A 50,070-nucleotide genomic window follows, 5' to 3' on the forward strand; every position below is an offset into this window, starting at 1 on the left:
CAGCCCGAATGACACAGTTTACCGAGGCGATTATTAAAATTCAAAATCATCTCAATAACCAACCGAGGCGGGGCAATAAATCGTACAATAATTCATCCTTCAAAGGGCATACTCCGCGAATCCAACCATTAACGGAAGAAGGTTTAGCTTCAAGACTTGGTGTAAATGTAGAAACTATACGTGAACAGCGAATTAATCTGCATCCACCGCTTTTTGTGGCATGGTGCAAGGGCAAGGATAGATCAGGTATGGGGTGGGAATTTAACGAAAATACGGGGTTATATCATCCGGCAAGTTAAACGCTCTTTGAACAACTTTCGACCCTGCCTGCTCCGGAGTGCTACCACACCGCAATGGGGACAAGTACGAAATTCGACAAGTGATCTCTTTTCTATGACTAGCACCAATTCAGAAATTGTTGAGCAGCTAAAACGTGCATCCGATGGTTTACTGTTCATGAGTGAGTCGGAATATCCATTTGAGGTTTTTCTTTGGGAAGGTATTGCACCTGCGACACCTGAAAAAGTTGTACAACAGACACATCATTCACAAGATACACCCGTTGAAATCGTGGGGGTTGACGATTTTTTCAAAGTAGCTACGACTCCTGAAGATTGGCACGGCGAAGAGGAGAAAGCAACCGTCAACAAATTTCAAGCTCTTGTGCAAACACTTAAAGAAAACCTGAGCAATTTACAGGTGTATCGCCTCGGACACAAAGAGATTGATGTTTATATTGTTGGTCAAACCCCGACAGGAAATTTAGCGGGTATTTCCACTCTTGTTGTAGAAACTTGACTTGCTTAAGGACTATCTACTTTGCTTTCAATAACTTCCTGAATATTTGGGGAAACATTAGAAAGAAAATCATAGCCTGTGAGTTTCTCTAATTCGTCAACGCTGACTTTATAAGCTCTCCAGTCATTATTGATTTCTTGTTCATTCGGTATATTAACCGCGATAACACGAGTATTAGCGGTAATACCATTAATAAGAGTGCCTGGGCTATCTAGTACGACAACAATCTTCCAAGTGGATTTAGGAACTGTCACCTTACCTTTAAGGGGTTCGCCAAGACTGCCAAAAGGCCCTGCGACAACATAAAGTTCTTTTCCCTGGCTTACCAAATCTCGACAATAGTCTTCTAAATTTCCCCATGTGTTGCGATTATTGTCTGGTGTTTGGGGCATCATGTTGGTCATTAGGAAAGTTGAGGAATTATCCTCTTTTGTCTTGGTGCGGTCTGCCGATGGCACAATATGGCCTCGGTCATAACCTGAACCAGAGTACATAGAAGGAGTTACCCGCTCCCAACCAGCAGGCAATGTGTTATCTGGGCGAAAGTTATCTTGGCGCTCTGCGTTTCCTAGCCATGAGGAGTTAAGCTGCCAGCTTGCCCAATTGGCAGTTCCTTGGCTTCGGTTGTAAGAGAGTGCATACTGATTTTTGACCATAAGGTAATTATCAGGCGTAAGCTTTGTTGGAGTTGCGCTGCTGGGATTTCCCAGGAGTAAATGCACGCTTATTGATGGGGAAAGTTCGGTGTTAGGTGGCACTTGGGATTGCGCTGGCGAACACCCAATCACAAGCGCAACCAAAGCCGCTACACCCCAAAAACGACGGTTTGGCATAAATTTCTGGACTTTTAAAAAGTTATTTCACTTCAGCATTTCTGATTGTATTTTCAGACTGCCACTTAGTTTTGCCTTACTGCAAGACTTACAGTCGTTGATGGGTGGCCGCCGAGGTTTAACCAAGTTTCTAAATCAGCAACAGTAGAAAAGTCTAGTAATGCTTCTCCTAGATTTTCTAATTGTTCAATAGATAATCCTTGAACTCGCTCGATTAATGATGCATTAATTTCCCCAATACGGCGATTGAGTAAGCGTAGAACTAGACGTTGTTCTCCTTGTTGATTTCCGAACTGTATAGCTTGTTCTCTGTCTCTTTGATAAAGTGGTTCTAGTCGCACAATTAACTCCCTGTAATCATATAATTAGAGTTTTAAATATTCTCAAATTATGTTGAAACAAGTCGGAGAGGTTATCCCCGACTTGGTTATAAATTAATTAATCTACTGATGATGAGTTATTCTTATTGTTGGTTGAACCAAGTTTCTAAATCAGCAACAGTAGAAAAGTCTAATAATGCTTCTCCTAAATTCTCTAATTGTTCAATCGATAATCCTTTAATTCGCTCGATTAATGATGCATCAATTTCACCAAGACGGCGATTGAGTTGACGCAGTATTAAATCTTGTCCAACTTCAAGCCTTCCCTCTTGCTTGGCTTGTTCTCTGTCTCTTTGATAAAGTGGTTCTAGTCGCATAACTAACTCCCTATCATCTGTTTCTAATTCTTGATTTACTCTCAAATTTTCGCGCAAGTTGTAAACTAATTCGAGTGTTGCTTTCTGGTATGGATGATTTAATGGTAACGCTTGCAACTCGACAATCGCTTGTGACTGCACGCTTCCCCTACCCAAAAGCCTCAACCACAAAGTCTCCGGTGTTTGCGGTAGTTGATGTATCGCCACAATTGCTGTCCGCAAGGCATCTGGCAGAAAATGTACTCCTGATAACCAATCGGCTTTTTGCACAGTGCCAAAGCTAGATAATCTAGTTTCAGATACGGTAGGTGTAAGAACCCACAATTTGGGAATTTCTGAGTCCTGAAGTTTAGTTTTATTTGCTTTAGCTTCTCGTCGCAATAAAGCCTTTACTTCTAATAATTTTAGAATACAGTCGCATATTTCATCGGTAGAAGCTGGATTGCGGAAGGGTTCTATTATTGCAGGATGTTCAGCAAATCTTCCTAGCAATCCTAGCACTTGTAAATTAGAGCTTTGCTGTTTATTAGGAGTGAATAAAACATCTATTTCTTTAATCTCTCCTGAAACTTTTTCTGATGCCTTGACTTCTCCGTAATCTTTTAACAATTCTTCCAGATAGTCCTTGGCGAACTTGTCATGTATAAAGCGCGTCATTAAAATTTAATTTCGGGATATTTATGGATGATGATTAATAATTGTATTATACATCAGATGACGATTAAATAACTATTTTTCAATTGATTGAGATATTACTGGTAATTTCAAATAGCTTGATTATGGAGATATCAGTCTAATATTTTTTTGTTGGATTATCTACTACTTAGAAGTTGGATTGGTGTTGGGGAAGAGAGTGAATTGTTGGATTGGTGTTGGATGCTGTAATTTCGATATTTCAATACTTTTGGGTATGTAGGTTGGTTTTGGATGTGTTGGGTAAGAGTGCATATATTCCCCAAAAAGTGCAATTTATCCAACCCAAGCAACAGTCCAACCTAATCGACTAATCTGTAACTATCTTCACCTGTACAAATGACTTTCTCTTTTTGTACAAGTAGGTTGAGTTCGTCGCGGATTTGTGCTTCCGATACGCCCTTGAATTTACTACCTGCATTCTGTTTAATTTGACGTGGAGTCTTTGCACCTTTCCCCTTGAGATAATCAACCAGTTTGGTTTGAATATCGGTTAATTTAATGTCTGGGCTTGCTTGATTAGCATCACTAGCATTTTCATCAACACGATGATTGGTTGTTTGATTAAGCGGACTATTTATACTAGTCGTGGGGACATCAATATCAAATTCCAGCCTGAGTAGATTATCAAGATATTCCGGACTAACTGTATCAAGTTGAATGGCTGGTTTAATTCCTGGCTTATAACTGGTGATGTCTGGCAGAATATCTAGCTGCATGGGGTCAACTGAGATAAATATTAGCGGTTGTCCTAACTGCTTGGATTGTGGTTTTAACTCATTAAATCTTTCTTTTAATGAGGAACGCTTTTCTGCATCTTCCACAATCTTGGCATTAGTTATGAGATTGTACAGCACGCCATAGCTATCGTTAACTGTGCCGTCTGCTTCAACGTTATAATTGCCTTGAGCGATGATGTAGAGGTTTTTTCTAATATTGGAATCCCCTATACCCAAGGCAGCTAAATTAAATGATTGGGTGTCGATAATCAGGCAAACATTTAGTTCTCTACCGACTGTAATAATGGTGCTGATTTTCTTGAGGTAGGGCTGAAACCATGCTTCATCTTTTACTGTTTCGTAGATTGAATGCCAATCAGCTAGGATTAACCTGACTGGTTGATTATCAAATTCATGGCGGCGGTGTTCCGGTACTCGACGGCGTTGGTCGTAGCTGTTGTAAACTTGGTCAATGGCAGCCATCGCCAGTTGTGGTTCTAGGGGGTCAAATAAAAGTACCCGTCCTTTTTTGTCTAGCCCACAAAAACTGTCATTCTTTTGAGCGATCGCCCAGACATCAGCTTGGGGAAACCGTTTACTGAACCTGTTGAGCATATAGCTCTCAGTGACGCTCTTACCAGCACCAGTGCCACCGACAATTAGGGTTGAGCGCTTTGCACCCAAGATGCGATTTAAGGGTTCTAGGGTAGGGCTTGCATCATTCCTAGAAGTCGGATTTTGGGTTGTTTCAGAAATTTTACCCCCTGTATTTTCACTTTCTAAGCGTGCTTCTTTATCCCCCGAACCTTCTACTTTATCGCTGGGGTCAACTGTTCCTTGTAAAGTTTGGCTTCCTTGCAGGTATGGGGTTTTCTGAGACTTGAGAAAGTTGATGTACTCCTGCTTCTGTTGCTCACTCATCCCAGCAGTTTCTGCTTCAAACACCGCGTCGTTGGCTGACATCTGGGTGATTTTGATTTCGGTTTCGCCCAAGATTTCAGCTTTTTGGATGTCTACCGTGTGGTCGTTGGCTATCATGTCGAGTGAGGATTGTAACTCAACTTGCGCCATTGCCAATTCACGGTAATCGTCTAGCAATTGCGATCGCGCTTTAAGTTCTGCTTGTGCCACATCCCGTGTTTCTGCTATGGCTTGGAAGTTAGCCAGTTTGCGCTCGTTGTCTTGGAGGTGACGCAACATCCAGCCCGCAGTGGCAAACCCAACGAATGCACCCATCGCCCACAGGGGTTTGTGGGGGTTAGTAGCTTTGACCAAACCCTTGGGTGAAATACCCTCATTGGGTACAACAACCGTAGGCATTCCATCTTTCTGCCACTGCTGCCAGTGCCATAAGGTCATGCGGTAAGGGCGATTGTTCTTATCGACACACCGTAGTCCTTGGTGGGGAGTGCGAATGCAAAAGTAAATGCGATCGCTCGCTTCCAGAGTCCACGAAGCAGCTGCACAGGTTACGCCGATGGTGAGAGAAACCCCAATGGCTGCAATCTTCTTATCAAAAGGCAGTTGTCCGAACCACTGCATGAAGCTGGACTGCTGCTGACGAGCTAATTGTTCGTGTTTGGGGGTCAAGTAGCTCATCTTCTCCCCCTACTACCACTGGTAATATAAACAACCAAAACAGCGATAACTACTGCAATCCCTACTCCCGTTGTCCAATTTGATTTGTTGGTAGGTGGTGCATACATCTGTTGGATTTCGCTTTGTGCCACAGATTTAGATGTACTTGCCTCTACCCATTCCCCCACGGGTTCTGATAGGGAACACAGTAGGGCTAGCGTTGCACTACAGCCCGTCATTACATTGGTTACTTGTCTCCCCTTCTCCCCTACTGCCGTTGCGGTGAAGTACAAATGTGCTACACCCAACGCCAGAAGCAGACCAACAGGGTGGACTTGGAGCAGGTGGAAGGTAAAAATCACGGCGGAGTTGAGGGATGCTCCAGCCACAATCTCGCATAGATTGCCTGCTCGTCGAAATGTCCGTTGTCGGTTGTTTTCTGGTACGGGTGGGGGTTGCGTGTTGGTTTGTTGGGATTTCTGTTGTTGTGGTTGTACCAGCCCCATATACTCATGCATGGCTGGTGTTAGTCGGTTTATCTTCGGGCTGACGTGCCAACACGACTCTATCCTCCCCTTAGCGCTTACCTAAGCCATCCCAGAAGTTCGTCCACCAATTTCCAAAACCGCGAACTGTGCCACTTGCTGATACGGAACTAGCTGGAGCGCCGCTGGAAGCAACTGATACTGGTATCGTTTCCGGTTGCTCTTGGTGGGGGTTTAGCGCCTTGGAGCCGTATCGGGCACGGGCAAGTAATTCCTGCCTTCTAGCCCTCAACCCCTCCTGGATGGTTTGACGTTGTTCGCTTACTTGGTGGCGACTTTCGATGGAGGAAATCTTGTTTTCATGCCGCCACAGTTCAGCCTGCAAGTCTTGGTGTAGTTGCGTGGCTATCTCGGTTAGTGCATTCTTCCGCTTTTGCTCAATCCGCAGCAAGTCAGCCCTATCTTGGGCATCAACCTTCTGCATCTCGGCATCAAATTCGGCGTTGAGCTTCCTGATTTTGGCGATCGCGTTTGCCACTTTAGAGCCGAACTGTTTCCTTAGTTCAGTCCAAGTCACCTGTCCGTCTGCTAGCTTTTGCATCGCCTCAAAGTATTTGGCGGCGTTTTCCAGGAAGGGGTCAAGGTACTGCGCGAGTTGGTCGGCATTCTGCGCCATGTCTGCAAACTGCTCTAGCTTGCTGACATCAGAGAGATAAGCCAGAATATCAGCGTCTACACCACCCCAGGCGAGGGATTTTTCGTCGATGTGGGAGCTGTGTCCCATTGCTGGGTTTTTGATTCCAAAGTCCATAAGTCCTCCTAGAAATTGCCCCAGGTCAACGCCTGGGACGTTGCTTAATGACGATTAATGTCTAGCTATGTCTAGTCAAAATCTTTCTGGTATTGCCCCAACGCAGTTGGGCAGTCAGCGCTTCGATTAGCCCTTCTACCTCGTCTTCAGCAATACCCTCAAGAATGGCGATCGCTTCACGGATATTGCTCTGACATTTTTCTGAGTACCCCTGCAATGTTTCATCAGCAGCGTGTTCCAAGGTGTACTTTCCTAATTCAGCAACTTCGATGTGAAACAGGTAGTAAGTCAGTGTAGCTCTGAAGGCAAGTTTCTCAGTATGGTCTAAGGAGTCTAATTGTGACCCGAAGCGTTCAACAAGGCGGTCAATTTGGTCAGTCTGGGTGAAATAAGTTACTGGTTTTGTCATGATGGTTAATGTCCTAAATCTCATTACTGGGATTTATGAAGGCAGGAGGAGTGACACCTGAGATTCGCAGTCCGTAGTGTCACTCTCCTTTAAATGCTTTGGCTGCACATTCCATGCACTGGCTGACAAAATCTTTGCATCGCCCAAGGGTACATCTACATGTAGGTAATTCAATAACAGGCTAACTGCCATCTTTGCGTCACCCAAGGTTACATCCACGGAAGGGATATAGTCATCGACAATGACTTTAAACTCTGCACTGGCGATGATTTCGCCCAACCACTGCTCGATTTGGTTGAGTTTGGCGATTTGGTCTATTGTCATGCTGCCTCCTCGTATAAATCGCCCAAGTCTGCGTCAAATTCAAAGTTGTCTAGTTCTGGAAGAGAAGCTTTAAGTGTTGGAGCATCCGTCGCTTGTTGGTTCAATCCAACAACTCTATTACCAGGAACCCAACTCATCAGCCAACTAAACAGTTTGGCGAATGGTATTTGTTTCGCCATCGACTGCGCCAACTTGTGTTCGTAGATAATAGCGTTGGTCAGGGTAGTTAACTCAGCACTGGTAACTAAAGATGCTGGTTTGTCTAATACCCTCTGTGCATGAGATTTCAGATACTCTTCAATATGTGGTTCTAGGCGCACTCGCTTGTTCTCAGCCATAATTATTTCCCTCGCTGCATTCTGCCAAATGCCATGCGTTGCAATCCAACTGCATTGGCCCAACATCCCTCTGGTACTGGGGTAATACCCTCTCGTTGCAGCATGGAGGCTACCCCTGGCATCTCCACGCCGCCACCCCAAGCGACAAAGCTTTGAGCTGCATCTCTCCATTCCTCTACTTCTTTAAAGGCTAGGCGCAGGCGATCTGCTAACCAAGGTTTGAGATGACGGGCATAAATGTGACGGAAGTTAAAATTGCGAGTGCCATACTGGAATAGATGCGATTCAATACCCTGGCGAATAATTTCAATGCTGCCAGCTTTGCCAGTGCCTAAGAATTGAACCAATTCTGGATCTGCGGCTATTGCATCCAACAAGTCGATACATCCCCCTACCTCTAAAACTTGGCGGTGGATAATGCTGCCGCCTGGGGCGAAAACTGTGGGGATAACTGTGGATGTACCAAAATCTACTGCGATGGCATGGGCGCTGCGGTCAATTAATGGTTCAGGTTTAGCGGAAACGCAATAGGAGTAGGAGCCAGCACCTTCGGGTACAACCAAACTCACGTTCAAATTGACCTGTGAAGTGGGCGTATTTTTGCCGTTGAAACTGACTGTGTGACTGCCACTGGTTTTGTCAGTTAACAAATTTTTGAAAATCTTCACATTATGTATAGATAGCACTAAATGCAGGTTCCACTCTTGACGGTAGGGCAGGATAGCCAACGCCCCAAGTAATGTATGCAAGCCGTATTCAGCTTTTAGTGCTGGGTCGTCACTGAGTTTGATGTGGGTTGTAGGGGCTTTCCAGGCTGCGAGTGTACCAGTGAGGAATTCCCGCCCAACTAAATCCAACCTGTCGCCTGAGTGGTAGAAGAAGTGTCCACCTTCATTCGAGGTCAGGATATCGTGCAATTCTTCCTTTATTTCCAAGACTTTTGAGGGAGTACGGACTCTTGTTTGGGTAGTGCCATTGCCTAAGCAAAGCTTTTTTAGCCCAGCCCCTGAATCGTCTCCAACTGCAATTTTTGAGGTAGTTTGGGGTGTTTCAGCCTCTTTTAGCTGAGTAGCAATCATTATTGAGTTCCTCCAGATATTAGAGTTTCAGGCGCTCAATCCTTTGTCAGGAGTTGATTGAGGCGATTTTTTTGACAATAAAACTCTGTCACCCAAATTCAACGGCAAATAGGCTTGCAGTCAGGTTTTTGGGCGTTTTTAGTCTATGAATGTTATGATAACATCAAGTGCATCACCTATCAACTAGTACATCAAGTGCTGTTTTAATTAGGGTAAGTAGCAGGACAGCGCATAATGTCTACTGAGTAGATGATTTATGCCTTTGAATGCCTACAAAGAAGCCCAGAACTACCGTTACTTTTGACCCTGATGACTATGAGGAGTTGCAGCAGTGGGCTGAATCTGAGTTTAGGTCTGTGCCACAGCTAATTCTTGCAATAGTCAAAAGGGCATTGATTGAACGCAGAGAACGCAGACAAAGAGAGGAGAAAAAGTGAATGTAGCAAAAATCAACCCTTTAGAACTCCCATCGCTACCATTAAATGAGCGATCGCGGCCTATCTGGCTAGCGCACCAGGAATCTACGTCGCTATCGACTGACTAGACTCTTTTTAGTACATTGGTCTGTCAGTCACCCCTTAGCAACGTTGATTACAACACCATCGGCATTTAGCTGATATGGGCGGAGTCAGGTGTAAAAGATAATTTCAAAATAATTTTATGGCTAATAGCGATCGCATAAAAAATAATTATGAAAGCTTGTATGTAGAGGATTTATGCTCACTAGTAGGGCTTGTTAAAAAAACAGTCCCTGTGACCAAACCACCATTATTTCAAACAACTGATGATGCTCCCGTAATGACTTCTCACCCTTACTTATCAGGAGCGCAAGCTTGTTTAGGAAAAACCCTTTGGGATGATATTGAGGGTGTTCCTTGTTTTCGGCGCTTTTTTGGTCAAGGTTTCATAGAACACAACATCATTAAAGAAAACCCGGAAACCAACAGAATAGAACTTGTAGCTGGGAATGCAGCCTGGGAAATTATTCAGAAATTTAACCCAGAAGTTGCTTATATGTTTTTAGTTTTTGCGTCTTGCGCCACGGATTTAGATCAACCTTGGTCAGGTGCATTTACCATCAAAGGAACTGATTTAATTAAAACTTTTGGTTGGAGTAATAGAACAGATTTAAGTTTAGGTAATAAGCTGAAAAAACTCGGAATTCTTGCCCAGCAAGTAGCCCACCTGAGTATTACCATTAATGAGCTTGATCTAAAGCGGATGAAATATTCAGCCGAAATTCAAGCTATGTGGCGGTTGAAGCTGAGATATGAAGGAGACGTATCTCCAACCGTGGAACATAATCAGCCTAATAAAGTTAGCAATGAGACTGACGAGCCTACAGAGTTATTCATCACAGTTGGGGCTAATGACTGGGTTCGACCGTTTCAGGATTTAGACAACTACCGCTCACTGTATGAGTACGGACTTTTAGCTAAAAGCACTCTGCAAATAAATCCCTATCAAAATCCGATGGCTGCAAAGCTAGCAGTATTCCTAACCATAATGAGCCGAATTAAAATTGATGGAGAATACAAGGTAGGAACATTACTAAAACGGATAGGATATCTTTCAGAAACACAATTGCAGGAGCTTCAGAGTACGAGTAATCGTTATAAAAGAAAGGAACTAATTGAACAGTGGGATAATGCTTTACTAAGCCTACAAGATTTGGGTTGGCAAATTAGTTTTGATTTAGTTACCTACCCAGAATCAATTCAACCAATTTGGGTATTACCAGAAGATAAAAATATAGAAGGGCAGCGACGACCCAACGGGTGGCTAAATATTTGGCTAGAAGCCAAAGTAATTATCAAACCTACGGCAAAAATTCAGGAAAAGCTAGAAGCGATTAACGCTCCTGCACTTCCAGTTAGCAAGCCCAAGCCTTACTTTGAGACAAACCTTAAAACTGTACTTACCGAGAGTAAAGATTCGCACCCTAACCAGCAAAAAACCACAGCGCTAGAAAATAGCCAAAAACTAATTCCTGGATGGGCGTTGGAAGAAGCTTTGAAACTAAGAGGATGGACTAAATCGCATCTTGCAGAGCGACTGGGCTTGCAAAAATCGCTTCCTGGCAAGTGGTGCAATGGAACCCGTAAGATTCAAGCCCTTCATCTAAAACTGCTTTGGGAGTGGTTAGCTCCAGAGTTAAACCAAGTTATGAGCGAGTGAAAATGCGCCCACGCCTGTCTACTTGGGGTAATGCTAGGAGGCTGGCTGAAATGCTCATTTAGCGCTTCTCAACTGCCATACCCTACATTGTCTACTCTCCCTAAAATCACCTTACATTCTGTCTACTTCTCTAGAATCGGGTAATAGTTTTTTTAACCTTTTTTTAAACTAATCCTTACATCCGACTTAAAATAAACAGCCCCAAATCCCTTTCAATAAAAGGTTTAGGGCTGTTTCTATCTTTCCAGCTTCAAGTTATTCTCAATAAGTAAAAAGCTGAAACCATTGATAAATCGTTTGTCTACTCAGCTTATTGAGAATAAAAACCCGAAACTCTTTACTCCATATAGCTTTGAGTGGGTAGACAAGTTTTTCTAGAATCCCCCTACGAAATCTATAGGATCGCCCTACGCCACTTATAGGATCGACCTACGCATTTTTTTTGAAACCTTTGTGAATCAAGAGTTCCAGCTTGGTAGACAAGCTTAATTAAGTTAATTAAGTTAAGCGGCCTCGATTTTTCAGGGTCAAAAAAGCGGGATGGTATGAAATAAGGTTGTTCCGTATCGGAATAGCCACCGTGAAGATTTCTATACAAATTTCAAGCGTATCTAACGCATCCAGTCAGTCGCTCCCTGTTTTACCTTTCTCTCTTTTGTGTCCCATTCCCGGACTATTGAGGTGTAATACTGGCAGAAGGGGTGATGCCTCATGAACGACAACACCCCCAACCTTTACCCGAATAACCTCACACCTGCCGAGTACCACGAACTTGCCGCTAAGAGCGCCATCCACCCCGCGCTGATCGATCGCAATTTCATCCACATCGTAGGAGAAGTAGTTTTCTCTTACCTGTTCATCTCCAATGCCATCCCCCGCAAAAACGCTGGTCGAGTCACGGATGGCTTCTTAAAGCAGTACCAGCACGCCACTTCGGGGGGATTATGGATTAGCGGACTTGACCCCCTTAATAATTGGCAACCGATGGAATGGGGGCGCTTTAAGCCCACCAATCCCCGGATTGATTCAGAAAAAGGCAAACTTGTCAAATACGAATCGCCACCCAAAACACCCAACCGTGTTACCTATTTCGATATTCCCGACTGCATTTGGGATTTAGTAGCGCAACGGTACAATATCAAGCGGTATCATTCCCCCCTAGCGCTGCGCTTGCAAGATAGGCTTAATCCGCGCTTATTTTGGGAGTGGGTACAGCGACACCCAGAAATCCCCATAATCCTGTGTGAAGGCGAAAAGAAAGCCGCTAGCTTGTTAAGTCTGGGATTTGTGGCGATCGCCCTCCCCGGTATCTGGAACGGACGGGTTGGGAAAAAAGATTTTGACGAGCGCCTGCACCCCGACTTGCTGCCAGTAGCACAAAAGGGGCGCAAGTTTATCATCCTCTTCGACCACGAAACAAAACTTAAAACTCGTTGGTCAGTCTTCCAAGCCACCGTGCGTACTGGCAAGACAATTGAGGCGGTTGGTTGTCACTGTGAGGTAGCATTGCTACCAGGGCCAGAAAAAGGCGTAGATGATTTTGTTGTTGCCCGTGGCGAAAAAGGCGACGAGTTACTGAGTGCGATCGTCGATGATGCCAAAAGCCTTAAAGATTACCAGCGATCGTACTTCCGAAAAAACCGGGGACTAAGCAGCAGATACAAACCACATATTACAGTAAATGTCAAGTATCTAACTCAAGCCTTGGACGTTCAAGATTTAGGGGAAGAATCCCTTAACAGTCTGGGGGGAGGAGGAGAGAGGCTTCAGGGGGTTCGTGTTAATGAGCAATTCCCCCACAGCCCCCAACCCCAGAGAGGACAAGGTGCGCTCACTCTCCCACTCCCCCACTCCCCCACTCCCTCACTGCCCCATTCCCTCACTCCCTCACTCCCCCACCACCCCACCTTCCAACTACCTCAATCTGGATTGGTGGCCCTATGGAGTGACATGGGTACAGGTAAAACCGAGCTAATGCGGCGCTGGCGTGACAAAAACCCAGATAAAAAATTCCTCAACAATGGACATCGGGTTAACTTGCTCAAAAACCTGTCAAATCGCCTGCAAACAGAAATATATTCCGCACTCCAGCATGGAGATTTAGCCAAAGTACAAGCTCTCAGCATCACCATCGACAGCTTGCACAAACTCAATACCAACGCCCTCAATTACGGCTGTGTCTTTATTGATGAAGCCTGCCAGTACTTAACGCACCTCTTACACAGCAAAACTTGCAAGGAGCATCGGGCTGCAATTCTTGAAGTCCTAGAATATCTCGTGTATAACGCACCACTAGTGGTAATCGCCGACGCCCACATGGACGATGTGACAGTAGACTTCTTCCGGGCAATGCGTCCTTCATGGGAAGTACCATACATCATCAAAAATAATTGGAAAAATGGCGATCGCTTAGTTTATTGGTATGAAGGCGATAATTCTTCTGCCCTAGTCGCTCAGATTTCGGCAGCGCTGATGATGGGACAGAAGATCATGGTGGTTTCCGACTCGAAGCGCTTTATTAAGAAACTTGAACAGTCGCTCTCTATGTCGGTGCGGGTGGAAGACTCAGATGAGCAGGAGCAGGGTATCGGGTGTCAGGTTTTGGGTGTTGGGGAAGAAAGCACAGCATCACCTACAACCCCAAACATTTCAGATGGCAATCTAGGGGAAAGTGTCTCACCCATAACGGGAGAAACCAGAGTACATAACTTTGCTGACCACAGTTCCCAGCCCCAGAGGGAACCCCTAGCCCCCATGCCAACTCATGGCACTACACCCCAGACCTGCAACCCCATACCAACTCATGGCACTACACCCCAGACCTGCAACCCCACACCCCTAAGAGTATGGGCGATTCACTCCGAAAACTCCGGGAGTGAAGAAAATGTGGCCTTCATTAAAGACATAACTAACGCTGTAAAGAGCCTGGATGCCCTTTTTACCTCTCCTAGCTTGGGTACAGGGGTCGATATCCCTGAATATCATTTTGATGCCGTTTTTGGCGTTTTTCACGGGGTTTCCCAAACTGCTACTGAGTGCGCCCAACAACTCTGGCGCTATCGCCCAAAAGTACCAATTCACGTTTGGGTAGCACCACGACCTCCCTTTGGCTACCTTGACACCAACGCCACCAAAATCAAAGAACGGTTACTGCAAACCAATGAAATGACAGCTTTCCTGCTGCGGATTGACCGGGAAACTGGCAAGCGTGGCGCAGAGAAAGACTGGGCATTAGATGCGTACTGCCAAATCATGGCTTCTCGTCATCAATCCATAAATAACCTGCGGGCTGATTTACGGGAACTGCTGACCGAGATGGGCAATCAAATTATACCTATGGGTGCGGAGTCAGATAAACTAGCCCAGGAGCGTCTTAAAAATGCCGCTGCTGCTTTAGATACTGCTTATTACGCAGCTGTTGCTAAAGCCAAAGATATCTCCCCTACCGAATATCGCCAGCGTACTAGCAAAGACTACCTCACACCGTCAGAAGTATTTGAATGCGAGAAATTCCGCATACTGGATGCTTATGGGATGTCCGTAACTCCTCTTCTGGTGGAAAAAGACAACTCAGGCAGATTGTCCAGGGAGATCGCCCATTTAGAAGCAATTCTTAAAGAGCCAGAGGGCACAATTTTGGATGCACGTACCGGAAGACAATACCCTTCCCCACCAAGAATTGTGGCAGACAAAGACCTCCAGGAGCGATTCCACTTGCCATTGTGCATGGACTGGGGCAATTACTCGGCGCGGTGGTTGGCTAGGTTTAACTTGGGACTGCATGATATTCTCAAACGCTTAGTAGCAGGTGTTGAGATTACTGCTAATGACCCCGACTTATTGAGAATGACCGATATCGCCAAATATTGTGCGCCTCATGTTAAAGCGATTTTGGGTTTCACAGTTCCCTCTAACTGCCAACCAATATGGCTGCTGGGGGTTTTGCTAGAACAACTGGGATTAAAACTGGTTGACCATAAAGTTGGGCCACGGGGTAAACAGGTTAAACATTTCTCGCTATCTCAAGAGGAATTGGATTTTGCTCATGCGGTAATTGCCCACCGTGCGAGCAAACGTGCCCAAAAGGAAGAACGGGCGAGACAAGCAGCCCTTGACCAACAACGATATCAGGCTGCAATGCAGACTAGATATGGTGTTGCGCCTCCTCCTGACCCCGTATCCACCCCCCCCCATAATGGTATAGGGGAACCCCCATTGGGAGGGGTGGATACTACCGAAAAACAGGGGGTGAATTTGGACAAAAGCGATAATTCCTCCCCGATATATGAAGTCGCTGGGGATTGGCAACCTAACGATGGGAACAGCACCCAAAAAAATCTTCGCTCTCAAGGAAGCAGACATCAGCATCTCGATGCAGAAGCGGTGCAGCTTAATTTCCCATTCCCGTGAAATATTTTGATTACACACACCCCTTAGTTTATTAAGGTAAAATTGATAACTTAATTCATCCATCACCACCGAAGGGATTAGATATTAAGTGTCCTTTTTGCCGTTCTACTTTTGACCGAATTAGAAATAATCGACTCACTATTTCAAAAAAGGTAATTTTTATAAGTAGTTGAAATAATTACTCGCTTCACTCACCTTTTAAGAATAGATGCCGTTTCTCAATATAAACAACGCAACATTCAACAATAAACAAGTAGAAAATTATGATTGAAATTGAAGAAAGAACTTCTGCTCCTAGCTCTGATTTAATTGAGGTCGATAAAACGCTTGAGAGTATGCGCGATTCAGGCTTTGATCTTGCAACTGCGAGTGGCGAAGTAGTAGATAATTCTTATGAAGCAAATGCAACAATTGTTCGGATTCATACTGTCGAAAAAACTGCTCTTATTCAAAGTCAAGGAAAATCTAAAGCCAAACAATCTAAAACTATTGAATCTATTGTATTTGCTGATAATGGCAACGGCATTGCTTATGAAGTTCTACCCAATGCGCTTAAGCTAGGATTTTCTACTCGATATAACCAACGCAACGGTTTAGGCCGTTTTGGTGTAGGTATGAAACTAGCTGCTATCAGCCAAGCTAGACGCATTGACATTTATACTAAACCTCTTGGTGGTGAAGTTTACTACCATGCTTACCTTGATTTAGATGAAGTTTCTAAAGGTTCACAAACTCTTATCAAAGCCGAAGTTGTAGATGGTTTCCCCTCAGATTACTCGAATTTAATGCAATATCCTCAAGGTAGTAATCATCCTAAAAAAGGTGAGTCATTCGAGTCGGGAACGCTGGTAGTTTGGTCTAAGGTAGATCGTCTTATTGATGGTGGCAACTATGGTTCTGGTATTCAGGAACGCATTAATGAGCTTACCAAGTTTCTTGCTCGCGCTTATCGTATATTTATTAACGATGGTTTTTACATTGAATTAAACGGTAAGCATATAACTCTGCACGACCCATTGTTTTTGCTCGAAAATCCTAAAGTTATACAAAACTTTGGTAAAGACCTTCGGTCAGATATTATCGATGAGGGTGATATCGAAATTGATGGGAACAAAGTACATATCAAAGTTACACTCTCCCCAAAGGAGTTTCGACAAGTAAAAGGTCAGGGTGCTATGGAAAAACATCCTGTGACAAAGGAAGAAGATCCACGGTTTAGAGGGCTATACATCCCAGACAATCAGGGTCGGATAAGTATTGTTAGAAATAATCGTGAAATCTACTATGATATTGTTCCAAAATTATTACCTTATGGAGTTCAAGACCTAGACCGTTTTATTGGTATTGAGGTCAGTTTTCCTGCGATTTTGGATGAATACTTACAAGTACGTCATGTAAAAAGAGGAGCCGAGCCTGTTGCTAAATTACGCGAGGAGTTAAAGCAATTTTTAATACGACCTATACAAAAAGCACGTAAAGACATTAGGGAGGATTGGAAGGATACTGAAACAGCCGAACGGAACAAAGCCAGACAACATCAGTTTGCTGAAGAAGCTGTTCAAAGAGCTGAGAAAACGCTCCCTGCTGGTAAAGCGGGCTTGAAAATTGATACACAGACACAGGAAAAAATTCTTGAAGATTTAATTTTAGATTTGGGGATAGACTCAAAACAGAACCCAGAGCAAGCTGAGGAGGTAAAACAAAGAGTTCAAGAGCTTCCCATTACTATTGTCGATGGTGCTTGGCCAGGAAAAGAATTATTTGAAATCACTCACCTTAACGGAAAGGCTACTATTCGTATTAACCATCGCCACCCCTTTATTCAACAAGTTTACGAGCCTTTGAAAGACCTAGCAAGTCGTGACTCATCAACTGTTACTACTGAGGAAGCCATTGAAATTGCTAAAAAAGCAGAGATAGGACTTGATATACTCTTCATGGCTTATGCAAAGGCAGAAAATATGGATTTAGACCCTGACGAGAGGTACGGCGACTTGCGAAGCTATTGGGGACAACATGCTCAAGCTTATACTCGTGAAGCATTGAGCGATAAATAAATTATTTTGGCGTTGCAGAGAAAGCGGGATGAATTGAGATTTTTGGCCAAGGCTAAAGGTAGATTCTTTGCGTCTTTGCGCGGCAGTCGCTCATGGGGAAACCCCCTTGGCGCTAGCCTCTCCCTTTGGGAGAAGACCGCGCTGCCTTGCCTTTGCGTGTTAGCGTACCCCTCCGGGGAAGCAAGCTACGCGGAGCGTCTCGTAGAGAAGCGGGGCGTAGCCCAGCAAAAATCATCCCATTAATCAGCAACGCCATTATTTTTACCACCTTTACCCCATTTAGAAGGTAATTACAATCAACCTAAAACACTCTATCAACAATGTTTTAGGTGTTGTATGATAATTTAAAGCCCAAACCCCTAACTGTACTTTGGTTTCAGATTTTGCCTTTGATTTTTCTCTCACCAAAGTGATGGAAGATCGCTAATCCCAAACTGCCAAACTTCAACTCCAAAACTGAATTTCCCAACAAATAGGTACTAAACGGGTTGACAGTACCTATTTAATAGGTAAAGTACCTATTTCTTGCGCCAACGCGCATCTGGGCCTCGCCCCAAACATTCCAGCCGCCCGGAGGTACGCTCCTGGCGTAGGATGCGGCGAATTAGGTCAATTCCCACTGTGGGACATCGTTCCTGTAAATCCTTGATAGAAAAATCGTAAGCGATATTGCCAATAGCATCTAGCACCATAGCTGTTTTAGCACCCTTGACTGAACTGACTAACCCGACTCGCTGCTCGAACTCCCGGTACGCCGACAGCACTACTACACCCAGAAAATACTCCCACCACGGCAACAAGCTATGCTGTCCTTGATGCCAGTTTTGCGACGATTGATAAAGTGTATCGTAGTAACTTTCTTTTGTGCGTTCTACAATCCGTTCCAAGCTAATAAACCGACCCACTTCGTAATCAGCTTTGTATAGTAACAGTAGTGTTAGCAACCGAGCCATCCGTCCATTGCCATCACTAAAAGGGTGGATGCACAGAAAATCCAGGATGTAAGTGGGGATGAGCAGTAATGGCTCGATTTCCTCGGACTCAAAGAGGCGGTTGAACTGTTCGTGCAACCGTTGCATTGCATCTGGTGTCGCATAAGCGGGGACTGGCTGAAACCTCACAACCTTAGAGCCATCTGGGTAAGTTTCGCTGATTTCATTATCTACCGACTTCCAGCGCCCACCCTCACCAACAGTAAACTGGTAAAGGTCACGATGCAGCTGTAACACCACTCCAGGGGTGAAAGGGATGTGAGCATAGCTGGTGTGGATGGTGGTAAGTACATCTCGATAGCCAGCAATTTCTTGTTCGGAGCGATCGCGGGGTGTAGTTTTTTCGGCTACCAGTTCCTTGATGCGTTCCAGGGGCGCTGTGATGCCTTCTATACGGTTGGAAGACTCGGTGCTTTGAATAATCGCCGCTTGACGTAGTGTCTCCAAAACTTGGGGCGACTGTTCTTTGAATAACTCCTGCTTGCCTTTGTACTCACCAATAAGCCGGACGGTACGCAGTAGATTTTGAGTAATTGGCTGGCGTTCGATAAAGCCTGGTTCAAACGACTGCATCGACAGTTCCTATCAACTTAACTTCACCATATTCTCATTGCCTCGTCGTTTGAGTGCGATCGCGCAATTTACGTATTTTCTGAAATGCTCAGCAGAATTCTCCTGGCAGTCAACCATCCCCAAAAATACTGTCCAAATCTTGTGATGAAGCTTTACCTTGAACCATTGAAGTTGGTCGCCCCTTATGTTCTGCTTCCTGCAACGTATTTTCAAGAAGAGTAGTCTTACCGTTATTGGCAGGAGCATTAGCATTTACCATCACTCCTGATTGAGGCATAACCTGATTTGGCAACACAAACTGTGGCTGTTCCACCCCCAAAGCCAAACGCATATTACTGCCGTGTTTATTAAGGGAATCCTGCGCCTCCCAACACGCAAAACGCAGCTGCTCTTGAGTGTAATTCCCACATTTGTAACGCGCATAAGGCAACAAAGCCGCCACCAGAATATCTGCCACCTTGCGATTAACCTCATCCTTGGGTAGAGAGTTCAGGTAGTCAACAACTTCCGCCATTGGGTCGCCCTCATAAGGCTGGAGACGCAGACTCAAAGAAACACGCTTTCTCCTGGTTCTACTCATTGCCGAATCCCAGTCCCTCTAAATAATCAAAAAGCCCAAAATTCATTCCTTCGACTCCAGCCCCACCAAATAATCAAAAAGCCCAAAGCAGTCCACAAGGCGAGAGGAAGTACACTGTTCCCCAAACTGCTTTTTCTCCAAGTTAAAAGTTTGTTTAACCTGCTCGCTTATACCACTACCCCAAATCATCCGTGTGAAATGTTTGTTATAATTCTTACTTTTGTATCCCGAAGTTCTAATTTTTGTACCGCCACTACCGTAACTGTCCCTACTTAAACTAGACTGAGTTTCTATTTTTGGTTCGCAGTTGAAATATTTCTCCAACTCCGGCTCAACGTGATAAGCCGCACCTCCACCAATAATCACCTCATCCAGTTGGGCAGGCAAAACCCGACTCATCCACCGCTGCAACTTATCCCAATACTCAGCCGTCGCCACAGAGATAGCCTTATCTATATCTTGAATTTCCTTATCTCTTAAATTTGAGTCTTTGGCACTGGCTAAAGCAATAATTGCCGCACATGTAGACCAGTTGGGACGGCGGGTGTGTGAATAATTTGGATTATATATCTCATCTTGAACAGCATACCGTGCTTGGAATATAGCTAGAGCCAAACGTTCCCGGTCTAGACCGCTCGTCATCTCAATCACCATATCCAGCATATTGGCAAACCCCAACAGCGGACTATCTCCCAGCTTTAACTGTCCCCGGTCGAAGTAAAGTGCAGTCGTATTCCTGTGACCAAACATCAGCACCCCCAACTGAACAGAACGCAACCAATCAATTCCCTGTTGCTTAATCCTCACAGCAGCCAATCCCCCACCTTCTGGACGGCATAAAAAGCGTTGCAAATTCACCTTCAATGGAGTATTTCGTACCCCAAAGCCAGCCAGCATTACTCGTAATTGCTCCTCAAACTTGCGGCGATCGCTATATTCATTCCAGGGAAGTAGCAGCGCCAACTCCACCTTTAACGGCTTTTTCGGCGATACCTTAATATTGCTAGTTTCTACAATCAGCCCAATTGCCCCCAACACCTTCCACAAAGCATTCTCGTATTTGAGTTCCTTAATTCTGTCTTGGGGGTCAAAACAAGACGCGAAATCTCCCAACACCACCACACGTTCGTTCCACTCAACCCACAATTGTTGGTCGGGGCTAGGACTGCCAATCCATCCCAAACGTGCCATGTAATTGTCGAGTTTAGGTTTAGTAATCTCTTCAACCGCAGGTGGCATTAACAAGTAATTGGGTTTTGGGGAGCCAGCTAGCTGGTAAATAATCTTAGTTTGTGACCCACCCACGTCCACGCTGAGATAGATGTCGGTCATGCATCCAATCAGAAAATCACTACCGCACCATCTTGGCTCAACAATGCCTCAAATCGCCTCAAAAAATCTACGTATTTTGCACCACTATTTAAATCGACTGTTGAGGAATCAAGCCATGTTAACCAACACAAATTGTGCAGAAATTGCACTCAAACTGTGCCAAAACTGCACTAGGTGCTACCCCAAAGACAGATTTCGGGTGGAGAGTATAAAATAGTCGTACTCACTACGGTTATTTGCCCTACGGGTTGCCTGTGGCAATGCCTTGCTGTCGCTCGTCACAAATAACCTGCGTTCGCCCTGCGGGGCAAGTAGCGCACCCCCTCTGGGAGAATCGCGGATGCTCCTATCAGCAATAAAAGCATTTACTACAGTTTATCTTCCCATCAATCAAGCAACAAACACACCATGAAAACCACAATGATTCAACTCAAATATGACATACGGCTACGCGATCGCTCGTACCAAAAAACTCAAACGCCACAATCTTGCTGGCAGTGAAGCGCATACTGCCCGAATGCGGGAAACACCTAACGCGGATTCATCCAAACAAAATATCAGGCTCATCGGCAGCACTGAACAAAACGAACGTTTGGAAGATTTGGTACTGGCAACAATTGCCCAGTACAAACAAAAGCGCAAGATTCGTACTGATGCTGTCTACTGTGTCGAGATTCTCCTCACCGCATCACCTCAGTACTATCGTCCAGATGACCCAACTCGCGCCGGGTACTACCACGAAGACAAACTTAAACAATGGGTAGACGCAAACCTCAAATGGTTGCGGGAGACTTACCAAGACCGAATTGTGAGGTGCGAGTTGCACTTAGATGAGGCGACACCACACTTGCACGCTTACCTCGTACCCCTCGACAAGGATGGACAACTCCGGTGTAATCATTTCTTCGACGGTCGCCAAAAGATGATGGCTTTTCAGGATGACTACCACACCGCGATGCAGCACCTGGGGTTAGAAAGAGGCATCAAGGGTAGCAAAGCCCAACACCAGGATATAAAAGACTTTTACCGGATTGTGGAAGAGGGGAAAGACCTAGAACCTGGGAAACTCACCTCTCAACAACTTCAAGCTAAAGCTGCTGATAGAGACAGGGCTATTAGAAAGAAAAAGGAGATGGAAGCGACTGCTAAACAACTGGTCAAAGAAAATGAAGCGCTAGAAGCACGCATTCAACAGTTATCAGCCGAAAACCAACAGTTGCGTTCTGAGCGAACCCAACTTGCTGACCAACTCCGAGACCTTCCCCTAGAAGATGTGGCTTGGCATTTGGGACTAACTCAAGATACCAAAGGCAATCTCCGGTGGAAAGGTGTGGGCCACATCATTAATATAGATGGTTCTAAATGGTATGACTTTTCTCCCAATGTAAATAAAGGTGGCGGTGGGGCTATCGACCTAGTGATGCACGTTATGGGGTGCAACTTTAAAGAAGCGATCGCTTGGTTAAATGACCGCTTTGGTGAGTCTGAAATGGAGAGAGCCGTCACCCACCATGCCAAGAAACAAGCTATTGAGATTGCCCAAACAGAACCAACGCCTCAGTTTGTACCCCCTGTCGAGGACGAAACTAACTGGCAGGCAGTTCATAATTATCTGACTCAGAAACGGGGATTGCCATCAAAATTAGTGCAACACTTCCACACAAGCGGGTTAGTTTATGCAGACTCTCAACAAAATGCTGTCTTTTTGATGAGAGGGCTGGACGGTGAAACTACTGGGGCGTTTTTGAGGGGGACGAGAGGTGAAGACAATACTTTCATGGGATATACCACTGGCACTAAACGTATTGAGGGGTGGTTCTACATACGCTGGGGTGGGCAACCAACAGATGAAATCCAGAGAGTAGTCCTCTGTAAATCTTCCATTGATGCATTGTCGTTCGCAATGCTGGAAGTCCAAGCACTGGGAGAAATGCCCCAACAAAGGACAATGTACATAGCAGTAGATAGTTCTAGGAGTCTGCCTGTAGAGTTTCTCAAGACAATCCCCACAGTCATAGCTGCCTATAATAGAGATGATGCTGGAAACGAGATGGCGCAAGCTATCAAACCACTGCTGCCAGGGGCGACTTGGATGTGTCCACAAGCATTGGACTGGAATGAGCAACTTTTAGAGCAGCAGGAAGAAAGGCGGAAACAGGAGCGGGGACTGGAACTCGACTGAATAGCGTTCGCTCTTCATTAATTTGGAGCAATGGGGGGTTCTCTACAGCCAAAATTGGCGATCGCCTTCCAGCATACTCGTAGGATAAATCCCATTCAACCGCAGATAAGCCATGCGGTCTGCTCCGTAGAGGGGCATTGGCAACCGAGGGGTCTGCAATGCCCCGTGATGCAGCAACGTCAGTTTTAGAGTCGTTTCTAGAACACTTTCAATTGATACTTGGTGTCCTTCTTCACGCACTGTCAAACGTAGAGGACGAGCCAAACCTACCCGATCTGAAACCTTAGTTGTTACCAGAACCGCTTCATGGGATGATAAACGAAGTGCCAACCCTTTTTCTGGGGAAGTCACAATTTTTTGTTGATTTAAGTTGTAAAGTCTGGGAACGCCAGACTTTTTGCACTCTACCAAAATAAATTTTGAGTTAATTGCTTTAGCCCATTCCAGTAAATGCTCAACTTCTTGACCGCAAAAAGAGCCATCCCGGTAAATTAAAACAGTTTTGTTTCTCAGTTCAGCTGCTGGAAGCAATGTTTCTAAAAGTCGTTGCGGGATTTCTTCACCTGGAATCAAAGCATCTTCCAGCCGATAGCGAATAAACTTCCCTTGCCTATCATAGAGACGTACACTTGCACAGGCATTCAGAGTTCCGGGTAACTTTTCCTTAGACTCTCTGGAGATATCTAACCCGATAAAATAGTCAGCAATCTCTAAAGGTTCAGCCAGAACGAAAGGCAAATTCCCCAGCTTTGCCAAAATTCCTGGAATCACCTGATTAAGAATTTGTCTGTGGTCAACACTGCTCAATGTATCAGAATAAATTACTTGGCTAGCAATTCCGCGCCTGAGCAACTGCGAATATACCCGCTGATATAAACTACCGCCCTCGTCATTATCAGCACCGCGGTCTATCTCTGGCAGAAACGTCAAAAAGATATCAGTTGGAACCGTTACTAATTCATTGACAGTTGCCTCCAATTCATCAACGGCTTTCTCCAGTTCAGCCCTGGCTTCAGCGCCACTCAACTGAGGCAATGCTTTTCTGTGAACAATTTCACTTTGAAAGCCGTAGGTTTTCAACCTTTGTCGAACTTCCTCTAAAAATTTATCTACTTTCAAATCACAAAGCTTCAAAGCGACAATACGAATTACTCTTGAATGTTCACGATAATCATCATGACGACTATAAACACCACCTTTAGAGAGTCCCTTAAGTACCTCACCTCTAATACCCTTAACACCTCTACCAAAAAGGAGTGGGGTTTGCTCAATCGCTACTGGTGGATGCCAAAATAATGTTTGGTAATCACGGCTGTTAATACTACGCCCTAACTGAAATCCATAAGCGAATAGAGAAATATCTGCTTGTGTTTTATATGTAATTAAAAGTTTTTGTCGCTCTTGGTGAGTAATTTTAGTTGCCTTGAGCAACTCTCCGTATTTAACTTGCAATTGCTCAGATGTTTGGGCGGTGACGCAGGGACGCAAAGCCATTAACGGATAATGAAACTGCTTTTTGTTCTTGCCAAACTGTACAGCAACGAGGGGTTGTTCGGGGGGTGCTTCCTCTAGTTTTTGTTTACTAATTGAACCAGTTGCCTTTTCTTTTAGTTCTTTTCTGTGTTCTCCAACCGTTCCTACAATTCCAGTAATAGTACAGTTACCACCTCGTTCAATTTCTTGAACTTTCAAACCAATTAAAAGCTTTTCTGGGTCGTGCCGATAGGGGTGATTCTCTAAGAAGTCAGCTAAATCACCCCTTGATACAATACTGCTGTGAATAGTTAAAGTTAAAGCAGGCTTTAAACCCTCTGGCAATTCAATAGTTTCTGCCCAAAAGTCTAGTTCTCGTATGACTTCTACTCCCTTATCAGATCGAACAGTTATATATGAAAATGGACGAGTTACTTTTAATACTTGAATAGCAAGCTGGGCAAGGATTAAAGGTGTTGCCTGTGGCTGGCGTACCCATTGAATTGAGTAGTAGCGATCGCCAATATCTTCCTTCAATTCCTCTTGAATTTCCAAGAGTACTTTTCGCCATTCATCTTGGCTAGGCATAGGCTGACCCGGTTTAGCCAAAATAAAAAAATATCCATTGTGCCAGGTGACAATAATCTCAGGGAACTTGCGACTAAAACGGAAGCCCAAACGATTGCCATCTTGACGTTCAATCTCTGGAGTCAGTCGAAAGCACATCAAATTAGGTTGCGAGATAGTGAGCGGGAAAATTTCACTAAGAGATGTTGGAGCTTGAGAAACAGAAACGGGCGCAACAGTCATGCAGAAACCTCAAGTTTAGAAAACGAACAAATTGAATTGAATGGGCAGTATTGGCAGTTAATGCCAGGATTGGGTGGAAAAATTCGTTTAAATTCAGATGGGGAATGCCTATAACGTTGCAAATCTTTTTGATGCTGTTGGGATATCCGCGCCATTTCAATCTGAAAAGCGTTTAGGTGACTAGCTGTTGCAGTAATGGGGTCAGACCACTTCTGATTTTCCAAGTTGTAAAACGATGCCACAGCCGGTTGAGTAGGATAGAGAAAGCTTGCTGCTAGCAAGTAAACATATGCTTGTCGTCGGTCAAAGTCAGTTTGACCCGTCTTGAAATCTAAGATGTGCAGCGTGCCATCTTGCTCTTTAAAAATGCAGTCAATAGCAGCGAATAAGTTGAATTGATAATTACCTTGCTCAATTAAAATCGGTTCTGGAAATCCCTCATCACCTCGACTCAACTTGATAATGTTCTTCCCAAAAAGAATGGGATTTGAATAATAGTTTTTCAGGATAGAAATCACTCGCTCTTGAACAACCGCTGACTCTTGGTTTAATTGCAGAATTTCTGCCACTTTCGTAACAGCATCGCTGCGGTATAACATCAGGGGGTCTTGATGAAATTCGTAAACTCCCTGTTGTGCCAGTAGACCAATCCTCTGTGGTGTTGTGTCAGTTGCCAAGAGTGTTGCAACTAATGGTTCACGCGATCGCGCCTTAGTAAAACCTCGCTTCATATCACAATGCCAGCGTTCTTGCCCTATTGGTGGAGCGAACTGTAACCACAGGTTGTAACTAGCAAACGGTCGCCAAGGTGTTGGCATTTTCTTTCCTCCGACAGTTTTTTATGTCCACCATAGTTAATGTTCAATTCGCTTGTTGACTAAGGCAGTCAACCTGCTATTAGACGCTAACTTATGTTGACTAATAAAGTCAACCCCTGATATGATTTGTAGTTAAGTAGGAAAAAACTGTGAATCAAACTTTTGGCAAGGTTATTCGTCAAGCCCGTAGGGACAAGGGGTACAGTCAGCGTGATCTGGCGAAGTTAGTAGATGTGGATTACACCTACCTGTCCAAACTGGAGAATGACCACGCCGCGTATCCCCCCAGTGAAGAGGTCATTAAGTTGTTAGTGCTAACCCTTGATTTAACTGAACGCGAAGAAGAGCTAATGTATCTGGCTGGTCGAATCACAACCGATGACGAGAAAATTTTTGGTGAACTTCTCAAGACTTATAACAAACAAGTACCTGCTTTGCTACGCAGAATGCAGGAAAACCCTGATTTTGCTCAAAAACTTCTTCGGGATGCTACACAATCAGATCAGCAGGAGAAGCCGAATTGAATATATTTAAGCAGTATCGCTTCATTCCCAAAAGCGAAATTGAGTGTCAGGCTAATCACCTTCTCAGTCGGATGCAAGCTACACCTAAATACTCTCCAAGATGGCCTTTTGATGCTACTCGTGTAGCTGATTTTTTGGATATAGGTGTTGTTTGGGAAAGCATACCACCTGATGAAAAAGGGTCAATAGCGGCTCTGATACTGCCTACAAAACGTGAAATTGTAATCAATCAAGATGTTCCAGGACTGCATGGAGGATATGGAGAATCCACATTAGCCCATGAGATTGGACACTGGGAACTTCACATTAACCACAACGCAGTTGGTTCTCTTATAGAACGGTCAGAGCAGGGTATTGAGATAAATATGCAGCCGTTCCTATGCCGTAATGTTAGCGGACAGCTTGAAAAGATTGAGTGGCAAGCTCAGTATTTTGCCAGTTGCTTACTGATGCCTCGATGTAAGTTAGAAGAAACACGAAAGGGACGTGACTTAACTAAGGAGTCTCACCTTGATGCAATGGCACATGAACTTGGAATAACAAAACGTAATTTGAAACATCGTTTAAAAGACCTTGAATGGATTCACATTCCTGAAAATTCTAAGCAAATTTATCTGGGTGATGCTGCACCTAGCAGGGAGACAGGTGCGTTCAGGTAAAAAGTGATGGGGGCAAACCCCCGCAAGCGACAACGCGCACACTTTCAGTAGAGTTTGACCGTGCCAATTTTAGATTGCCGATTTTAGATTAAAAATTATTTCGGTTCATGCCCCGCCCGTAGTGGGCGGAATAAATTCAAAATCCCCAAGCCCCGTGCCCTTGTGGTCACTGCGTCTTTTTCTGCCAGTGAATCAGTAATTATAGTGTTCATGGATGTAATTGAAGCATCTGTTTGTGGGAACACTAAAGTAAAGTGTAGAGCGCTCGTCCTTCAACTCAAAAATTGGCTTCGGGTCTATGTGAATGTAGGTATAAATTAGGGATGCAACCACTCTTCAATCTGGGACAACTTGTATGTCTGCGTGCTGACCCCTCGAGATCCGGGCCAGTAATCGAGATTCTTCCACCAGCAGGGGGACGATCGCGTTACCGTGTCTTCCATTCACCCACTCAAATCCTGGAATACCATGAAGATCAACTGGTTGATGCTGGATCAACTGCAAAAACTACTGGATTATTGGAAACATTAAAAGCAGGACAATGGCTGGATGTACACGGCTTTCGTGCCAGATTGACAGCAGCAAGGCTTTCTCATCCACAAATTGATAATCTCTACGCCCTCCAATCAGCACGCATCAAGTTTATTCCCTTCCAGTTCAAACCTTTACTGCGTTTCTTACGTGCTGACCAGCCCCGCTTACTAATTGCTGATGAAGTTGGTGTTGGGAAAACTATTGAAGCTGGTTTAATACTACGGGAACTTCAAACCCGCCAACAGCTAGACAACATTCTGATTGTTTGCCCCAAAGCCCTCGTTAACAAATGGCGAGCTGAAATGCGCCGTTTTGATGAAGATTTTCGACCACTGACTTCAGAAACTTTTTCCTATTGCCTGCGGGAGACTGATTTAGATGGCATTTGGCCCTTGCAGTATTCACGCGCCATAGTCCATTTGGAACTCCTGAGAATTGATAAATATCTCAAGGGAATGAAGGGGCGACGGCCTAGCCCCGGATTAATGACACTTAATCCATCCCCCCGCTTTAGTCTGGTTATTGTTGATGAAGCACATCATCTTAGAAATACAGGGACTAGCTCTCATGAAGTAGTGAAATTTCTTTGCGACATTAGTGAAGCTGTGATATTTCTTTCCGCTACTCCTTTGCATCTTGGCAATCGCAACCTCTATACATTGCTCAATCTGCTACGCCCAGACCTGTTTCTTGATGAGACAGTGTTTAATGAAATGGTGCAGCCTAATCAGTATCTCAATCAGGCTATCCGGCATATTCGTAATCACGCTCCTGAAGATACTTGGCAAACTTCAGCACTCAAAGCATTGCGAGATGCTGCAACAACAACTTGGGGTGAGCAGGTACTCAGCCAAGATCCTCGATTTATGGACTGGTATCAAAAGTTTAGGGGTGGGGTAACGTTTACTGATGCAGACCGAATTAATTGTCTGCGGGATTTAGAAGAAGTGCATTCACTAGCTCATGTAATGAATCGTACTCGTAGACGGGACATTGGGAGATTTACAATTCGTGAGCCACACACGATTTCTGTACCCTTTACACCGGAACAGGAAGAGTTTTATCAGGCGTTGATTGAATTTCGTCGAGAAATGCTTTCTTTAGACTATGAAGAACAAGTAATACGGCTGATCACCGATACTTTAGAGCGTCAGGCGGCGAGTTGTTTGCCAGCCCTTGTACCTACACTCAATAAATTTATCTTGACTGGCAAATTTGCACTCTCTGATATTAGTGACGACATTGAAACAGAGGATGAGGATACTAAACTTCTCCCCTATTTGCTGGAGAAAGCCAAAAACCTGCGTAGCCTATCTGCTGCCTTGCCACCAAATGATCCAAAGTTAGAGCAGTTATTAAAAATAATAGAAGAAACATTAGAGGGTAAGGGTTCTGGCAAAGTATTGGTTTTCTCGTTCTTTTTGCATACCTTGGCTTATCTGCAAAAGCAACTGCAAGGTGCTGGTTACAGAGTAGAAGTAATTACTGGAAAGGTGGAAGATGCAAAAAGAGAACACTTACGAGAGCGATTCCGCTTGCCCCGCGACAACCCAGATGCACTCGATATCCTTTTATCTTCTGAGGTAGGTTGTGAAGGACTAGATTATGAATTTTGCGATCGCTTGGTAAATTACGATATCCCCTGGAATCCTATGCGGATTGAACAACGCATTGGACGAATTGACCGCTTTGGTCAGCAAAGCGATAAGGTACTCATATTTAATTTTGTCACACCAGGCACTGTTGAAGAACGCATTTTCTTCCGTTGCTTTGAACGATTGGGCATCTTTCAAGACACAATTGGGGATTTAGAGGAAGTGCTGGGAGATGTTGTACAAGATTTAACTCGTCTGGCACTTGACCCCAAACTCAGCCCCGAACAAGCTGAACAGAAAGCACAACAAATGGCAGACAATGTACTCCGCCTAGCAGAAGAACAGCATCGCCTGGAAGCAGAAGGTGGTTCATTCTTGGGGCTTGATGAGGGGTTTACTTCGGATATTGACACGCTAGTTGCTCAAGACAAATTTGTTTCTGCTGATGATTTACGCCAGCTGATTGAAATGTTTGTGGAACAGCCGACATTGGGAGGACAAATTACTGTTGATAGTCGGCATTCAGGACTCCATCGGCTACGCCTGAACAAAGATGGACGAGGGGAACTGCTTAAAAAAGTGCGATCGCTCAAACAGTCAGACCGTTCCACAGTTACTTTCACACGTTGGCTCGAAGGTAACGATCCTTATTGGCTACTCACCTTTGACCAGAAAACTGCTCTCGAACAGAGGGAGATTCCATTTATCACGCCGATTCATCCTCTAGCACGGGTGGCGATTTCTCATTGGGCGACTATAGATGAGCCACTCGTCACGCAAGTTGCTATTTATGATAATACAGTGCCACTAGGACAGTACCTTTTTGTTTGTGACCTCTGGGAAACGGTGGCTGTGCGCCCAGAAGTGCGACTAGTAGGAAATGCTTGCAATCTTGATAAATTGTGTTTTGCACCCGAAGTTTCAGACGCCCTAGTGCGATTGTTGAGCCACGCTGTACAACCAGCAGAATATGTTAACTTCCCAACTTCTTTAGTCGATTCTGGTATTCAACAGCTTGATGAAACTGTACACCAGTATCGCTTAAACGAACTCTGTAAGTTACGAGAGAGAAACAATACGTTATTAAATTGCAAACTTGCTAGCCTTGATGCTTACTACCAAAATCGTATTCAGCACGTAGAAAATGAATTAAATCAGGCTAAAGAAGAGCATATTATTCGGATGAAAGAGTCGGAGCGATCGCGTATTCAACGAGATTACGAAACCAAGCGATCTGACTTAGACAACCGCCGTGAAGCAGACATTATTACTCAGCGGGTTGCTGTAGGAATTTTATTAGTACAAGGGGTCGTCACAGATGGTTAGCAATTACAAAGAACTTACTGAAGAAAATATTAGAAGATATGGTACTGACATAGATGAGTACGGACCTGTCTTTCTTACTAGTTTGTACAGTGACAGAACGCACTTTATTTATGAATTACTTCAAAATGCAGAGGATGCGGGAGCTACAAAGGTAAATTTTAAATTATTTAATGACCGCCTTGAAGTTTATCACAATGGTAGATTATTTACAGAAGCAGATGTTCGGGGTATCTGTGGACTAGTGAAGAGTACCAAAAAGGAAGACCTAACAAAAATCGGTAAATTTGGTATTGGCTTCAAGTCAGTCTATGCCTATACTGATTATCCAGAAATTCACTCAGGCGATGAACATTTTTTTATTGAACATTATGTTAGACCTCATGCTGGAACCAGTTATGTTATATCTGGAGAATATACTACTCTTTTTATTATTAATTTTAACCGACAAGATTTATCTAAGGTAGCTGCTTACCAAGAGATTGGAACTCACTTACAAAAGTTCAATCCGCGCAATTTGCTATTTTTACGTCATATTGAAAAAATTTCTTGGCATCTAGAAAAGGGACAACAAGGAGTATACAAGCGAGATATTTTAAAACATAATGCTGGTTATCAACGAGTTACTGTTAAACTAGATACATCTTTTAATAATACTCAAGAGACTTGGCTTGTCTTTGATAAATCAGTTGATTCTCAGCCTACTCTCAAAGTCGAGGTTGCTTTTCTTCTCCAGAAAGATAAAAAAACTCAGCAAGAGCAGATTGTTCCTGTATCAAATTCTCAATTAGTAGTTTTCTTCCCAACAGAAAAAGAAACTCATTTGAATTTTTTAGTACAGGGTCCTTATCGTACTACACCAGATAGGGCAAAAATTCCTCCTAATGATACCTTCAACCGGGAACTAATTGAAACTACTGCTGATTTGGTAGCTAGTATTCTTCCAAACTTAAAAGATATAGGATTACTCACGGTAAATTGTTTACAAACCCTTCCTATACGTGCATCTGAATTCCCAGAAGATGCTATGTTTTACCCTGTATTTAACAAGGTATGTGAAGCCTTTAAAGAAAATGCCTTGTTACCTACATATGACGGACGTTATATTCCAGCTACACAGGCTAAGTTAGCTCGAAGTGCAGCACTTCGTAAACTCCTTTCAGATACTCAATTACAACAACTCTATGGAGATAATTATACATGGCTATCTGATGAAATATCTGAAAATACTACTCCTGAACTCTGTCGTTATATCAGGGATGTGCTGAAAGTAGAAGGGATAGACCCTGAAAAGTTTGCTTCAAAATTTAACCCAGATTTCATTGAAAAGCAGTCAGATGATTGGGTAGCAAATTTTTATATCTTCCTTACAGGTCAAGAAGCACTTTGGAAAGTAGAAACATATAGGCAAAACCCACAACTAGTAAACAAACCTTTTATCAGGTTGCAGAATAATAAGCATGTAACACCATTTGATTATCATACTAAAAGACCAAATGCCTATTTGCCAACTGATGTACCAACAAGTTTTCAAACTGTTAAAAGAGAAATTGTAGTAATTCCAGAAGTTAAGACTTTTTTAGAAAGATTAGGTTTAGAACAGCCTAGCAGTTATATAGAAGTCCGTGATAAAATCATCCCTCGTTACAAAGTATTAAAACAAATTGATAAAACACAAAACGAGAAAGATATTCAAACAATTGAACACGCGTTAGAATCATCATCATCAACAGAGAAAAAGCAGTTAATAGTAGAACTTAAAAAAACGCCATTTCTCTCTGCTGTCAATGTAAAATCAAATCTAGAAGAATATCAGCCTCCTGAAAAAATATACTTTCGTTCCCAGAATTTAGAAATGTACTTTGAGGGTAATGAAGCAGCTTGGTTTTTAGATAATAAAATCTCTATTGACCAGGAGCTACTGCTTGAACTAGGTGTTAGTGATAAAGTTCGTTTGTATTATATTCCACCTAATGCTGAGGGTTACGTCATTATTTCTGAAAGTAGGGGGAATCACAAGCGAGGAATTAAATTTGATCCTGATTTTTCAATTGATGGTTTAGCTCACGCTTTAGAAAATCCTACATTTGATAAATCTATCTATATTTGGAATGAGATTTTGTTACCTCATCGGCAAAGATTAAGAGGCGATATTGAAATTTCTTCCTATAAAACATACCAAAATTCCAAAAAAGAAACGCTGTTTTCAAAAGTAGGTAATATTGCTTATTCCAAGACTTGGCTTCCAAATTTGGATAAAAGATTCTTTCAACCTTGTACGTTGTCAGTTGATGATTTACCTGATAATTTGATTAGAGATAAAGATAAAGATAGCGAACTGCTCGCATTTTGTTTAGGTGTGAAACCAACAGCAGAATTGGTAGATCAAGCTAATAAAGCAGGCATAGAACCAATACTACTTGATTATTTAATCAAAAACCCACGCGCCCGTAAGCAATTAATTGAAAAATTAATTAAGGGTAGATCATCCGAAGGAGCAGAAAAAAATGGATCAGGACAAACAACAAATTATGTTAATGGTACTTCGCCAGAACCAGAAGCACCTAGTATTGACTACATAACCGCTCTTAAGGAAGTATTTTCACAACCTGGTAAAACTCAATTAAATGAGGCTTTAGAACCAAGTCCAGTTGTTAATCCTGAAGCGCGTTTACAAAAGATACAAGATAGTATTCGCAATGATAAAGAGAACGAACCATCCGCTATCGAAAGATTCAAGAAAATTGAATCTAAGACATGGGAGGGAAAAAATAAAGAGATAGTAACTTTCCTCAAGGAAACGTACAACGGGAAATGTCAAATTTGCTCTGAAACCTTCCCAAAGCGAAATGGCGAACCATATTTTGAGAGAGTATATTTAGTTTCTTATACCAAAGCAAGATGGATTGACCAACCCGGTAATGTTCTTTGCTTGTGTCCTACCTGCTGCGCTAAGTTCAAGCACGGTTCAGTCGACCCAGGAGATGATATCGAAGAGCAAATTAATTCACTTCCCTTAACAGGAGGAAAACTGCACATTGAACTCTGTGGTCAAGACACATACATCACATTTTTGGAAAGACACATAATTGCACTTCAAGGTTTGTTAAAGGGGGCTATAGGTTCGGTTCAGTAAATTCGTAAATTAATGGTGATGAACAACTTATCTAAGTAAAAATACTGTAATAATATTAATTAAAATTTGCGTACAATCTAAAGCCAATAATGAATAGATTACAAGTTGTATAGTAAGGTGCGTTGTGTCAGTCCGAACAGAATTGCTACTCAATCTCAGACAGGAAGTTCTTGGCCCCAGAGAGTCTTGCTATGAGGTACTGCCCAGCCAGCAAGATCCACGCAATGAATTTATCACTGGTGTCCTCATTCCCAGGGATGCCAGCGATGAAGATGCTAAAGAGATTGAGGGGGAAGCAGAAATATTAGGGACTGGAATGGACGACTATGGCGAGGATGAATCAGATCAAGATAGTCCTGTAGCTGCTGCTGCACCTGTCTTAGATCCAAAATCACAACCTCGTTCTTTAGGTATTTCTTTTATTGTTAGTGCTACGAAAGGGATTGAACCAACAATAGAAATTTGTGCAACTTGGGCGCGATATCGTTCTGAGAGAAATCCCCAAGGAAATCAGGTCTTTAAGCGAATTCCCAATTTTTATCTCACCCCTGAACCGATTTCTATCACAAACAACTTAACGATCTCCGAAATTGACGCAGTTAAAATCACAATTCGGAGTGTTCCTCGCTCTGATAACACCTACAAAGTATCAATTTACCTAGTTAATGAGACTTCTTTAATTGACCCACTGAGTGAGTCGGGAAAGAGACGCTTTGAGACTGGCGACCTAATTTTTCAACCTCAAATTCGGGTTGTGACTGGAGAAAATGCAAAGCTTTTGCCTTTTGATAGTTTTCAGCCTTCTGATGAGACTCCTGAACTCGGAAGTCTTCAGGAAGAAGACGAGTCATTAGAATTGATATACCGAGAATATCTTGCCTATGCGCGGGGTCACTTGTGTGCAGCCATTTGGAAAGAAATAGACCCTGAGCGCCCCTGTAAAGAAGAAAATTTACTGCAATGGATTGATGGTTTTCCTGTACAGTTTAAATGTGGAAAACAGCAATGGCAGAAGTTTAGTCTGCCAGACTGTAGAACAGAATATGTACCTTGCTACCCAGTTGAATCCCCTGCAATTGATTGGGAATCTGAAATAGAACAGATTCCAGACCTAAATACTGCTACCCTGGCACAAGCATGGAATTCAACCGTAATGCGTGCAGCATTACAGCCTCTAGTTGACGGTTATGCAGCCTGGATTCATCAACAACAAACTACGGTCAGTCAATTAGAGCCTAGATATCATCGAGCCGCTAATCGACATCTGGAAAACTGTCGCATAACTCAGCAGCGAATACAAGAAGCTATTGAGTTAATTATTCAAAATGAAGAAGTAAGACTGGCTTTTTGTTTTGCCAATAAAGCGATTAATCTTCAGGCATCTTGGAGAAGGCCAGGACATGATTTTACTTGGAGACCTTTCCAGCTAGCATTTATTCTAATGAATATCCCGGCGATCGCTGATCCTTTACATCAAGATCGCCAAACTTGTGACTTACTAGCTTTCCCAACAGGTGGTGGTAAAACTGAGGCATATTTGGGTCTAGCTGCTTTTACACTAGGATTGAGAAGACTACGCTCTGGTAAAGATTCTTCTAAAGAGCCAACTGGACAGGGCGTTAGTGTAATTTCTAGGTATACCCTGAGACTATTAACAATTCAACAATTTCGTCGCGCTTTAGGGTTAATCGTTGCTTCCGAAGTGCTACGAGTTGAAAACTTAGGAATGGGTTCTCCAGTGGGATGGCGACCGAAGGATTGTCAGCGAAGCGACCATCATATTTGGGGAACAACTCGCTTCTCTGTCGGACTGTGGGTAGGTGGTAGTGTAACCCCTAATCGCTTGAAAGATATATACATTCCCAACAGTCCCCCTTTGTTAGGTGCTATTTCAGCATTGAAAGGCGAAACAGGAGTAGAAGGCGACCCAGCTCAGATTCTTAACTGCCCTTGTTGTGGGTCAATCCTAGCCATACCAAGAGACGGATTACTTGGAGGAAAGACACACACAATTCATCTAGTTATGCAGGGAGCAGTTGCTAACCCATCAATTTCTCATCAAACAGAAAACTGGGAAGAACTTGAATCCGAACCAATTTTTTCTTTTGCTCCTGTCGTCAATTCTAGTAACTATATAACCCTTTCCCTCAGTCTGAACATAAAAAAAGGGTCAAAACTTTCAGTAGGGAAGCTGGAGGGATGGTGGAGAGATAAAATTCAGCCCCAGTTAAACTCTTTAAATTTAGTCCCTTTTAGAATCAGCCGACCTGGATATTTCAAGAGAAGTCATATAGGAATTCGCAATGGTTCAGAAAATATAGAAAACTTTGAAATTTATTGCGCCAATCCAAATTGTGACCTGAACAACCAAAAAATCTGGAATGAAAAAGTTCCCCTTGCCTTTAATGAAAAGCGTAATCAGCAAAATAGTGCTGCTGATAAACTGACTTGGGAAAAACCTCTTGAAGCTTTTAAAGCCTACACAAACTTCTCTTCAAGAATTCCAATTTCAGCCTATACAGTTGACGACCAAGTTTATTCCCGTATTCCCTCACTGTTAGTAGCCACAGTTGATAAATTTGCCCGTTTAGCCTTTGAGCCAAGAGCAAGTGCGCTCTTTGGAAACATCAATCATTACAATAGCAGGTCTGGTTTTTATCGTGATAATGCAGGGGCTAGCGATCCTAAAAGCCATAATAAAGCTGTAAATCCACTCCTGCCACCTGATCTCATTCTTCAAGATGAACTTCATTTAATAGAAGGGCCACTTGGTAGCATGGTTGGGCTTTACGAAACAGCAGTTGATACTCTATGTGAACGGATGTATCAGGGTCAACTTGTCAGCCCTAAATACATTGCTTCCACTGCAACAGTGCGACAGTCCCAATCGCAAGTACAATGTCTGTTTAACCGCTCTGTTTTTCAATTCCCGCCTCCTGCTTTATCAGCGGACAACAGTTTTTTTGCTCGAACACCAAGGAATGTTCATCCATTAGAGATAGATGCTAATGGCAAGCATCCTAGTGGTCGCCTTTATGTAGCTGTTTGCGCTCCAGGGAAGGGCGCTCAAACTCCTATTGTTCGGATCTATTCATCAATGTTTCAGAGCATTGAGCAGCTGAAACAGGCAGGATATAGCGATAGTGACTGCGACCCATTTTGGACGTTGGTAGGCTACTTTAATGCGATTCGGGAATTGGCAGGTGCTGTCACACTTTATCGTCAAGACATTCCTGAACGACTGCGGCACAATGCAGACATTATGGAAGTGACCGGACGAGAACTAGAAGAAGCGATTGAACTTTCCAGTCGCATGGATTCTACTGAATTACCTGGTTTACTTAGCAGCCTGTCACTGCCATTACCAGATGCCAGAGATGCTGTTTTGAGTACCTCCATGTTCGGTACTGGCGTTGACATTGACCGCTTGGGTTTAATGGTGGTTAATGGTCAGCCAAAAACTACTTCATCTTATATCCAAGCTACAGGTCGTGTAGGTCGTTCAACTGGAGGGCTGGTGATTACTTTCTTTAGAGCCAGTCGTCCCAGAGACTTAGATCATTATGAATTTTTCACTGGCTATCATAGGGCGATTTACCGTTATGTGGAGCCGATTACGGTGACTCCCTTTGCCTCTAGAGCCAGAGAACGGGGGATTGGACCAGTAGCAGTGGCATTACTGCGACAAGCTAGAACAATTCAGGGAGTAAATGTTGTATCTCAATGGGCGGCGGATGCTAGTCACATTGGAAATGCTCGTAACTCATCTGAGTTGGGATGTATTACCGAAGTTATTAAAAGGCGATCGCAAATTCAGCTAGAAACTCGTCGTCCACCAGAAGACCAAGTTAATGGCGAGGTGCAAAGAGGATTAGACCGATGGGAAAATATTGCACAACAAGAAAACAATTTGGAATATGTAGAGTACGCGATTAACAAGCCTCCTACAAAGTCTGTTGTGTTAGGAGATGAGCAACATCAGCAACAAGGTTTTACATTTGTCTTTCGCAACTCTCCCCAGTCTTTGCGTGAAGTCGAATCCATGACGCGCTTTGGCTCTATTTCAATGAATCAGCAAAATCAAGCCAATCAAGGAAAAAGTTAAACTATGGCAAGTAAAGGTCAATCTTTGCGTCCTTCACAATACATTACCACCTTTGGACCAGGTAGTATTCTAGAAACACCAGATGGCCCAGTGGTGATTGCAGCACCAAGCCAATCCAAGTTATTTGATAATGGGCGCAGACCTGAAGATTATGAAATTACAGACTTGAGGCTCTCCCAAACCTTACTCAATGGCAATAAAATTTTCTATATTCCCTCCAATGCTGATTTAGGAAAACCTGAAAGCATTTCAGTTTACCAAACTTACCATTTTCCCACTTGGTCTTTATGTACAAAACATGGGATTCTCTATCAACATAGAAGAGAGGAAAAAGTTGGTTGCCCAAGTTGTGGACAACTACAAAATTCTTATAAGGCTTGGGATAAATCTCGTGAGGAGGCAGTCAGATTTGTTCTAGCTTGTTCTCATGGACATCTGAATGAAGTCCCGTGGCGCTCACTGATAAAACATAAACGCGAATGTCAGGGAGCAGACTTTTACAAATGGGAAGGGGGTGGAGGTGCGATCAGAAATATACAGATTATCTGTCCCAATTGTGGCGGAGCAGAAAATTTTGGGAAAGCTTACTCTAGAGAATTTCAATGTAGTGGTAGATTTCCAGAACGAAGAGAAGATCCAGCAGGATGTGAGAAACGAGCCAAAATTATTCAACGTGGTGCTGCTAACTTAAGGGTGTCTGAACTCCGAACTGCCCTAACAATTCCACCACTGGATACCGCCCTACATCGCTTACTACAAAGTCGAGCTATTCTTGCTGCTTTGCCTATCAATATAGAATCAAAATCTCAAATTGTTCAGATGTTGGATAAATTGGTGGAAAGACGACTTTTAGACCCAACATCTGCTGAAACTATTAAGCGATACAGTGAACGAGAAATCCTTGATGCTGTCAATGATGTTCTTAATGAACAAACAAGACAACACAACGCAACTGAAGAAAACCTGAAACAAGAAGAGTTTAAAAGTCTGAGTAACGCTGCTTGTTATGGCGCTCCACCGCATCGTTCAGATAAACCAGGTGGTCCAAATCAGTTTGAAGTTTACCACGAAAATGTGGAGACATTCACGTTAAATTCAGGACGAATTTTACGGGTTACACCCCTTAGTCGCTTGCGGGTGGTAATGGTACAGGTTGGTTATACACGACCGATTAGCACAGATAAGGATGATCCACAGCCTAAAGTTGTACCTGTTGAGTATAGACCACCTGATGAAAGTATCGCTTGGCATCCAGGTGTTGAGTTATTTGGTGAAGGTATTTTTTTAGATTTGATATCTACAGAAGAACCAAAAGGCATTTCCGAACATTTTCCTTTAAAAGGGTCGGCTTATAGTCGTTGGTTGTCAGCTTATAACTCCACTGATGGCTACCGAAAAATTAAGGCTATGCCGGGATCTCAAACGAGTTATTTACACCCTGTTTTTGTCTGGTGGCATACACTAAGTCATCGTTTAATTACAGCACTATCAGTGGATTCTGGTTATTCGTCAGCAGCTATTAGGGAACGAGTTTACACCTACACGGAAAATAATAAGACCGTTGGTGGTTTACTACTTTATACAGCCCAATCTGGAGGGGATGGTACATTGGGAGGACTAATCGGTTTAGTGCCTCATTTTGAACGTATTCTTAAGTCTGCTCTACGCAATGTAGATGCTTGCTCTAATGACCCAATTTGTATTGAAGAAGAATTTGGAGAAGATAGAGTTAATGGCTCTGCTTGTTATGCCTGCCAGTTCATTTCTGAAACTTCTTGCGAACACAGAAATACTTTACTTGATAGGCAGTTACTACTGGAAAATTTACCATGAATCATGTAACTATATTTACCTTGGATGGAGACAGGGATATGCTCAGTTAAATCGATCTTGAAAGATAGAGGTTAACACTATATCTAAGTGCTTTGATAGTATTATCACTTTTCTATCTATAATTATTGCCAATTTAACTAGCTAATGACTTGCTTTGTAAGCCTTGATCTGCTCAACAATAGGTCTGGCGATCGCCTCAGCCAAAAAAGGGGGTACAGAATTACCAACTAACTCAAACATCCTAGTCATAGGCGCATCAAATACAAAGTCATCAGGAAAACTTTGAAGTCTAGCAGCTTCTCTCACAGAAAGGCTTCTAGTTTGAGTTGGATGAATATAAGCTAAACAATCTCTTTGCATATGTGCAGTTAATGTCCATGAGGGTTCATTCCACTTCAAACGTTTATACTTATCATTAAAAATATCAGAGCGATAGCGTCTAACTGATTCGGGCAAGTCTTTATATTTACCACCTTGAGTCAACATTTCAAATATAGCTAGGTCTTTTTCGTTATGAGCGCGACATATATGATTCATAACACCCTCTCCCTGTTGTTTTCTAATCCTCATCTTCTCTTGATACTCAGACTGGGGCGGACAATTATATGGCATTTCAACGTCAACCTGCTTTGGTCCCGAAATTTTACTCCTCAAAGCCATAGATACAGGTTTAAGTTCTGGTAAGTCTCCAATAGCATCTCCTACTGAAATTGGACGGACTATATTTCTTTGAGGGAACTCAAAACTCAGGTTGGTATTTTTGCGCTTACCAACAATAAACAGGCGTTTTCTAAGTTGAGGAACACCATAATCAGAGGCAATTAATATCCTTGGTTCAAAAAGGTCATAACCTGGATAATCATGCTGATGAACAGGTAATCCATTTTCTAACTCTCGAATAATCGTTGGAAATATTTTATTGCTTTTAAGTGTATTGACATTTTCAATTACAAAAAAAATAGGCTGATAATAATTTAAAAAATCAATAAATATTTTGTATAAGAAGTTCCTTGGATCATTTCTTACCTTTAATTCAGGATCATTTCCTCGCTGTCGTTCTAAAGACTTCATTTTACCAATACCAACAACTGAAAATCCTTGGCAAGGTGGTCCTCCAATTAAAATATCAACTTCACCTGGTTTAATCGGAAGCTCTAAAAAATCAACATTTCTGACATCTTGAGCATCCAGTTCCAATCTACAGTTCGGAAAATTTCTATGATGTGTCCTGATAGCATGTGGATTATTGTCAATTCCTCCCAAAATTTGACAGCCAGCATTCTGAAAACCTAAACTCATTCCACCTGCACCGCAAAAGATATCGAGTACAGTGGGATATTCAATTTTCATCTGAACTTTCTTTGACATTCACGCTGAATTTTATGTATTTTTTTTGACCAGATCAGATTATTATATTTTTATTTCCTTTCATCGGTAAAAATAAAAATATAATTTTTTTTGAATGTTTAAAACAAATTACCATTGAACAAGCTACAAATTAACCAGAATAAAAGGGTTGCAATTCAAGACAACCACCGCCCAGCTTGAAAAACCGCACGCTTTCCGAAGGTAGTGGGAGAGATTGTAGCTTTCATGCAAGTCCAAAGAGCGCCAAAACACCACACCACAACCTTTACTGTATAAAAATGCGTTTAATCGACTAAAACAGCCGCCTTGTGGTTCTACCTTCTGGCAGAACCACAAGGCGGGCATCTACGGCAACATACGGATGATCGCAATCCTGCTAGAGTTAATTTTAGATTTTTGCGTACTCAAATACTTAGTCAAATAGTACAGAACTGCCAGAGTGAAGACAGTGTTTTGATTTTTGCGTACTCAAATATCCAAAAAACTAAAATAGACAATCAACCACCAAACTCAGGTACAGTAATTAATAAAATCGAAATTTTAAGTTTTTGCGTACTTAAAATTTCAGATTTTTAAAATTTCAAGTTTTCAGCAGTTTAAAACTTTACTGCCTGGAGGTATCATGATTATCACAGTCGCTTCGTTCAAAGGAGGGGTGGGCAAAACTACAACAGCCGTCCACCTAGCAGCTTACTTACAAACCAAAGGGGAAACATTACTGATTGACGGCGACCCAAACCGTTCTGCTAGCGGTTGGTCAAAACGTGGCGCTCTGCCCTTCAAAGTGATTGATGAGCGGCAAGCTGCAAAGTATGCGAAGAATTACCAGCACATTATCATTGACACCCAAGCAAGACCGGAACAGGAAGATTTAGAAGCACTTGTGGAAGGATGTGATTTACTTGTGCTTCCTACTACCCCGGATGCTTTATCACTTGATGCCCTGATGCAGACTGTTACTACTCTCAATTCGTTAGGTGCTGATAAATTTCGCATCCTTATTACTCGCGTTCCACCTAAACCCCGGCGAGATGGAGAAGAAGCAAGGGCAATGTTAACTGAGGCTGGATTACCTCTATTTAAGGGTAGTGTCCGTGATGCAGTTGCCTTTCAAAAAGCCGCGTTAGCTGGTGTACCAGTTAACAAAATTTCTGACCCACGCGCCAAAATTGCTTGGCGAGATTATCAAAGCATCGGTCAGGAGGTGATGAAGTGAGCAAATTCAAAGGTATTTTGGATGCAGCAAAGGGTCGTGAACCTGAACCGGAGCCAGAAAATCAAAGCCAGGAAACAGAAATTCAATTGCTAGAAGTTCAACAACCTGAAAAGGTAGAACGAAAGCCAGTTGCCCAATTGCAAACCGAACCGCCAAAACGGGGACGACCCAAAGCCAAACGCTCTGACCCTGACTATGAGCAGGTAACTGCTTACATTAAAAGAAATACTCACACAGCAGTCAAAATTGAACTGTTAAAGTCCAGTCAGAATGGCGAAAAGCGGGAGTTTAGCGAACTTGTTCAAGATTTGCTAGAGCAATGGCTAAATTTGCGTACCTGAAATTTCAGATATTCAAAAACTTGAAAAGTTAAATTTTTAGATATTTGAGTTTTTGACTATCTGACTTCAAGGCGATGCCTACGGCGGTAAACTACGCAGTCCAGTAAAAGCTGAATGTGGCGATGCTTGTTGGCAAGCAAGCCACTGCGCGTCTATGTATGGCTTGCACTGCTTCTCAAAATCCTTATGAAAAATCCACCAAGGAGGTACTGCCCCTCCTATATCTGTGTTATCAGCACAGCGCCTCACTTTTCGGCTTCAGGTGGAAGGCGGAAGATGGAGGAATTGAACCCCCAGGTGTTGCCCTGCTCTAGTTTTCAAGACTAGTTGCCCTCCCTTGAGCAGCATCTTCCATATAAACAAGGGGTATCTGAGGAGACTTGAACTCCCTAATGACTGGTTCCACAAACCAGCGCCGCGACCGCTTTGGCTTCAGATACCAAGAGTGGATACTGGTCGGATTTGAACCGACATCTTTCTGCTTGCAAGGCAGACGCTTTCCCAGTTAAGCTACAGACCCATGAGCAGGAGTGGTAGGGGTCGAACCTACATTGGTCGATTTAGAAGATCGATGCCCTCATCCATTAGGCGACACTCCCATAAATTGGTAGCCCCGGCAGGGATTGAACCCGCGACTTCCTCTTTGTAAGAGAGGCACTCTCCCAACTGAGTTACAGGGCTAAGAAAGCGATCGACGAGATTTGAACTCGTACCTAGAGTTTGGAAGACTCAAATGCTGCCATTACACCACAATCGCATTGAAGCTGGTGACAGGAGTTGAACCTGCAACCTACTGATTACAAATCAGTTGCTCTGCCAATTGAGCTACACCAGCACTAATTTGGTGACGGGGGCAGGAGTTGAACCTGCCGATGTTCAGGTTATGAGCCTGACGAGCCACCGTTGCTCCATCCCCGCATATTCACCAATACCCCTGACTGGATTTGAACCAGCAACTTCCAAATTTTAAGTTTGGCACCTCTTCCACTTGGGTTACAGGGGTAAGTTTTGGTGGGCGCTACAGGGGTCGAACCTGTGTCAGCCTGATTAAGAGTCAGGAGCATAACCGTTCTGCCAAACGCCCAAGATTGGATGGGTCGCCCAGGGGTTGAACCTGGATGAATCCGCTTAAAAGGCGGCTGCATACCCGCTCTGCCAACGACCCAATTTGGTACTCCCGACAGGAATTGAACCTGCAAAAATTCCGTCCCTCAAACGGAAGCGTTTACCAATTTCGCCACGGGAGTATAGTTGGGCAAATGCCCAGTACCCTTGGTGGGAGTTGAACCCACAAAATCTGGTTTCTGAGACCAGCACGTTTGCCAGTTTCGTCACAAGGGCAAATGGTCGGGATGGTAGGATTTGAACCTACGGCTCCTTGTCCCCAAAACAAGGCTTCTAGACCACTGAATTACATCCCGATATCTGGTACTCCTGACGGGAGTCGAACCCGTACACAGACTGTTTTTGAGACAGCCGCCTCTTCCAGTTGGGCTACAGGAGTATAAGCTGGGAAGGAAGGAATCGAACCCTCAAACTTCGCATTCAAAGTGCGACGGCTTTGCCTGTTTGCCTACTTCCCAATAAATAAATGGCTGCCTCAGCAAGAGTCGAACTTGCAACCTCGCGGTTAACAGCCGCTTGCTCTGCCATTGAGCTATGAGGCAATGTGCCAGTCCCCCAGATCCGGATTGAACGGATGACCTTCTGTTCTTGTCTTTCAGACACGCTACGCGAACAAACAGACGCTACTACCAACTGAGCTACCAGGGGATAAGGCGAGAACGGAGAGACTTGAACTCTCAATCTTCAGTTTCGTAATCTGAGATGTTATCCAGTTACACCACGTTCTCATAAGGCGGAGAGAGAGGGAGTTGAACCCACAGTGGACTTACATCCACGACTGTTTAGCAAACAGCTTGCCCTGCCAATAGCAATCTCTCCAGAATGGGCCGGGCTGGAATTGAACCAGCAATACTGAACGCGGCTGTTTTACAGACAGTTACCTACACCAATAGGCGAGCCGACCCATAAATTTGGTAGTGCAGACGGGACTTGTTCGCGTTAGCGTTCCCGGAGGGTACCCGCTAATTACACGCTTGAAAGACGTGCCGCTCGGCCACTTCGCTTCTGCACCAAGAGAGAAATTTCTACCACGTACAAGTTTGAGAAGCTGTTTTTAACAGCCTCCAGGTTTGGTTTGGCGGAGGCTGTAGGAGTCGAACCTACTTCGGTTTTATAGACCGATTAACCAGTTTGTAAGCTTCTCGTGTTGGGGCACGTAATAGAACGCACAGACAAGGATTTGAACCCTGACTAAAGGTTTTGGAGACCCTGGTGCTGCCGTTACACCATCTGTGCATTTGGTAGCAGTGGCGAGAGTCGAACTCACATATACCAAGTTATGAGCTTGGGGCTTTGCCGTTAAGCTACACTGCAACGTTTGGAGTCCAGGGCGAGAGTCGAACTCGCACAGTCGGTTTTGCAGACCAACACCCTACCATTAGGCGACCTGGACATACTACGAGGACGACAGGAATCGAACCTGTGACCACTTGCCTCGGAAACAAGCGCTCTTTCCGACTGAGCTACATCCTCATTTGGAAGCCTTGACGGGAGTTGCACCCGCTTCTCCTTGACTGAGAATCAAAGCGACTTGTCTATTTGTCCACAAGGCTACACGGGGATGATGAGATTTGAACTCACGATCTTTCGCTCGACAGGCGACTGCTTTAAACCAGACTAAGCTACACCCCCACGTTGGATGGCAATTATTTAGTTTTCATGGTTCAGAAGTGTTTGCGCTATGCCTTTTTGAGAGGCTGTAGTGCTTTACTACATTTATACTACACAATGTATTATAAGATGTCAAGGGCATACTACAAACTTTTTGAAAGAACTGAGAGGGCAGTGTTACGTAATCGAGCTTATTGCCCTCTCTGACTAGTAGTTCGCCAAGGAAACTTGGCGGGGTAAAGGGGAAGGGGGAAGGGGGAAAGGGTTTAAATCCCTTACCCTTTTCCCTTTACCCTTTTCCCAGTCCTCACTTAGCATTTTTGGGTTGGCAGACTACTAGGTTTGAAGTTAATTACTCGTTCTCACTCAGGCGTTGTGTGTTCCAAAACTGTTCGGCAAATGCAACTGCTGGGTGAATTGGGGCTTTAGGCTTGCTTTTGAGTACCATTCCAGCTTCATACGGTAAGCGATCGCTCTTTGTAGAGTTACAACGCTCACAAGCTGTCACAACGTTGTCCCAGGTATGTTGTCCACCTTTTGAACGGGGAATTACATGGTCAAGCGTTAGATGCTTGGTGTTACCACAGTATTGACAGGCGTGATTATCGCGTCTCAAAACCTCACGACGGTTGACAGGCGGGACTTTCCAATGCCGTTCCGGATTACCAACAGTCAAGCGAATGTGTTCAGGTACTTGTAGTACGACGCTGGGCGATCGCACTTCCCACTGCTTTGTAGTACCAAAATTCACTGATTCTGCTTGACCTGTGACTAACAGCACGATTGCTCGTTTGATGTTGATGCGTGCTAGTGGTAAGTAGTTCTTGGAGAAAACCACAACTGAATTTTGTAATATGTGTGGTTGCCCAAAAGGTGGTTGAGCTTCCATAAGTTAATTCACTCCTAAAAAAATAACCCCCGCCTCTGGTTATCAGGTGCGGGGGTCACGTAGTTGATACTTTTTGACCTATATCGGTGCTAGAAAACACTTGCACCTCCCGCTTTGGATAAGTTGATCTAGATTCAGCCATCCGGTAATCGCTTCAAAAATACTTTCACGCTGCAATTTACTGCCGACAAAACAATACATTTCCTCAAACGCAAACAGCGCGAATACTCTGCCTAAACCCTTGTTGGGTCGGCAATGTATCACGCTGCTAATGGTTGAGGAGAATCTGCTTATCATTGAAGGTTTGTAGTATTTGTAATTGGGACTTATATCAATAATACAGTTGTAGTATGCGATTGTCTACTGCCCTCTGATCCAGCCTGTGGTTTTGGTGCATTTTTCCTGAAAGGATCACTTTTTCTAGACTCAAAAGCAAAGGCGATCCAGTCTATGGTTGCGATCGCCTTTGTTCAGATGCGTACTTGGATGTAGAAGAGTTGGGTAATGTTTTTGAGAGTTTATGGATGGACTCTCAGGGAACTCTAATTTTTTAACTCTGGGAATAACAGCTACATCTGTCAAGTTGACAGAGTTACTAAGTGTGGTGAGTAGTGGTGACACTACTTCTTGGTAGAAGATGCCCAGTTTCTTCAACCGCAAAAATTCCACACTTAAACATTGTAAACAGAGTGTTAATTACACCTGTTACTAAAGCTGGCTTGGCAGTTTCCAAGGCCACCAAGCCAGCAATTCAACAAAAACTAAAGCAAAAGGTTACTGCAATGAATAGAAACACTAGAAACTTACAACTTAATGATAAGTCAAAGCACCGGAGAGGTTTTCTTTGGAGGCTTCGACAGCTATGTAGGTTTTGGCATCCCATCTTAGGGGCTGTCATAGCGATCGCTTCTCTAATGAAGTTGCTGTTTCACTAACAGGCGATCGTCTTATCTGGCGGATTCCGCCAGATACCTCAATGGATGCGTAGCTTGCCGCCGTAGGCATCGCTCAAAAAAACTCATCAAAAAGGCGATCGCACTGGATCGCCTTTTCTTCTAAGAAACTGATCCCTTTCCCTGCCTGGACAAGGTAAATCTGATAACCTTGGCAGCCGCTGTTCCCGCAAATAACTATACTTTGGCTCAAGAAATATTACGCGGTGTAGCACAGGCACAGCATGAGTTTAATGACAATGGCTTAAATGGTCGATTATTGGAAAGCGGAATATGCCTTCAAGACGTTCAAGTTAACAAAAGTAGTGATTTTCTCTAATCCTGATGATTCATACAGTTTTACTATCACAGGAGAAGTTAGTTAGCGTACAGCTACTAGTTATGACGCTACTCAAGCTTTTATTTGTACATGAATACTTGAGTGTTCATTTCCCTCCTATGAGGTGATGGAAGAGATTTAGCCAAAAACAACTGCGATCGCCTTTATCCTCCAAGAAAATAGTTAGTTGAGTGCAGCAGCGATCGCCCTTCATCCTCTAAGAAAAAGTTCTAATTTTCTGGAACTTTCAATCTAGGCGGTGTAGTCCTAATTAGAAAAGCGACTTATAAATAACTTCTATAAATAGCCCTTGGGGAATATAACCCCATCCAAAGCCCAGTCACGACGACCGGGTTTTTTGGTTTTGAAGCGATGTGAAAAGCGGGCTGTGACGCTCGACGACTCGGTTTAGCTTCTCTACCAGACGCTACTCGCGTTCGCTATCGGTGACGCTTTGACGTTATTCTTCATTATTGCCGTATGTCACACAAGGACTATCAATTACAATTGCACTTTGGAATGAATTACAGAAAATGACGGTAGAACAATTAACCCCAAATTCTTCTGGGTGAATGCACTCTATCGCTCCTTCTACTAAGGCATGGAAAGCACAATCATTGCAGATAGTCTGACATTCGCCCACTGTCATTGCTCCTCTATTAAATTAGAACAAGTAATGACTTAATTATCCAATCAAAACCTCGGCAGCACTGTACCCGTGCCCGCGTCTTTCTTCGTGCGGACATAAGCCTTTGTTGTATCGGTTTTACTGTGCCCCAACTGGTTTTGCACCTCAAAAACATTTTTATGCTCGACTGCTCTTGTCGCGTGAGAATGGCGTAACCAGTGACATGAAAACTTCACCTTTGCCACCTCGGAGATATCCTGAATCAACCTTTTTATTGCCCGATCGCTCAACGGCAACCCCTTTTTTGCTGGGTCAGGTGACATATTCGCAAACACGGGCATCTTATCACTAGCCATCCCCCGGTACTTTTTGAAAACGAGCGAAGTCTGATGGTCTAAGCCAATCTCGCGGTACTTGCCACCTTTGCCTCGGAACTTAATCGTATAGTATCCCCGGTTTCTATCCTCTGGTGTCGGGTCGGGATACCACTGGAAATTATGCCAATATAACCCCGGATAATCTTCCTTGGGTTGGCCCGGTTCATCACCCGGAACCGTCACGCGACCCACTTCACCAACCCGCATCCCACTGTAAAAAATCAAACTAAAAACTAGCCAATACTTACCCCCCAACTGCTTGGCTGCATCAGCTAGCTTCTTCATCTCGAAATCTTCTAGATATCGCTCTGCCTTCGGTAAATTACTGAAATTGTCGTAATTTATACTACTTGCAATATTCCGCAAAAAATAGCCAATACTCTCCCCACTCCCATAACTCCAGAGCGATCGCAATATCAGCACTCGGTTACTTTTAGTATAAGGGGAAACCTCACCCCAGGAAGCAATAAATTCTAGTAACAATGGTTGCTGTAGCAATCTTAAATCAGGTATACCTTGATTCCGTACCCAATCAAGCAATTTTTGACCAAATCGGTAGTATTTTCGTTTAGTTTGTTCGCGGTTTTGGCTTCCAGCCCAAGCCAAAATTAACTCCTCATCATTACCCACCGCAGGCGTGCGGTAATAATATTGCCGAATTACCTCCTCTACCAATTCTGGAGTTACTTGAGCATTAGTGTTTTTAATTACACTTGGTTGGGGAGTAGCAGGCAGAATTTCTACAGAGCCAATCTCAATATTAGTAACATCCATCTGGTCTTTAGGGTTACGCGACCATAAAAATATAGCTTCCTGGAAGTGCTGTTTCAGGAAGCTTTTATATTCTACGACAGCGCCGTGAATATACTGCCGGCACTCTTCGTTAATAATTCCAAAAGCCTGCACAAAAGTAGCAAGATCCCTTCTAGGGTGAAAGACCCAAAACACGGCGGACGATTCCCGAACGGGTTTGTGCTTGAATCACCAATCCCTGATATGTTGATAGCATTGCTATCTACTTGATATCGATAGCTGTTGCTATCAATTGTGATATCACTATGCCTGACGAGAACAAACCCAGCGAGATGATCCGCGTACCCACTCCCCTGATTCCAGCAGTTAGGGAGTTATCCCGGCTGCACCGACAAGGACGAACAAGCGAGTTGCTTCACTCTTTGGATGAATTAATACTGGCGTTGGACAGTAACAGTAGAAGCGCCAACCCTACTTCCCAAACGATATTAGCTATTTGCGAACGACTGGATAAGCTGGAATCACAGAACTTCGGTGAATCTCATAGCAACGAAACTGGAGCAATCCATAATCTCGCCGATTTATCAGAAAAAATTGAGGGGATAACAGCCC

At 43.6% G+C, this 50,070-nt stretch carries 34 protein-coding genes, 26 tRNA genes and 2 pseudogenes; 17 read left to right on the top strand and 45 right to left on the bottom strand.

Annotated elements, in window-relative coordinates:
- Positions 1-299 (top strand): annotated as a pseudogene (locus ACM0OY_RS26310) (hypothetical protein); the annotation flags it as partial.
- A gap of 94 nt (positions 300-393) precedes the next feature.
- The gene (locus ACM0OY_RS26315; RefSeq protein ID WP_414571771.1) at positions 394-798 is read left to right on the top strand and encodes a nuclease A inhibitor family protein; all 405 of its coding nucleotides are present in this window, start codon (positions 394-396) and stop codon (positions 796-798) included.
- A gap of 5 nt (positions 799-803) precedes the next feature.
- On the opposite strand, the gene ACM0OY_RS26320 is transcribed toward ACM0OY_RS26315, so the two are convergent.
- From ACM0OY_RS26320 to ACM0OY_RS26365, 10 genes are all read right to left on the bottom strand, one after another.
- Positions 804-1,631 (bottom strand): DNA/RNA non-specific endonuclease, encoded by an 828-nt coding sequence (locus ACM0OY_RS26320; protein WP_414571772.1) that lies wholly within the window; start codon positions 1,629-1,631, stop codon positions 804-806.
- A gap of 65 nt (positions 1,632-1,696) precedes the next feature.
- Positions 1,697-1,972, bottom strand: a complete 276-nt coding sequence (locus ACM0OY_RS26325; RefSeq protein ID WP_099069933.1) for a DUF4351 domain-containing protein — start codon at positions 1,970-1,972, stop codon at positions 1,697-1,699.
- A 122-nt stretch (positions 1,973-2,094) separates the two neighbouring features.
- A complete protein-coding gene (locus tag ACM0OY_RS26330; protein WP_099069934.1) occupies positions 2,095-2,985 on the bottom strand; it encodes a DUF4351 domain-containing protein in 891 nt (296 codons plus the stop codon).
- Positions 2,986-3,323: 338 nt separating this feature from the next.
- The gene (locus ACM0OY_RS26335; RefSeq protein ID WP_414571773.1) at positions 3,324-5,339 is read right to left on the bottom strand and encodes a type IV secretory system conjugative DNA transfer family protein; all 2,016 of its coding nucleotides are present in this window, start codon (positions 5,337-5,339) and stop codon (positions 3,324-3,326) included.
- A complete protein-coding gene (locus ACM0OY_RS26340) occupies positions 5,336-5,836 on the bottom strand; it encodes a hypothetical protein (RefSeq protein ID WP_414571774.1) in 501 nt (166 codons plus the stop codon). The genes ACM0OY_RS26335 and ACM0OY_RS26340 overlap by 4 nt, the downstream gene beginning before the upstream one ends.
- A 58-nt stretch (positions 5,837-5,894) precedes the next feature.
- Positions 5,895-6,614, bottom strand: coding sequence for a hypothetical protein (locus ACM0OY_RS26345; RefSeq protein ID WP_414571775.1), 720 nt, complete (start codon positions 6,612-6,614; stop codon positions 5,895-5,897).
- A gap of 61 nt (positions 6,615-6,675) precedes the next feature.
- Positions 6,676-7,023, bottom strand: coding sequence for a hypothetical protein (locus tag ACM0OY_RS26350; protein ID WP_414571776.1), 348 nt, complete (start codon positions 7,021-7,023; stop codon positions 6,676-6,678).
- Positions 7,024-7,056: 33 nt separating this feature from the next.
- Positions 7,057-7,347 carry a hypothetical protein gene (locus tag ACM0OY_RS26355; protein ID WP_414571777.1) on the bottom strand — a complete coding sequence of 97 codons (291 nt, stop codon included), beginning with the start codon at positions 7,345-7,347 and terminating at the stop codon, positions 7,057-7,059.
- The gene (locus ACM0OY_RS26360) at positions 7,344-7,685 is read right to left on the bottom strand and encodes a hypothetical protein (protein WP_414571778.1); all 342 of its coding nucleotides are present in this window, start codon (positions 7,683-7,685) and stop codon (positions 7,344-7,346) included. The genes ACM0OY_RS26355 and ACM0OY_RS26360 overlap by 4 nt, the downstream gene beginning before the upstream one ends.
- A 2-nt stretch (positions 7,686-7,687) precedes the next feature.
- Positions 7,688-8,764: a ParM/StbA family protein gene (locus ACM0OY_RS26365; protein WP_414571779.1), complete on the bottom strand. Its 1,077-nt coding sequence runs from the start codon at positions 8,762-8,764 to the stop codon at positions 7,688-7,690.
- 266 nt (positions 8,765-9,030) lie between these two features.
- Between ACM0OY_RS26365 and ACM0OY_RS26370 the strand changes: the two genes are divergently transcribed.
- From ACM0OY_RS26370 to ACM0OY_RS26385, 4 genes are all read left to right on the top strand, one after another.
- Positions 9,031-9,201 (top strand): ribbon-helix-helix domain-containing protein, encoded by a 171-nt coding sequence (locus ACM0OY_RS26370; RefSeq protein WP_016876050.1) that lies wholly within the window; start codon positions 9,031-9,033, stop codon positions 9,199-9,201.
- 223 nt (positions 9,202-9,424) lie between these two features.
- Positions 9,425-10,942, top strand: coding sequence for a helix-turn-helix domain-containing protein (locus ACM0OY_RS26375; protein WP_414571780.1), 1,518 nt, complete (start codon positions 9,425-9,427; stop codon positions 10,940-10,942).
- 711 nt (positions 10,943-11,653) lie between these two features.
- Entirely contained in the window at positions 11,654-15,352 is a 3,699-nt protein-coding gene (locus ACM0OY_RS26380; RefSeq protein WP_414571781.1) for a DUF3854 domain-containing protein, read from the top strand.
- Between the two features lie 263 nt (positions 15,353-15,615).
- On the top strand, positions 15,616-17,409 hold the full coding sequence (locus ACM0OY_RS26385) for an ATP-binding protein (RefSeq protein ID WP_414571782.1): 1,794 nt from the start codon (positions 15,616-15,618) through the stop codon (positions 17,407-17,409).
- Positions 17,410-17,927: 518 nt separating this feature from the next.
- On the opposite strand, the gene ACM0OY_RS26390 is transcribed toward ACM0OY_RS26385, so the two are convergent.
- From ACM0OY_RS26390 to ACM0OY_RS26400, 3 genes are all read right to left on the bottom strand, one after another.
- Positions 17,928-18,974, bottom strand: coding sequence for a Fic family protein (locus ACM0OY_RS26390; RefSeq protein ID WP_414571783.1), 1,047 nt, complete (start codon positions 18,972-18,974; stop codon positions 17,928-17,930).
- 109 nt (positions 18,975-19,083) lie between these two features.
- The gene (locus tag ACM0OY_RS26395) at positions 19,084-19,554 is read right to left on the bottom strand and encodes a hypothetical protein (protein WP_414571784.1); all 471 of its coding nucleotides are present in this window, start codon (positions 19,552-19,554) and stop codon (positions 19,084-19,086) included.
- A 42-nt stretch (positions 19,555-19,596) separates the two neighbouring features.
- Positions 19,597-20,886 carry a ParM/StbA family protein gene (locus ACM0OY_RS26400; RefSeq protein WP_414571785.1) on the bottom strand — a complete coding sequence of 430 codons (1,290 nt, stop codon included), beginning with the start codon at positions 20,884-20,886 and terminating at the stop codon, positions 19,597-19,599.
- Between the two features lie 436 nt (positions 20,887-21,322).
- Here ACM0OY_RS26400 and mobV point away from each other — a divergent pair, with 436 nt between their 5' ends.
- The gene (mobV, locus tag ACM0OY_RS26405) at positions 21,323-23,068 is read left to right on the top strand and encodes a MobV family relaxase (RefSeq protein WP_414571786.1); all 1,746 of its coding nucleotides are present in this window, start codon (positions 21,323-21,325) and stop codon (positions 23,066-23,068) included.
- A 42-nt stretch (positions 23,069-23,110) separates the two neighbouring features.
- Here the strand turns inward: mobV and ACM0OY_RS26410 are convergent, their stop codons facing one another.
- Together ACM0OY_RS26410 and ACM0OY_RS26415 are read right to left on the bottom strand one after the other, a co-directional pair.
- Positions 23,111-25,351, bottom strand: coding sequence for a Piwi domain-containing protein (locus tag ACM0OY_RS26410; RefSeq protein ID WP_414571787.1), 2,241 nt, complete (start codon positions 25,349-25,351; stop codon positions 23,111-23,113).
- Complete coding sequence (locus ACM0OY_RS26415; protein WP_414571788.1) at positions 25,348-26,169, bottom strand: PD-(D/E)XK nuclease family protein; 822 nt, start codon at positions 26,167-26,169, stop codon at positions 25,348-25,350. Before ACM0OY_RS26415 ends, ACM0OY_RS26410 begins: the two co-directional genes overlap by 4 nt.
- A 149-nt stretch (positions 26,170-26,318) precedes the next feature.
- Here ACM0OY_RS26415 and ACM0OY_RS26420 point away from each other — a divergent pair, with 149 nt between their 5' ends.
- The 6 genes from ACM0OY_RS26420 to drmB all read left to right on the top strand — a co-directional run bounded on the left by ACM0OY_RS26420 (position 26,319) and on the right by drmB (position 39,878).
- On the top strand, positions 26,319-26,693 hold the full coding sequence (locus ACM0OY_RS26420) for a helix-turn-helix transcriptional regulator (RefSeq protein ID WP_323202250.1): 375 nt from the start codon (positions 26,319-26,321) through the stop codon (positions 26,691-26,693).
- Positions 26,690-27,352 carry an ImmA/IrrE family metallo-endopeptidase gene (locus ACM0OY_RS26425; RefSeq protein ID WP_414571789.1) on the top strand — a complete coding sequence of 221 codons (663 nt, stop codon included), beginning with the start codon at positions 26,690-26,692 and terminating at the stop codon, positions 27,350-27,352. The genes ACM0OY_RS26420 and ACM0OY_RS26425 overlap by 4 nt, the downstream gene beginning before the upstream one ends.
- A gap of 323 nt (positions 27,353-27,675) precedes the next feature.
- Positions 27,676-30,807, top strand: a complete 3,132-nt coding sequence (locus ACM0OY_RS26430) for a DEAD/DEAH box helicase (RefSeq protein ID WP_414571790.1) — start codon at positions 27,676-27,678, stop codon at positions 30,805-30,807.
- Complete coding sequence (locus ACM0OY_RS26435) at positions 30,800-33,940, top strand: sacsin N-terminal ATP-binding-like domain-containing protein (RefSeq protein WP_414571791.1); 3,141 nt, start codon at positions 30,800-30,802, stop codon at positions 33,938-33,940. Before ACM0OY_RS26430 ends, ACM0OY_RS26435 begins: the two co-directional genes overlap by 8 nt.
- Positions 33,941-34,064: 124 nt before the next feature.
- Positions 34,065-38,045: a DISARM system helicase DrmA gene (gene drmA / locus ACM0OY_RS26440; RefSeq protein WP_414571792.1), complete on the top strand. Its 3,981-nt coding sequence runs from the start codon at positions 34,065-34,067 to the stop codon at positions 38,043-38,045.
- A 3-nt stretch (positions 38,046-38,048) separates the two neighbouring features.
- Positions 38,049-39,878, top strand: coding sequence for a DrmB family protein (drmB, locus tag ACM0OY_RS26445; RefSeq protein ID WP_414571793.1), 1,830 nt, complete (start codon positions 38,049-38,051; stop codon positions 39,876-39,878).
- Between the two features lie 141 nt (positions 39,879-40,019).
- Here drmB and ACM0OY_RS26450 read toward each other — a convergent pair whose 3' ends face one another.
- Positions 40,020-41,228 carry a DNA cytosine methyltransferase gene (locus ACM0OY_RS26450; RefSeq protein WP_414571794.1) on the bottom strand — a complete coding sequence of 403 codons (1,209 nt, stop codon included), beginning with the start codon at positions 41,226-41,228 and terminating at the stop codon, positions 40,020-40,022.
- 640 nt (positions 41,229-41,868) lie between these two features.
- On the opposite strand from ACM0OY_RS26450, the gene ACM0OY_RS26455 reads away from it, so the two are divergent.
- A complete protein-coding gene (locus tag ACM0OY_RS26455; RefSeq protein WP_414571795.1) occupies positions 41,869-42,462 on the top strand; it encodes a ParA family protein in 594 nt (197 codons plus the stop codon).
- Positions 42,459-42,803 carry a hypothetical protein gene (locus tag ACM0OY_RS26460; RefSeq protein WP_099069926.1) on the top strand — a complete coding sequence of 115 codons (345 nt, stop codon included), beginning with the start codon at positions 42,459-42,461 and terminating at the stop codon, positions 42,801-42,803. Before ACM0OY_RS26455 ends, ACM0OY_RS26460 begins: the two co-directional genes overlap by 4 nt.
- 270 nt (positions 42,804-43,073) lie before the next feature.
- Here the strand turns inward: ACM0OY_RS26460 and ACM0OY_RS26465 are convergent.
- From ACM0OY_RS26465 to ACM0OY_RS26595, 27 genes are all read right to left on the bottom strand, one after another.
- Positions 43,074-43,156 (bottom strand) — tRNA-Ser (locus ACM0OY_RS26465).
- Between the two features lie 93 nt (positions 43,157-43,249).
- Positions 43,250-43,323, bottom strand: a tRNA-Ala gene (locus ACM0OY_RS26470).
- A 5-nt stretch (positions 43,324-43,328) separates the two neighbouring features.
- Positions 43,329-43,402: transfer RNA gene (locus ACM0OY_RS26475), tRNA-Arg, on the bottom strand.
- 6 nt (positions 43,403-43,408) lie between these two features.
- Positions 43,409-43,484 (bottom strand) — tRNA-Val (locus ACM0OY_RS26480).
- Between the two features lie 5 nt (positions 43,485-43,489).
- Positions 43,490-43,560: transfer RNA gene (locus ACM0OY_RS26485), tRNA-Gly, on the bottom strand.
- 5 nt (positions 43,561-43,565) lie between these two features.
- Positions 43,566-43,638, bottom strand: a tRNA-Thr gene (locus ACM0OY_RS26490).
- Positions 43,639-43,645: 7 nt separating this feature from the next.
- Positions 43,646-43,722, bottom strand: a tRNA-Met gene (locus ACM0OY_RS26495).
- A gap of 10 nt (positions 43,723-43,732) precedes the next feature.
- A tRNA-Leu gene (locus ACM0OY_RS26500) sits at positions 43,733-43,806 on the bottom strand.
- Between the two features lie 6 nt (positions 43,807-43,812).
- Positions 43,813-43,887, bottom strand: a tRNA-Lys gene (locus tag ACM0OY_RS26505).
- 5 nt (positions 43,888-43,892) lie between these two features.
- Positions 43,893-43,969, bottom strand: a tRNA-Lys gene (locus ACM0OY_RS26510).
- Between the two features lie 3 nt (positions 43,970-43,972).
- Positions 43,973-44,050 (bottom strand) — tRNA-Leu (locus tag ACM0OY_RS26515).
- Between the two features lie 20 nt (positions 44,051-44,070).
- Positions 44,071-44,144 (bottom strand) — tRNA-Leu (locus ACM0OY_RS26520).
- A 3-nt stretch (positions 44,145-44,147) separates the two neighbouring features.
- A tRNA-Pro gene (locus ACM0OY_RS26525) sits at positions 44,148-44,224 on the bottom strand.
- A gap of 5 nt (positions 44,225-44,229) precedes the next feature.
- Positions 44,230-44,307, bottom strand: a tRNA-Leu gene (locus ACM0OY_RS26530).
- A gap of 5 nt (positions 44,308-44,312) precedes the next feature.
- A tRNA-Gln gene (locus tag ACM0OY_RS26535) sits at positions 44,313-44,386 on the bottom strand.
- Between the two features lie 9 nt (positions 44,387-44,395).
- Positions 44,396-44,470, bottom strand: a tRNA-Asn gene (locus ACM0OY_RS26540).
- A gap of 9 nt (positions 44,471-44,479) precedes the next feature.
- Positions 44,480-44,576 (bottom strand) — tRNA-OTHER (locus ACM0OY_RS26545).
- 6 nt (positions 44,577-44,582) lie between these two features.
- Positions 44,583-44,656 (bottom strand) — tRNA-Arg (locus tag ACM0OY_RS26550).
- A 6-nt stretch (positions 44,657-44,662) separates the two neighbouring features.
- A tRNA-Ser gene (locus ACM0OY_RS26555) sits at positions 44,663-44,747 on the bottom strand.
- A gap of 4 nt (positions 44,748-44,751) precedes the next feature.
- Positions 44,752-44,833: transfer RNA gene (locus tag ACM0OY_RS26560), tRNA-Tyr, on the bottom strand.
- A 7-nt stretch (positions 44,834-44,840) separates the two neighbouring features.
- Positions 44,841-44,940: transfer RNA gene (locus tag ACM0OY_RS26565), tRNA-Glu, on the bottom strand.
- 153 nt (positions 44,941-45,093) lie between these two features.
- Positions 45,094-45,164, bottom strand: a tRNA-Trp gene (locus ACM0OY_RS26570).
- Positions 45,165-45,167: 3 nt separating this feature from the next.
- Positions 45,168-45,242, bottom strand: a tRNA-Ile gene (locus tag ACM0OY_RS26575).
- A 5-nt stretch (positions 45,243-45,247) separates the two neighbouring features.
- Positions 45,248-45,321 (bottom strand) — tRNA-Cys (locus tag ACM0OY_RS26580).
- Positions 45,322-45,327: 6 nt separating this feature from the next.
- A tRNA-Arg gene (locus ACM0OY_RS26585) sits at positions 45,328-45,401 on the bottom strand.
- A gap of 83 nt (positions 45,402-45,484) precedes the next feature.
- Positions 45,485-45,560 (bottom strand) — tRNA-Asp (locus ACM0OY_RS26590).
- Positions 45,561-45,891: 331 nt separating this feature from the next.
- A complete protein-coding gene (locus ACM0OY_RS26595; protein WP_414571796.1) occupies positions 45,892-46,428 on the bottom strand; it encodes an HNH endonuclease in 537 nt (178 codons plus the stop codon).
- Between the two features lie 1,104 nt (positions 46,429-47,532).
- Between ACM0OY_RS26595 and ACM0OY_RS26600 the strand changes: the two genes are divergently transcribed.
- Entirely contained in the window at positions 47,533-47,700 is a 168-nt protein-coding gene (locus ACM0OY_RS26600; protein WP_180267770.1) for a hypothetical protein, read from the top strand.
- Positions 47,701-48,160: 460 nt separating this feature from the next.
- On the opposite strand, the gene ACM0OY_RS26605 is transcribed toward ACM0OY_RS26600, so the two are convergent.
- Positions 48,161-48,349, bottom strand: coding sequence for a hypothetical protein (locus ACM0OY_RS26605; protein ID WP_323202264.1), 189 nt, complete (start codon positions 48,347-48,349; stop codon positions 48,161-48,163).
- Between the two features lie 44 nt (positions 48,350-48,393).
- A complete protein-coding gene (locus ACM0OY_RS26610; RefSeq protein WP_414571797.1) occupies positions 48,394-49,611 on the bottom strand; it encodes a tyrosine-type recombinase/integrase in 1,218 nt (405 codons plus the stop codon).
- 152 nt (positions 49,612-49,763) lie between these two features.
- Here ACM0OY_RS26610 and ACM0OY_RS26615 point away from each other — a divergent pair.
- A pseudogene (locus ACM0OY_RS26615) lies at positions 49,764-50,070 on the top strand (hypothetical protein); the annotation flags it as partial.

The organism is Nostoc sp. CCY 9925 (assembly GCF_963920935.1).
Lineage (GTDB): Bacteria > Cyanobacteriota > Cyanobacteriia > Cyanobacteriales > Nostocaceae > Nostoc.

Excerpts from the sequence above, each read along its gene's own strand:
- ACM0OY_RS26595 (WP_414571796.1), bottom strand. The coding sequence starts at position 46,428 with ATGGAAGCTCAACCACCTTTTGGGCAACCACACATATTACAAAATTCA.
- ACM0OY_RS26605 (WP_323202264.1), bottom strand. The coding sequence starts at position 48,349 with ATGACAGTGGGCGAATGTCAGACTATCTGCAATGATTGTGCTTTCCAT.
- ACM0OY_RS26395 (WP_414571784.1), bottom strand. The coding sequence starts at position 19,554 with ATGAGTAGAACCAGGAGAAAGCGTGTTTCTTTGAGTCTGCGTCTCCAG.
- ACM0OY_RS26355 (WP_414571777.1), bottom strand. The coding sequence starts at position 7,347 with ATGACAATAGACCAAATCGCCAAACTCAACCAAATCGAGCAGTGGTTG.
- ACM0OY_RS26430 (WP_414571790.1), top strand. The coding sequence starts at position 27,676 with ATGCAACCACTCTTCAATCTGGGACAACTTGTATGTCTGCGTGCTGAC.
- ACM0OY_RS26360 (WP_414571778.1), bottom strand. The coding sequence starts at position 7,685 with ATGGCTGAGAACAAGCGAGTGCGCCTAGAACCACATATTGAAGAGTAT.
- ACM0OY_RS26415 (WP_414571788.1), bottom strand. The coding sequence starts at position 26,169 with ATGCCAACACCTTGGCGACCGTTTGCTAGTTACAACCTGTGGTTACAG.
- ACM0OY_RS26315 (WP_414571771.1), top strand. The coding sequence starts at position 394 with ATGACTAGCACCAATTCAGAAATTGTTGAGCAGCTAAAACGTGCATCC.
- ACM0OY_RS26335 (WP_414571773.1), bottom strand. The coding sequence starts at position 5,339 with ATGAGCTACTTGACCCCCAAACACGAACAATTAGCTCGTCAGCAGCAG.
- ACM0OY_RS26320 (WP_414571772.1), bottom strand. The coding sequence starts at position 1,631 with ATGCCAAACCGTCGTTTTTGGGGTGTAGCGGCTTTGGTTGCGCTTGTG.
- ACM0OY_RS26400 (WP_414571785.1), bottom strand. The coding sequence starts at position 20,886 with ATGACCGACATCTATCTCAGCGTGGACGTGGGTGGGTCACAAACTAAG.
- ACM0OY_RS26330 (WP_099069934.1), bottom strand. The coding sequence starts at position 2,985 with ATGACGCGCTTTATACATGACAAGTTCGCCAAGGACTATCTGGAAGAA.
- ACM0OY_RS26390 (WP_414571783.1), bottom strand. The coding sequence starts at position 18,974 with ATGCAGTCGTTTGAACCAGGCTTTATCGAACGCCAGCCAATTACTCAA.
- ACM0OY_RS26350 (WP_414571776.1), bottom strand. The coding sequence starts at position 7,023 with ATGACAAAACCAGTAACTTATTTCACCCAGACTGACCAAATTGACCGC.
- ACM0OY_RS26380 (WP_414571781.1), top strand. The coding sequence starts at position 11,654 with ATGAACGACAACACCCCCAACCTTTACCCGAATAACCTCACACCTGCC.
- drmB (WP_414571793.1), top strand. The coding sequence starts at position 38,049 with ATGGCAAGTAAAGGTCAATCTTTGCGTCCTTCACAATACATTACCACC.
- ACM0OY_RS26410 (WP_414571787.1), bottom strand. The coding sequence starts at position 25,351 with ATGACTGTTGCGCCCGTTTCTGTTTCTCAAGCTCCAACATCTCTTAGT.
- ACM0OY_RS26370 (WP_016876050.1), top strand. The coding sequence starts at position 9,031 with ATGCCTACAAAGAAGCCCAGAACTACCGTTACTTTTGACCCTGATGAC.
- mobV (WP_414571786.1), top strand. The coding sequence starts at position 21,323 with ATGACATACGGCTACGCGATCGCTCGTACCAAAAAACTCAAACGCCAC.
- ACM0OY_RS26365 (WP_414571779.1), bottom strand. The coding sequence starts at position 8,764 with ATGATTGCTACTCAGCTAAAAGAGGCTGAAACACCCCAAACTACCTCA.
- ACM0OY_RS26455 (WP_414571795.1), top strand. The coding sequence starts at position 41,869 with ATGATTATCACAGTCGCTTCGTTCAAAGGAGGGGTGGGCAAAACTACA.
- ACM0OY_RS26435 (WP_414571791.1), top strand. The coding sequence starts at position 30,800 with ATGGTTAGCAATTACAAAGAACTTACTGAAGAAAATATTAGAAGATAT.
- ACM0OY_RS26450 (WP_414571794.1), bottom strand. The coding sequence starts at position 41,228 with ATGAAAATTGAATATCCCACTGTACTCGATATCTTTTGCGGTGCAGGT.
- ACM0OY_RS26345 (WP_414571775.1), bottom strand. The coding sequence starts at position 6,614 with ATGGACTTTGGAATCAAAAACCCAGCAATGGGACACAGCTCCCACATC.
- ACM0OY_RS26375 (WP_414571780.1), top strand. The coding sequence starts at position 9,425 with ATGGCTAATAGCGATCGCATAAAAAATAATTATGAAAGCTTGTATGTA.
- ACM0OY_RS26385 (WP_414571782.1), top strand. The coding sequence starts at position 15,616 with ATGATTGAAATTGAAGAAAGAACTTCTGCTCCTAGCTCTGATTTAATT.
- ACM0OY_RS26340 (WP_414571774.1), bottom strand. The coding sequence starts at position 5,836 with ATGCATGAGTATATGGGGCTGGTACAACCACAACAACAGAAATCCCAA.